The sequence below is a fragment of the Hymenobacter norwichensis DSM 15439 genome, assembly GCF_000420705.1.
In the GTDB taxonomy this organism is placed as follows: Bacteria; Bacteroidota; Bacteroidia; order Cytophagales; family Hymenobacteraceae; genus Hymenobacter; species Hymenobacter norwichensis.
Map to the genome: position 1 here is coordinate 401,711 of NZ_ATVL01000011.1, position 57,671 is coordinate 459,381.

Annotated in this window: 47 protein-coding genes (2 of these 47 running past the window's edge); 28 read left to right on the top strand and 19 right to left on the bottom strand. The window is 55.2% G+C overall.

Annotated features, from left to right (window positions below; translation table 11 throughout):
- The 6 genes from kaiC to G536_RS0122435 all read left to right on the top strand — a co-directional run.
- Positions 1-1,141, top strand: partial view of a circadian clock protein KaiC gene (gene kaiC / locus G536_RS29385; RefSeq protein ID WP_022825846.1) — the 3' portion only. Its footprint begins 599 nt before the window's first position; the window shows 1,141 of its 1,740 coding nt (coding positions 600-1,740); its start codon lies off the left edge, out of view; the stop codon is at positions 1,139-1,141.
- An 8-nt stretch (positions 1,142-1,149) separates the two neighbouring features.
- Entirely contained in the window at positions 1,150-1,482 is a 333-nt protein-coding gene (locus G536_RS0122415) for a circadian clock KaiB family protein (protein WP_022825847.1), read from the top strand.
- A gap of 1 nt (position 1,483) precedes the next feature.
- A complete protein-coding gene (locus G536_RS0122420; protein ID WP_022825848.1) occupies positions 1,484-1,798 on the top strand; it encodes a circadian clock KaiB family protein in 315 nt (104 codons plus the stop codon).
- Between the two features lie 9 nt (positions 1,799-1,807).
- Entirely contained in the window at positions 1,808-3,511 is a 1,704-nt protein-coding gene (locus G536_RS31095; protein WP_022825849.1) for an ATP-binding protein, read from the top strand.
- 70 nt (positions 3,512-3,581) lie between these two features.
- Complete coding sequence (locus tag G536_RS0122430) at positions 3,582-4,004, top strand: response regulator (protein WP_022825850.1); 423 nt, start codon at positions 3,582-3,584, stop codon at positions 4,002-4,004.
- Positions 4,005-4,442: 438 nt separating this feature from the next.
- Positions 4,443-6,485 carry an OmpA family protein gene (locus tag G536_RS0122435; RefSeq protein ID WP_026880493.1) on the top strand — a complete coding sequence of 681 codons (2,043 nt, stop codon included), beginning with the start codon at positions 4,443-4,445 and terminating at the stop codon, positions 6,483-6,485.
- A gap of 163 nt (positions 6,486-6,648) precedes the next feature.
- Here G536_RS0122435 and floA read toward each other — a convergent pair whose 3' ends face one another.
- Positions 6,649-7,653 (bottom strand): flotillin-like protein FloA, encoded by a 1,005-nt coding sequence (gene floA / locus G536_RS0122440; protein ID WP_022825852.1) that lies wholly within the window; start codon positions 7,651-7,653, stop codon positions 6,649-6,651.
- 57 nt (positions 7,654-7,710) lie between these two features.
- A complete protein-coding gene (locus tag G536_RS0122445; RefSeq protein ID WP_022825853.1) occupies positions 7,711-8,178 on the bottom strand; it encodes an NfeD family protein in 468 nt (155 codons plus the stop codon).
- Between the two features lie 101 nt (positions 8,179-8,279).
- Here G536_RS0122445 and G536_RS0122450 point away from each other — a divergent pair, with 101 nt between their 5' ends.
- The 3 genes from G536_RS0122450 to G536_RS0122460 all read left to right on the top strand — a co-directional run bounded on the left by G536_RS0122450 (position 8,280) and on the right by G536_RS0122460 (position 9,905).
- Entirely contained in the window at positions 8,280-8,849 is a 570-nt protein-coding gene (locus G536_RS0122450; protein ID WP_022825854.1) for a Crp/Fnr family transcriptional regulator, read from the top strand.
- Positions 8,850-8,941: 92 nt separating this feature from the next.
- Positions 8,942-9,499 carry a DinB family protein gene (locus G536_RS0122455; protein WP_022825855.1) on the top strand — a complete coding sequence of 186 codons (558 nt, stop codon included), beginning with the start codon at positions 8,942-8,944 and terminating at the stop codon, positions 9,497-9,499.
- 160 nt (positions 9,500-9,659) lie between these two features.
- A complete protein-coding gene (locus tag G536_RS0122460) occupies positions 9,660-9,905 on the top strand; it encodes a hypothetical protein (RefSeq protein ID WP_022825856.1) in 246 nt (81 codons plus the stop codon).
- A gap of 80 nt (positions 9,906-9,985) precedes the next feature.
- On the opposite strand, the gene proS is transcribed toward G536_RS0122460, so the two are convergent.
- Positions 9,986-11,461 (bottom strand): proline--tRNA ligase, encoded by a 1,476-nt coding sequence (gene proS / locus G536_RS0122465; RefSeq protein WP_022825857.1) that lies wholly within the window; start codon positions 11,459-11,461, stop codon positions 9,986-9,988.
- A gap of 199 nt (positions 11,462-11,660) precedes the next feature.
- On the opposite strand from proS, the gene G536_RS0122470 reads away from it, so the two are divergent.
- Both G536_RS0122470 and G536_RS0122475 read left to right on the top strand, forming a co-directional pair.
- On the top strand, positions 11,661-13,028 hold the full coding sequence (locus G536_RS0122470; RefSeq protein WP_022825858.1) for a hypothetical protein: 1,368 nt from the start codon (positions 11,661-11,663) through the stop codon (positions 13,026-13,028).
- A gap of 63 nt (positions 13,029-13,091) precedes the next feature.
- Positions 13,092-14,582: an OmpP1/FadL family transporter gene (locus tag G536_RS0122475; protein WP_022825859.1), complete on the top strand. Its 1,491-nt coding sequence runs from the start codon at positions 13,092-13,094 to the stop codon at positions 14,580-14,582.
- Positions 14,583-14,672: 90 nt separating this feature from the next.
- On the opposite strand, the gene G536_RS0122480 is transcribed toward G536_RS0122475, so the two are convergent.
- Complete coding sequence (locus G536_RS0122480; protein ID WP_022825860.1) at positions 14,673-15,647, bottom strand: hypothetical protein; 975 nt, start codon at positions 15,645-15,647, stop codon at positions 14,673-14,675.
- 291 nt (positions 15,648-15,938) lie between these two features.
- On the opposite strand from G536_RS0122480, the gene G536_RS31100 reads away from it, so the two are divergent.
- Positions 15,939-17,426, top strand: coding sequence for an energy transducer TonB (locus G536_RS31100; protein ID WP_084708789.1), 1,488 nt, complete (start codon positions 15,939-15,941; stop codon positions 17,424-17,426).
- Positions 17,427-17,466: 40 nt separating this feature from the next.
- On the opposite strand, the gene G536_RS0122490 is transcribed toward G536_RS31100, so the two are convergent.
- A complete protein-coding gene (locus G536_RS0122490) occupies positions 17,467-18,909 on the bottom strand; it encodes an aldehyde dehydrogenase (protein ID WP_026880495.1) in 1,443 nt (480 codons plus the stop codon).
- Positions 18,910-19,011: 102 nt separating this feature from the next.
- Here G536_RS0122490 and G536_RS0122495 point away from each other — a divergent pair, with 102 nt between their 5' ends.
- Positions 19,012-20,766: a DUF6311 domain-containing protein gene (locus G536_RS0122495; protein ID WP_022825863.1), complete on the top strand. Its 1,755-nt coding sequence runs from the start codon at positions 19,012-19,014 to the stop codon at positions 20,764-20,766.
- 93 nt (positions 20,767-20,859) lie between these two features.
- Here G536_RS0122495 and G536_RS0122500 read toward each other — a convergent pair whose 3' ends face one another.
- The 3 genes from G536_RS0122500 to G536_RS0122510 form a co-directional block, all read right to left on the bottom strand.
- Positions 20,860-21,801, bottom strand: a complete 942-nt coding sequence (locus G536_RS0122500; RefSeq protein ID WP_022825864.1) for a glycosyltransferase family 2 protein — start codon at positions 21,799-21,801, stop codon at positions 20,860-20,862.
- Between the two features lie 17 nt (positions 21,802-21,818).
- Complete coding sequence (locus G536_RS0122505) at positions 21,819-22,568, bottom strand: class I SAM-dependent methyltransferase (RefSeq protein ID WP_022825865.1); 750 nt, start codon at positions 22,566-22,568, stop codon at positions 21,819-21,821.
- A 173-nt stretch (positions 22,569-22,741) separates the two neighbouring features.
- The gene (locus tag G536_RS0122510; RefSeq protein ID WP_022825866.1) at positions 22,742-24,334 is read right to left on the bottom strand and encodes a hypothetical protein; all 1,593 of its coding nucleotides are present in this window, start codon (positions 24,332-24,334) and stop codon (positions 22,742-22,744) included.
- 282 nt (positions 24,335-24,616) lie between these two features.
- On the opposite strand from G536_RS0122510, the gene G536_RS32335 reads away from it, so the two are divergent.
- The 3 genes from G536_RS32335 (at position 24,617) to G536_RS0122525 (ending at position 27,431) form a co-directional block, all read left to right on the top strand.
- Positions 24,617-25,150: a carbohydrate binding domain-containing protein gene (locus G536_RS32335; RefSeq protein WP_157530860.1), complete on the top strand. Its 534-nt coding sequence runs from the start codon at positions 24,617-24,619 to the stop codon at positions 25,148-25,150.
- 65 nt (positions 25,151-25,215) lie between these two features.
- Entirely contained in the window at positions 25,216-25,875 is a 660-nt protein-coding gene (locus G536_RS0122520; RefSeq protein ID WP_169515145.1) for a carbohydrate binding domain-containing protein, read from the top strand.
- Positions 25,876-26,129: 254 nt separating this feature from the next.
- The gene (locus G536_RS0122525; RefSeq protein WP_022825869.1) at positions 26,130-27,431 is read left to right on the top strand and encodes a hypothetical protein; all 1,302 of its coding nucleotides are present in this window, start codon (positions 26,130-26,132) and stop codon (positions 27,429-27,431) included.
- A gap of 113 nt (positions 27,432-27,544) precedes the next feature.
- Here the strand turns inward: G536_RS0122525 and G536_RS0122530 are convergent, their stop codons facing one another.
- The 3 genes from G536_RS0122530 to G536_RS0122540 all read right to left on the bottom strand — a co-directional run bounded on the left by G536_RS0122530 (position 27,545) and on the right by G536_RS0122540 (position 31,216).
- Positions 27,545-29,380, bottom strand: coding sequence for a hypothetical protein (locus tag G536_RS0122530; RefSeq protein ID WP_022825870.1), 1,836 nt, complete (start codon positions 29,378-29,380; stop codon positions 27,545-27,547).
- Between the two features lie 174 nt (positions 29,381-29,554).
- Positions 29,555-30,277, bottom strand: coding sequence for a glycosyltransferase family 2 protein (locus G536_RS0122535; protein ID WP_022825871.1), 723 nt, complete (start codon positions 30,275-30,277; stop codon positions 29,555-29,557).
- Positions 30,278-30,421: 144 nt separating this feature from the next.
- Positions 30,422-31,216, bottom strand: a complete 795-nt coding sequence (locus G536_RS0122540) for an SDR family oxidoreductase (RefSeq protein WP_022825872.1) — start codon at positions 31,214-31,216, stop codon at positions 30,422-30,424.
- Between the two features lie 145 nt (positions 31,217-31,361).
- Between G536_RS0122540 and G536_RS0122545 the strand changes: the two genes are divergently transcribed.
- The 6 genes from G536_RS0122545 (at position 31,362) to G536_RS0122570 (ending at position 37,190) form a co-directional block, all read left to right on the top strand.
- Complete coding sequence (locus G536_RS0122545) at positions 31,362-32,651, top strand: hypothetical protein (protein WP_157530862.1); 1,290 nt, start codon at positions 31,362-31,364, stop codon at positions 32,649-32,651.
- 76 nt (positions 32,652-32,727) lie between these two features.
- The gene (locus G536_RS0122550) at positions 32,728-33,258 is read left to right on the top strand and encodes a 3-hydroxyanthranilate 3,4-dioxygenase (protein ID WP_022825874.1); all 531 of its coding nucleotides are present in this window, start codon (positions 32,728-32,730) and stop codon (positions 33,256-33,258) included.
- Positions 33,259-33,377: 119 nt separating this feature from the next.
- A complete protein-coding gene (locus G536_RS0122555) occupies positions 33,378-34,403 on the top strand; it encodes an amidohydrolase family protein (RefSeq protein ID WP_022825875.1) in 1,026 nt (341 codons plus the stop codon).
- 26 nt (positions 34,404-34,429) lie between these two features.
- A complete protein-coding gene (gene kynU, locus G536_RS0122560) occupies positions 34,430-35,713 on the top strand; it encodes a kynureninase (RefSeq protein WP_022825876.1) in 1,284 nt (427 codons plus the stop codon).
- Positions 35,714-35,891: 178 nt separating this feature from the next.
- Positions 35,892-36,557: a hypothetical protein gene (locus G536_RS0122565; protein WP_157530864.1), complete on the top strand. Its 666-nt coding sequence runs from the start codon at positions 35,892-35,894 to the stop codon at positions 36,555-36,557.
- 33 nt (positions 36,558-36,590) lie between these two features.
- A complete protein-coding gene (locus tag G536_RS0122570; RefSeq protein ID WP_026880498.1) occupies positions 36,591-37,190 on the top strand; it encodes an alpha-ketoglutarate-dependent dioxygenase AlkB family protein in 600 nt (199 codons plus the stop codon).
- 14 nt (positions 37,191-37,204) lie between these two features.
- Here G536_RS0122570 and G536_RS32340 read toward each other — a convergent pair whose 3' ends face one another.
- Positions 37,205-37,366, bottom strand: coding sequence for a hypothetical protein (locus G536_RS32340; RefSeq protein WP_157530866.1), 162 nt, complete (start codon positions 37,364-37,366; stop codon positions 37,205-37,207).
- A 296-nt stretch (positions 37,367-37,662) separates the two neighbouring features.
- Between G536_RS32340 and G536_RS0122580 the strand changes: the two genes are divergently transcribed.
- A complete protein-coding gene (locus tag G536_RS0122580; RefSeq protein WP_022825880.1) occupies positions 37,663-39,048 on the top strand; it encodes an FAD-dependent oxidoreductase in 1,386 nt (461 codons plus the stop codon).
- A 411-nt stretch (positions 39,049-39,459) separates the two neighbouring features.
- On the opposite strand, the gene G536_RS0122585 is transcribed toward G536_RS0122580, so the two are convergent.
- Positions 39,460-40,095, bottom strand: coding sequence for a hypothetical protein (locus G536_RS0122585; RefSeq protein WP_022825881.1), 636 nt, complete (start codon positions 40,093-40,095; stop codon positions 39,460-39,462).
- A gap of 149 nt (positions 40,096-40,244) precedes the next feature.
- Between G536_RS0122585 and G536_RS0122590 the strand changes: the two genes are divergently transcribed.
- A complete protein-coding gene (locus G536_RS0122590) occupies positions 40,245-42,911 on the top strand; it encodes a T9SS type A sorting domain-containing protein (RefSeq protein WP_084708790.1) in 2,667 nt (888 codons plus the stop codon).
- A 97-nt stretch (positions 42,912-43,008) separates the two neighbouring features.
- Here G536_RS0122590 and rpoN read toward each other — a convergent pair whose 3' ends face one another.
- Entirely contained in the window at positions 43,009-44,598 is a 1,590-nt protein-coding gene (gene rpoN, locus G536_RS0122595) for an RNA polymerase factor sigma-54 (RefSeq protein ID WP_022825883.1), read from the bottom strand.
- 278 nt (positions 44,599-44,876) lie between these two features.
- On the opposite strand from rpoN, the gene asnS reads away from it, so the two are divergent.
- Positions 44,877-46,289 (top strand): asparagine--tRNA ligase, encoded by a 1,413-nt coding sequence (gene asnS, locus G536_RS0122600; protein WP_022825884.1) that lies wholly within the window; start codon positions 44,877-44,879, stop codon positions 46,287-46,289.
- Between the two features lie 404 nt (positions 46,290-46,693).
- The gene (locus G536_RS0122610) at positions 46,694-48,280 is read left to right on the top strand and encodes a glycosyltransferase family 39 protein (protein WP_022825886.1); all 1,587 of its coding nucleotides are present in this window, start codon (positions 46,694-46,696) and stop codon (positions 48,278-48,280) included.
- 16 nt (positions 48,281-48,296) lie between these two features.
- On the opposite strand, the gene G536_RS0122615 is transcribed toward G536_RS0122610, so the two are convergent.
- Entirely contained in the window at positions 48,297-48,545 is a 249-nt protein-coding gene (locus tag G536_RS0122615) for a hypothetical protein (RefSeq protein ID WP_022825887.1), read from the bottom strand.
- A 146-nt stretch (positions 48,546-48,691) separates the two neighbouring features.
- Here G536_RS0122615 and G536_RS0122620 point away from each other — a divergent pair, with 146 nt between their 5' ends.
- Entirely contained in the window at positions 48,692-50,326 is a 1,635-nt protein-coding gene (locus G536_RS0122620) for an FAD-dependent oxidoreductase (protein ID WP_022825888.1), read from the top strand.
- A 59-nt stretch (positions 50,327-50,385) separates the two neighbouring features.
- Here G536_RS0122620 and G536_RS0122625 read toward each other — a convergent pair whose 3' ends face one another.
- The 4 genes from G536_RS0122625 to G536_RS31115 form a co-directional block, all read right to left on the bottom strand.
- Complete coding sequence (locus G536_RS0122625; RefSeq protein ID WP_169515146.1) at positions 50,386-51,669, bottom strand: alginate O-acetyltransferase AlgX-related protein; 1,284 nt, start codon at positions 51,667-51,669, stop codon at positions 50,386-50,388.
- Between the two features lie 32 nt (positions 51,670-51,701).
- Positions 51,702-53,120, bottom strand: a complete 1,419-nt coding sequence (locus tag G536_RS0122630; RefSeq protein WP_022825890.1) for an MBOAT family O-acyltransferase — start codon at positions 53,118-53,120, stop codon at positions 51,702-51,704.
- A 125-nt stretch (positions 53,121-53,245) separates the two neighbouring features.
- Entirely contained in the window at positions 53,246-53,731 is a 486-nt protein-coding gene (locus G536_RS31105) for a hypothetical protein (protein WP_022825891.1), read from the bottom strand.
- Positions 53,732-53,920: 189 nt separating this feature from the next.
- Complete coding sequence (locus tag G536_RS31115; RefSeq protein WP_022825892.1) at positions 53,921-54,640, bottom strand: hypothetical protein; 720 nt, start codon at positions 54,638-54,640, stop codon at positions 53,921-53,923.
- A gap of 282 nt (positions 54,641-54,922) precedes the next feature.
- On the opposite strand from G536_RS31115, the gene uvrA reads away from it, so the two are divergent.
- Positions 54,923-57,671, top strand: the 5' portion of a protein-coding gene (gene uvrA, locus G536_RS0122645) for an excinuclease ABC subunit UvrA (protein WP_022825893.1). The gene runs 254 nt beyond the window's last position; the window shows 2,749 of its 3,003 coding nt (coding positions 1-2,749); its start codon is at positions 54,923-54,925; its stop codon lies beyond the right edge, outside the window.

Sequence of the window (57,671 nt, forward strand, 5' to 3'; positions counted from 1 at the left end):
GCTCGACAACCGCGTTATTGACCAGATTACCACCCGCCGGCTGCGCATTGTGAAGTACCGCGGTAGCACGCACGGCACCAACGAGTATCCTTATCTAATCAGTGAGGAAGGCATATCCGTGCTGCCGGTTACGTCGTTGCGGCTGGAACATCGGGTGTCCGACCACATCGTTTCGACGGGTATTCCGGCGCTAGATGAGATGTTCGGCCGCCGCGGGTTTTATCAGGGCAGCAGCATTCTGCTCACGGGCACTGCCGGCACGGCCAAAACTACGTTGGCCGCTGCGTTTGCGCAGGAAGTCTGCCGCCACGGTGGGCGTTGCCTGTACTTCGCCTTCGAAGAATCGCCGCACCAATTGATTCGCAATATGCTGTCGGTGAGCATTGATTTGGAACCCCACGTGCAGGACGGTCGCCTGATCATAGAAGCGTCGCGGCCCACGCTCAACGGGTTGGAGCGGCACCTAGTTACCATTCACAAGCTGGTGCACGATTTCAAACCCACGGCCGTGGTCATCGACCCCATCAGCAACCTCATCAGTGTGGGCAACGTGAACGAAGTGCGCAGCATGCTCACCCGGCTCATCGATTTTCTGAAGGTCAACAACATCACGGCTTTGTTCACCTCGCTCATCAGTGGCAGCCTCCAGATGGATACCACCGAAGAAGGGGTGTCGTCGCTGGTAGATACCTGGATTAGTGTGCGAGACCTGGAAGGCGTGGGCGAGCGGAACCGGGGCCTCAGCATTCTAAAATCGCGCGGAATGGCGCACTCCAACCAAGTGCGTGAGTTTGTGATTACCGATAAAGGTGTTGAGCTCCTGGACGTTGTGGTGGGGCCAACCGGCATTATAACGGGGGCCAGCCGCTTAGTGCGGCAGCTGCAAGAGCAGGAGCAGGAACTAGCGGCCCGGCAAGAGTTGGCCCGCAAAGACCGGGAACTGGCCCGCCGCCGCCGGGTGCTAGAAGCCACCATTGCCAACCTGCGTACCGAGTTCGAGTCGGTGGAAGAGGAGTTTCGGCAGCTAAATACTGAGGAGCACGACCGGAAGACCGGCCAGGTCAAAAACCATCGGAAAGCCACCCGTTCTTCTTCCCCATCAGACGCCGCTGGTCCTGCCGATCAGCAACCTAATTCGTAATGCCTCTTATGGAAAATCAACCTGTTGCTGCTACCGAGGATTTCAAGGAGGACTACTGGGAGTTGCGCTTGTACGTGGCTGGCCAGACGGCCAAGTCGGTGGCGGCCTTGGCTAACCTGCGCAAGTATTGTGAGCAGCATTTGTTGGGGCGGTATCGGCTGGAAGTTATTGACTTGCTAGTGAACCCACAACTGGCTGAAGGTGACCAGATTCTGGCTATTCCCACGCTGGTGCGCAAGGTGCCAGTGCCCATCCGCAAGATAATCGGCGACCTTTCCAACGAGGAGCGCGTACTGGTGGGACTTGACATTCGGCCTGCCGGCTCTACTACCACTCGCTAACATGGAGGTTGACGAAAAACTGCCCCAAGGCGAGAAAGAGTACCTGTTGCATCTGTTCATTTCGGGCGCTACTCCCAACTCCACCAAGGCGGTACGCAACATAAAAGAAATCTGTGAGTTGTACCTGAAAGACCGGCACGAGCTGCTGATTATCGACATCTATCAGCAGCCTGAGCTAGCCCAGGGCGAGCAGCTTATTGGTATTCCCACGCTCATCAAAAAACGCCCTGGCCTGATCCGGCGGCTGGTGGGCGACTTATCGGACCGGCCGCGGGTACTTGCGGCGCTAGGGCTAGCGGATTCTCCGCCGCATTAATTATCACTCATGCCGTCCTCTGCTTCTACCTCGTCGGATCTGGCTCGTGAAAACGAGGAACTGCGTCATCGGCTGCAAGAGGCGGAAGACCTGATTTACGCAGTACGGACTGGGGCCGTAGATGCGCTGGCCATTCAAAGTCCCGACGGGCCCCGCATCTTCACGCTGCAAGGCGCCGATGAAAGCTACCGTACCCTAGTTGAGCAAATGAATGAAGGGGCCATTCTGCTCAACCAGGATGGTACAATTCTATACTGCAACGCCTGCCTGGCGGGGTGGCTACGGCGGGGGCTTGAGGAAGTAATCGGCCAATCGTTTGCCAGCTTCATACCCAAAGGGTTTCAAGCATACTGGACGGCATTGCTGGCACAGAGCTGGGGCGGATACGGCAAGGGCGAAGTGGCACTGCAAGGCAGTGGCGGCGCGCTTCGGCCCTTGGCGTTGTCACTGAAGGTGTTGAATTTCAACGAGATGCCCGTGGTAGCCGTTATTGCCACCGATTTGTCGGCCCAACGCGAAATCAGGAACATTCAGGCGCTAGTAGCCGAGCAGAACGCGGTAATTGACCGCAAAAACGAGGAAATCCGGTTCCAAGAGTCGGCCCGCCTGGTGGTGGAACAAGCTGCTGCCGAAGCTAACCGGATGCTGGAAGGTATTCCGCAAATTGCTTGGACTGCCAACCCCACCGGCCATACCACCTACTTCAACCGCCGCTGGTTCGATTACACCGGCCAAGCCGACCAACTGCTGTGGGAATACCGTTGGGAGGATTATCAACATCCGAATGATGCTGAATCGGCTAGTCAACGCTGGGCAAATTGCCTGCGCACCGGCAACGTATTTGAAGCCGAGTTCCGGCTCCGCGACCGGGCCGGGCAATACCGCTGGATGCTAAGCCGGGCATTTCCTTCGCGCAACGACCGAGGCGAGCTTATTCAATGGATTGGCACCTGCACCGACATTCATGAGCACAAGATGGACCTGGAGCGCATTGACATGGCCCAGCAGCAGCTTCAACTGAAAAACACCCAGTTGACGCGCGTGAACGTGGACCTGGATAATTTTATCTATACCGCGTCGCACGACCTACGGGCTCCCATCACCAATATCGAAGGGTTATTGCAGGCCCTGCTGACTGAACTGCCCGATGGTGGTGCTGAAGTGCAGCCTATCATGAACATGATGCAAGATTCGGTAGACCGGTTCAAGCGCACTATTGAGCACTTGACTACTATCACAAAGCTGCAAAAAGAGGCTGATTTGCCCATGGCTTCCGTTGATCTAGCTCACCTTATTGAGGAAATTCGGCTGGATTTATTGCCCCAGATCCAGGAAGCCCAAGCGCGGATTTCAGTGGATGTGCGAGAGTTTCCGATGGTTTCGTTTGCCGCGAAAAACCTGCGCAGCATTATCTACAACCTGCTCAGCAACGCCATAAAGTACCGTTCCCCACATCGTGCCCTACTTATCCGCATCCGGTGCCGGCCAGCTGGCAACTATGCTCTGCTAACGGTGCAAGACAACGGTTTAGGCATTTCGTTAACCAATAGCCCAAAGCTGTTTGGCATGTTTGAGCGCCTGCACGACCATGTAGAAGGCAGTGGCATGGGACTCTACATTGTAAAAAAGATAGTGGAAAACGCTGGGGGAAGCATTGAGGTGGCTAGCCAGGTTGATGTTGGTTCCACTTTCTCCGTTTATCTTGGAAGGTGAATCTCTGAAAGTCTGGCTGCCCGCGTGCCCACCGGCCTAGCCTTCCTCACCCTTGTTCCCAGTATACTGCATGCAGAAGCTAACCTGCACCTTATTGGTCGACGACGACCAGACTACCAACTATCTCAACCAACTGCTGATGAAGCGGTTGGCTGTAACCAATAAACTGTTGGTGGCGCTGAATGGGCAAGAGGCATTGAAGCTGTTGAATGAGCATTGCCATGAAGCCAGCTTGGATTGCCCCATGCTGATTTTGTTGGACGTGAAAATGCCCGTCATGAACGGCTTTGAGTTTCTGGAAGCCTACGACCAACTCCCGCTGCCGAACAAGCAGGCCATTATTATTGTGGTGCTCACGACCTCCTTGCACCCGCAGGATGTAAGCCGCCTAGAAACGCTTCATATTGCTGGCTTCTTGAATAAGCCCCTAACCCGGGAGAAAGTGGATTCTATCATGCAGAATCATTTCAACCGACACCTGCCTACCCCCTAAAAGATGGCGGCTCTGCTTTAAGTAACAGCGCTAGCAGAGGGGCTCTCGCCTAGCTATATGGGTGGTGAAAAAGCTGTATTTCAGCTTCTCCAAAGGTAGATTTGCCTGCATTGTACTTAGGGTTGAGCAGGCGCTTTGTTAAGTGTGCCTTCATAAGATACAATTATTGAGCGCCACTACCTGTATAACCGCAGAAGCGCTAAAAAGTGGCTGTTTGGTGTAAACAAGCAAGTTAGTTCAGCGGTCTGATGCTTGCAGCCACCGAGTACTTTCAGACATTAATCAAAATTTAGGTGTGCGGCTAGCCCTTAGTATTACCTTTGCTCCTGGTTGAGTCGGTAAGCGAAACTATGTGGGGTGGCTCAACGTCTTTGTTACTTTAGATTTCGTCTGTCTCTGCCCGGGCGCGTATCCGGGCCGTTGTATGCCAATCAGCTTATGAGAAATAAGAAGTTATTGCTGTTGGTAGGGCTGATAGGAGGATTATCTGTGCGTGTGCAGGCACAGCATGCTATTTGGGCCGCTAAACTGGTAGCAGTATCGTCGCAAAAAGCCGAGGGCAAGGAGGCGTTTTCGCCTGAGAAAGTACTGGGTGAGCCCAATGCCCGTCCGCTGGGGCAGGTCAGCAATGATGCCTGGATTCCGCGTAAAGAGGGAAACAACGAGTTTATAGAAGTGCGGTTCGCCAAGTCACTTATTGCCAAGCAAGTGACAGTGGTGGAAAACTTCAATCCGGGTTCGGTATCGAAGATAGAACTGGTAGATACTCGTGGCGAAAAGCACCAAGTGTACCAGAACGATAATCCCGGCCCAATTCCCGAGCAATTCCGCTCGTTGCAGGTGACGTTTGCGGCGGGTACTTACCGCACCATTGGGGTTGTGGTGAGTTTGAATACCAAGGCAGTTAACGGCGTCAACCAGATTGATGCTATTGGCATTGCCGACGTGGCCGAAACCATGGTGAAAAAGGAGTTCAAAAGCGAAACCGATGGCGTGAAGTTCGACTCGGCCATGGTGAACTTGGGCCCAAATGTCAACTCCAAGTACGTTGATACGCACCCGGTTATTTCGCCTGATGGCCGTACGCTATTCTTTGCCCGGCAAGAAAGCCCCCAGAACGTAGGCGGCTCCAACGATGTGCAGGATGTGTGGTACAGCACCTTGGCCAATGCCAGCACCAAAGCTTGGAATCCCGCTAAGAATATTGGTTCACCCATCAACACGCCCGGCCCCAACGGCTTGGCGTCGGTGTCATCGGATGGCAATTCGGCAGTACTTATCAACTTGTACAAGGAAGATGGCTCACTTGACCCCAAGGGCTTGAGCTTGTCGCGCCGTACAAGAAATGGGTGGAGCAAACCGACGAAAATAGAAATCGACGATTTCTACAACGACGACCCCGACAATGTGGATTATTTCCTAGGTACGTCGGGCAAGGTGCTGCTAATGGCCGTGGACCGCAAAGATGGTTTGGGCCAGCAAGATTTGTATGTGAGCTTGCTGAAGGAAGATGGGAAAAGCTGGGGCCGTCCCATCAATTTGGGGGCTAATATCAACACCAAGAAGCCGGAGTTTGCGCCCTTTCTGGCCGCCGACGGCAAGACCCTGTACTTCGCATCGGAAGGCCACGGCGGCTACGGCAAAAGTGACGTGTTCTATTCCAAGCGCCTCGATGATACCTGGAAAAACTGGACCAAGCCCCGCAACCTCGGCCCCAACGTCAACTCTCCTGATTTTGATGCTTACTACGTAGTGTCGGCGGCGGGCGAAGATGCGTATCTGGTTTCCACACGCAACGGCACGGCCAATTCCAAGGACATTTTCCGCATCAGTCTCACGCCGCAGTTCAAGCCCGAAGTGGTAACGCTGGTGCGCGGTCAGGTGCTCGATGCTGCCACCAAAAAGCCGGTTAACGCGGTTATCAAATACGAGAATCTGCTGACCGGTGAGGAAATAGGTGTGGCCGAAACAAACCCCGTTGATGGTTCCTATACTATTGTGCTGCCCTCCGGCGTGCATTATGGCTACCGTGCCGAAGCCCCCGAGTACTTGGCCGAGTCCGACAACCTCGACGTGACGGATAAGGAAAAATACTCCGAGGTGAAGCAGGACCTGTACCTGGTGCCGTTTGCGGTAGGCCAGACCATCAAGCTGAACAACATCTTCTTCTCGCAGAGTAAGTACTATCTGCGCGAAAACTCTTACCCTGAGCTACAGCGCCTGATTCGGACGTTGAAGGAATATAAGACGGTGGAAATCAAGATTGAAGGCCACACCGATAACCAAGGTGACCCCGCCCTGAACCTCAAGCTCAGCCAGGATCGAGTGAATGAGGTGAAAAAGTATATCGTGTCGAAAGGCATTAGCAGCACGCGCATCACCACCGAAGGCTTCGGCGACACTAAGCCCATTGCCAGCAACGACCAAGAGGAAACCCGCAAGCTCAACCGCCGCGTAGAGTTCCGAATTACCAAGAAGTAGGTTGAACCGAGTTGATTGTTGGCAGTTTATTGATGACTGCAAGCCTAGCTTTATCGAACAGAAAAACAAAGCCCGATTCATTACGAATCGGGCTTTGTTTTTGGGTATGTGCTATTTACGTAACGGCAAGTCAATCAACTACCAACGAATAACAATCAACGTCTTAACTCAACCTCGTTTCGTCGCGGCCGGGTTTGCTGCTGCTACTTTGGCTGCCAGGATTGGCAATGGAGTCGCGCATGTCGGTGTCGGACTGGATGTTGCGCATTTTGTAGTAGTCCATGATGCCGAGGTTACCGGAGCGGAAAGCTTCGGCCATGGCTTTCGGAATTTCGGCTTCGGCTTCTACTACGCGGGCTTTGGCTTCCTGGGTTTTGGCGCGGTTCTCTTGCTCTACGGCCACGGCCATAGCCCGGCGTTCCTCAGCCTTGGCTTCAGCAACTTTCAGGTCGGCGGTGGCTTGGTCGATTTGCAGCTTTGCCCCGATGTTCTCTCCTATGTCAATGTCGGCAATATCGATGGAGAGAATTTCGAAGGCTGTGCCCGCGTCGAGGCCCTTACTGAGTACGAGCTTGGAAATTTTGTCGGGGTTTTCGAGTACCTCTTTGTGCGACTTTGACGAGCCAATACTGGTAACAATGCCTTCACCAACACGGGCCAGAATGGTTTCTTCGCCGGCGCCACCTACTAGCTGCGTGATGTTGGCGCGCACTGTAATACGGGCCTTCGCAATAAGCTGAATGCCATCCTGCGCCACCGCCGCCACGTTGGGTGTATTGATTACCTTAGGGTTTACGCTGGTCGTGACGGCCTCAAATACGTCACGGCCGGCCAGGTCGATGGCCGTGGCCTGCTTGAAGGTGAGCGGAATGTTGGCTTTATCGGCCGAAATCAGTGCCTTGATAACGCTGGGAATATTGCCTCCGGCCAAGTAGTGTGTTTCTAGGTCGTTGGCGGTTAATTCCAAGCCAGCTTTGGTGCTGGTAATCATGGAGTTGACGATGAGAGAAGGCGGTACCTTGCGCACTCGCATAAACGCCAATTGGAACAAACTCACCTTTACTCCTGAAAACAGCGCCGTAATCCAGAGGCTGATGGGAAAGAAGTAGAGGAAGACCAGCAACACGATGGCCCCAACTAGCAGCGGAAAGAGTGGGAAGTTGTTCATACGATGCAAGGTAGCATAAGCAGCGACGTAACCAGAATATCAATACAGCGCAGCAGCTTACGCTATACTTTCCACCACAATGCGGTTCTGCTCGATACGGAGCACCCGCACTTCGGTGCCAGCTGGCACAAACTCTCCGCGAGTGGTTACTTCACGGCGGTTTTCCTCGAATAGCACCGTACCAGCTGGCCGTAACGCCGACAACGTGCGACCGGTGGCCCCAGGTTGTACGTCGGGTAAGCGGGCATCGCGCACGTGAGAATTATGCACGTCGTTGAGGGCCACGCGGGCCAGATTTTTGGGCCTGAGGCCAATGTACACCAGCAAGCCAATGGCCGCCAGCGAGGATACCAGCAAGACATGGCCGGTGTTGGAGCCCAGGTCGCGGTAGCCAAACCACACGCCGGCCGCCAGCAACGCAAAGCCCACCAACCCGACTATGGTAGTGCCAGGAATGAAAATCACTTCGGCCACCAGAAACAGCAGGCCAAACAACAGCAGTAGGGCAATGGTGAGGGAATCCATAGCAGAAGGATGGGTTGGTTGTGAAAAGATACGCAGAAAGCGAGTCGGGATGCAGCAAAGGGCTGCGTACTTTACTGAAGTCGAGCACACGCCACCGAGTTATGCCTTCCTCTCCCAACTTATTGCGCCGCTTGCTGGAGCCGGTTCCGTATCTGACGGCAGCGGACATTGATGCGTGTAGCGCCAACTGGCGGCGCCCGGTAGCCGTGTCACGCCACGACTTTCTGATTCGGCCAGGGGAGACTGAGCACCAACTGTATCTGGTAACCGAGGGGGTACTGCGCATTTTTCTGCCTGTTGCCGACGAGGAAATCTATGTGGGCTTTGGCTACGCGGGTACATTGCTGTGCTCGTTCCCGTCGTTCATCAACGGCCAGCCATCCGATTATGCCATTCAGGCCTTGCGGCGCAGCCATTTGCTGGGTATAGCGCGCACTGAACTGCTGGCCATGCTGGAGCAGCGCCCCAATCTGGCGCGTTTCTGGCGGCAGCAGGTGGAGCAGGCGTTGGTAGGCCGCATCGAGCGGGAAATTGATTTGTTTCTTCCGGAGCCACAGCGGCGGCTCGACCGGTTGCGGGCGCGTAGTCCGCATCTGTTTCAGCTGGTACCGCGCAAGTACATTGCCTCGTATCTGCGCATGGCGCCTGAAACGCTTAGCCGCTTACGATAGGAAGACGGCAGTGGTAATCTTGATTGCAATCAAGGTTTGGGGAGAGGTAGGGCCGCACCTTTGCCGTGGTTCTTTACCTTACGTGATACGCTATGCATACTGCCGCCCTGCTCCAGCAGCTTCAACAGCAAATTCAGGAAATTATTGCAACGCTTGAGCATGAGTTCACCCCATTGCCCGACCACGCGCTGCGCTACAAGCCCACCCTCGAACAGTGGAGTGTACTGGAGTGCCTGGAGCATCTCAACCGCTATGCCCGCTACTATCACCCGATATTGGCTACTGCCCTCGGGCAGGCCGTGCCAAGCACGAATCAGGAATTACGCTTCACTTGGCTGGGGCGCAAATCATACGACATGATGCGTCCTGAAAATCCTAAAGCCCATAAAACGCTGGCGCGCATGAATCCTGTGCAAAGCAGTTTGGGGCGCGGGGTGCTGGCGGAGTTTCAGCAACGCCAGCAAGAAATGCTTGCTTTGTTGGCGCAGGCTGCAGGCAAAGACCTGAATCATAAAGCCGTGCCTGTTGAATTCTTTCGTCTGCTTCGGTTGCGTGTCGGGGAGGCACTCCTGTTTGTGGTGGCCCACACCCGTCGCCACGTTCAGCAGGCCCGGCGGGTGGTGGCCACGACAGAACTAACGGTGGTTTGACGCAAAATCAGGTTGATTCAGAGCTTAGCCTCAAGCCCTGACCAAATGTAGCGCGCCACCTGCCCGGCGCTGGTTGCGGGGAAGAGGATGGGCTTGTTGGTGACGGTCCGGTTTGCAGGCCGCCAGCCGACTTACACATCGATTTTGCGTACAGAAACTCATGATGAAACAACGCGAAGTAACCGATAAGCACAAAACTACCTGGACCTGCGTGCAAGCCTATGCTGCCACCGAAAGCGCCGCCACCGACGAAGCTATAAAGCGTAGCGAAACCGACTCCGGGGCCGTGCCGGTAGTGTGCACTCCTAGCGGCGGCGCCCAAACCGTGCGGCTCGAACTCAGCAAAGACTGGCTTGATTCCTTATCAGACGAAGAATTGACTACGGCTATTGCCGCAGCTCAGTAAGCCTAAAAAAAGAGCCCCGACCAAAAAAGCGGGGCTCTGTCGATACTAGGTTAGCTTTAATTAGCTGCGAAAAACGAAGGCTAATAGGCGCGCGCAAAATGTACCCGGCGCTTAGAAGGCTTACCGGTCAGGATGCAGGTGCCATCTTCGTCGGGCTCGGCTAGGGCCATGCAGCGGATGGTGGCTTTGGTTTCTTCTTTGATGCGTTCCTCAGTTTCAGAGGTGCCGTCCCAGTGGGCTACCACGAAGCCACCTTCGCCTTCTAGCGCCTGTTGGAACTCCTCGTAGGTATCAACGCGGTGGGTGTGGGTCTCGCGGAACTTGAGGGCCCGGCCGTAGATATTGGCTTGGATGTCGTCGAGCAGCGCGGCTACGCTGTTCACGATGTCGGCCAAGGGTAGATTCATCTTTTCTTTGGTGTCGCGGCGGGCTACTTCCACGGTGCCAGCGTCTAGGTCGCGCATACCCACAGCCAGGCGGACGGGTACGCCTTTCAATTCCCACTCAGCAAACTTGAAGCCGGGGCGCTCGGTGTCCCGGTCGTCAATCTTCACGGAAATGCCGCGGTCGATCAACCCCATTTGCATTGGGCGGATGCGTGCCAGCAGCTCATCCAGCTGGCCGGTTTTGTAGATGGGCACAATCACCACCTGAATGGGAGCCAACTTGGGCGGCAGGACCAGGCCTTCGTCGTCGGAGTGGGCCATTACCAGAGCACCCATCAGGCGCGTGCTCACGCCCCAGCTAGTGCCCCATACGTATTCTAGCCCGCCTTCTTTGTTGGCAAACTGCACATCAAACGCCTTAGCAAAGTTCTGGCCCAAGAAGTGCGAGGTGCCAGCCTGCAATGCTTTGCCATCCTGCATCAAGCCTTCGATGCAGTAGGTGTCTTCGGCACCGGCAAACCGCTCGTTTTCGGTTTTCACGCCTTTCACTACAGGCAGCGCCATCCACTCCTCGGCAAACTGCGCGTACACCTCCAGCATTTGACGGGTTTCGGCTACGGCTTCCTCGGCGGTGGCGTGGGCCGTGTGGCCTTCCTGCCACAAAAACTCGGCGGTACGCAAAAATAGGCGGGTACGCATTTCCCAGCGCACCACGTTGGCCCACTGGTTGATGAGCAGTGGTAGGTCGCGGTAGCTCTGAATCCAGTTTTTATAGGTGCTCCAGATGATGGCCTCCGAAGTAGGGCGCACCACTAATTCTTCCTCCAGTTTGGCGTTGGGATCAACGCGCAGCTTGCCCGGATTGTCGGGGTCGGTCTGGAGGCGGTAGTGGGTTACCACGGCACATTCCTTGGCGAAACCTTCCGCGTTTTTTTCTTCGGCCTCAAATAGGCTTTTGGGCACAAAAAGTGGGAAGTAAGCGTTCTGATGGCCCGTGCGCTTGAACATATCATCAAGGGTGCGCTGCATCTTTTCCCAGATGGCGTAGCCGTATGGTTTGATGACCATACAGCCCCGCACGGCCGAATTTTCGGCAAGTCCCGCGCGCTTCACTAACTCATTGTACCACAGTGAATAATCTTCACTCCGTTTGGGCAAACCTTTGCTCATGTTTTAGGGTATCTTTGGTCAAGTGAAAAAGTTCCAGTTTGGCCTAGAATTTGTCATAGACAAACCGGCACCGTTTCGCTGCCAAATTACGTTATTAAATAAACCGGAGCTTGCCTTTGTAAAATATTTGGGTTTCCAAACAACCATTTAGCAGCTCGTTAGCTCTTTCACTCGCCAGCCTACTTTTACGCAAGCAGCCATGAAAAATTCCCTCTCACACTTGTTACCAGCCTTGGCCCTGCTTACGTTGGGTGGTTGCGCGGGTACTAGCGCCCTCTCTACTACGGAGAATGACGGCGTATATTATTCTTCTAAAGACCGCACCACCCAGAATGCCTCGGCATCAGTGGGCGGTACTGCTCCCGCCGAGGAGTTGCAGGCCGACGGTGATATTTCCAATCCTGACTACGCGGCGGAGGGCCAGCGTTCCTCCAACGTTACCGAGTCGACGGAATATTACGACGAAGACTATGCTTATTCATCCCGTATTCGGCGGTTTCATCAGCCCTATTACCGCGGCTTTGGCTACGGCTACAACGATTTTGTGTACGCCGACTCCTTCTGGTACGGCGGTGGCTCCCCATATTATGGCAGTGGTTTCTACGACCCATTCTGGGGACCTGGGTACGGCTATGGTGGTAGCTTCGTAAACATCAACATCGGCTTTGGTAGCCCTTGGGGCTGGGGCTACAACCCGTGGCGCTACGGCCGTGGATACGGCTATGGCGGATTGTATGATAGCTACGGCTATGGTGGTTACGGCGGCTATGGGTACGGTGGCTTCGGTGGCTACAACAACTACTACAGCAATAATTACTACGGTGGTGGCAACTATGGGGGCGGCGTTATTGGTACCTCACCTAATGTGCGCTATGGTCCGCGCACCAGCCGTAGTGCCGAAGCTGGCACTGCTGGACGCACTAGCCCAGGCACTGGTAATGCTACAGGCTCTCGGAGTCGGGCCACTGGCGGTGTAGCCGATCCAACTGGTGGCCGCGCTAATACGGATGGGTTAGTAGGCAATGGTACCACGCAGCCAAACGGCCGTGGCCGTTCGCGCACCATTGATGCAGGCACTGCTGCTGGTGTTACTCCAGATGTTATTACCAATGACCAGATACAAAACGGTCGAGTAACGCGGGGCCGCAACGACAGTCGATTGATCGACCAGATCAATAGTGGTGGCACTACTACCCAGCCAGCTAATGTATACGAAGGCCGCAGCCGTCGGCGCATGAGCGAAGTAACTGGTGCTGGTACCAATGATGCTGCCACTCCCCAATACTCGCAGCCGCGCCGTAGCCGCTTCAGTGAACTGAGCACTAGCCCTAGTAACGGACAAAGTCAGGAAGCTGAACAGCCTACTCGTCGGCAGCGCGTGTATCAAGCTCCGCAGCAGGCGGCTGAGTCACCGCAGCGGACTTACCAAGCGCCACAGCGGACCTACGAGGCTCCTACCCGTAGCTACGAAGCGCCATCCCGTTCGTATGAAGCTCCGTCGCGTAGCTCGTCGCCGGCTGGTGGCGGTGGCGACGGTGGTGGCGGCCGTGGCCGTGGGCGTAACTAATTATTGCTTGTCTGGAACCTGATTTGTGACAGGCCCTCTGCGGCCGACTACTTTTCCTTCAACATGAAAAACTTGAAATACTGGCTGGCCGTGGCTCTATTGAGCCCGGCCAGCTATAGCTTTGCCCAATACCAAGCAGATGCGCTCCGTTTCTCCCAGACTCAGCCTTCCGGAACTGCGCGCTCGTTAGGGGTCGGTGGTGCCAACGTAGCAGTGGGTGCCGACTTGGGTAGCCTAGTTACCAACCCCGCTGGATTGGGGCTGTACCAACGCTCTGAAATAAGCTTTTCGCCGGGATTCGGCATTGGTAATACTAGCAGTCAAGCCTTCGGTACCACTAGCACTGATAACCGCAACAGCCTGCATGTAGCTAGCTTTGGTGCTGCGTTCACCAACCGCCGCCCTGACGGCGACACTAACCCGTGGCGAGGTGGTACGCTAGCTTTTGGACTGAATCGTATCAATGATTTCAACCAAAGCTTCAGCTACCGAGGAACTCCTAGCATCGATAGTGATATTCTTTCGTACTTGGGCCGTTCCAACGCGGATATTACAGCCACTGACCTTGACGATTTAGCGTATGAGGCCTTCGTGACAGAGCGAGATAGTAAAGGAACCTATATTCCATCCGATTACGATAATACTGGCCCCCTCGACCAACGTGAAACTGTGTTGACGACTGGTTCTCAAACCCAGTTCGATATTGGCTACGGAGCTAATTACAAAGACCGGCTGTATATCGGTGGCGGTATCGGAATTATCACCACCCGCTTCAACTCTACCAGCACACTCAGCGCCGTTGACCCAAGCGCGCCCAGTACCCAAGAAGGTACCTCTTTCGGTAGTCTGTCGTACCGCGAAACATTGGAAACCCGTGGCACCGGCCTGAATGCCCGCATTGGAGCCATCTACCGGGTAACCGATGCCGTACGATTGGGTGCTTCGGTGCAAACTCCAACTTTCACCAGCTTGTCGGAAACATACGGTGCCTCGTTAGACGCAGTGTACGATAAGCCCATTACGGTAGGAAACAAAACGTATACCTCTGGTAATGCGGTAGTGGACCCAGGCTCGTTTGAATACCGGCTAACCTCGCCTTTCCGAGCATCGGGCGGCGTGGCAGTGGTAGTTGGGAAAAACGGCTTCTTGAGCGGTGATGTTGAATACGTAAATTACAGCCAAGCCCGCCTCAACAACGATGATGTTGCCAGCTACAATTTCAGCAACAACAACGACGCCATCCGCAACCTTTACCAGTCAGCCGTGAATCTGCGGGTAGGGGGCGAGCTACGCTTCGACATTTTCCGAGTACGAGCAGGTTTTGCCCGCTACGGCGACCCGTATAAGGACAGTGGCCGAGACAGGACGCAAAACTATTACACCGGTGGGTTAGGGCTGCGCCAGAAGAATTTCTACTTGGACCTAGCGGGAGTGTATGGCAGCACTAAGCGTTACTACAACCCTTACGTGATGCCAAACCCTGCCGATACGCCCGAGGTAGTAGTCGATTCCAACCGCTTTACTACTACACTTACTGCTGGGTTTCTCTTCTAAGAAACCAGCAGAATTGAAAAGCAAACCAGCAATAGAAAGCCCGCCTTCTTTTTGGAGGCGGGCTTTTTGTTGAGGCAAAAGACGGTGCTCTTACTTCGTGATGCGTACCTGAATTCTGAGAGCAGGGGTTGGTATTGTGATGACAGACTGCACGAAGAGAAGTCCGGTTTTAGCAGGACTATCAGCGGTGCGAAACGCAAAGACACGTCCTAGACCTCTCGTTGGTAACGCGCCGGTTGAAGTAATGAGCGTGCCACCTGGGCTAGCGAAGGCAGCTTCTAGCTGAGCAGGAGTAGTGGCTGCCACGAAAGCAGCCGAATCCAGAGCGGTGGCTCGAAGCTGAGTGGCACGGCGGTTAGTAGGAATCCAGAACGCGCTACGGTTTATAAAGTCAGCGTTTTGCGGAGTAGCCAAGGCCCTGCCGCCACCAGACAGTGGCAGATATACCAAGTCGATAAGAGACTGATTTTCGGTGTGCTGCCGCAAACTGAAAGCTGGCAGTGCCAGCCCCGATAGCAGCGAGATATAGCTGCGCGACCGATAATTGGTCGGGGCCGGCAAAATGGTTGTATAGCGGTGATAGGTCAGCAGCGAATCGGTATTGCGAAGCCTAAGTGTGTAGCCACCCTCATTGAAATCCCCGTTGACATCCTCTGCGTTGAAGCGCCATATCTCCCGGCCAGACGTGGTGCGCGTACCCGCCTGAAACTGGAAAGCCACCGACTGCTGCTGCTCGCCTGTCAGCACCGAATCCAGAAAAACCAATCGGCCGGTTTCCTTAGGAACATCGTTAGCCTCAAAACCAGTACTAGGATACAGGTAAGGGTTGCGGCTGCGAACGTACTCGACGGTAATCAGCAGCCGGCGCAGGTTGGCATCATTGGGATCATACTTATCGGCAAATACGCGCGTGGAAAACGTGTCACCTGGAATGGTGCTGCTCCGGCTGGCCGACAGAAACCGTGTGCTGCCAACCAGCGCCACGCGGGGGCCAGCCGAGGGTTCGGGGTTACAGGAAACCAGCAACCCAGAGCCTAACAGAAAGGAAATCAGATAAAGACGCATAGATTCAGTAAAGGTCGGGATTTGCTGCTATAGGCCGGCAACGGCTTGCAAACAAAGTAGGTGTGATGCCTTCCTAACGACAAAAACTGGCTGGGATTTCATCTCGCCAAACAAGAAGCCGGAAGGAAACCGGGTACTCAGATTTCTCCCTATTCGGAAACGCACAAATAGCGCTAGTCTATAGGTCATTCTAAGATTAAATAGAATCCTGAACTGTCCTTTTAGTAGGCAAGCCTAAGATATAGGCAATAAAATAAGCAGCCCCTAACGAATTTTGCCGTAGTTCGCGGTATGCCCACTTTCTGGACTTTACGCTCCGCTGTTCTATTTATCGGATTGCTGGTGGCTAGCTGCCAACCCGACAAGCCCACCCGTACCGAACAGGCAACTCCTGCCTTGTCCGATACCCTCACGCTCGACTCAACGGCCAATCCAATTGCCCTACTTGACTCAACTCCGGTGCGCCGCAACTGGCACCGCCTCACCCAGCCCACTAATCGGGCCGCGCCACTCGTGGTGTACCGCAGTGCGCGGCGTCCGCCAGCAAGTCTCAATGCTAGCACACCTCCTAGCGAGGCTACTCTTTTCGATATTGGCCGCAAGGCGAGCGAGTATTTCCAGATTGATCCAACCAAAGCCGCCGAAGTGCGGGGCCAAGCTGGAACAGTGGTACGCCTGGCCGCTGGCAGCTTGGTGGATGTCGCGCAACGAACCGCCACCGGGCCGGTATGGGTGGAACTACGGGAGTGCTACACACCCGCGGAAATGATTCTTACTAATCTAACTACTCTCACTACCGACAACCAATTGCTGCAAACCGGCGGCATGGTGCTAGTGAAAGCTACGGCGGCGGGGCGGCCCCTTCAACTAGCCGAAGGCCGTACCATGCGCTTAGAAATGCCGGCGGCCAACGGCCGGCCAGTGCCAGGAATGCAGCTTTATTATGGCCAGGGTACCGCCTCTGTCCGCTGGGTAGCGGCTCCTGCTTCTGCCATGCCTGCCATTCAGGAAACCATCTATACCAACGCGCAGCCCATGCCAACCTACCACCGTGGGCCTGCCGATATCAACCGCCTAATTCGGTATCCGCGCGAAGCTCTGGTTAGCCAGATACAAGGGGTGGTATTTGCTTCGTTTGTAGTGGATGAAAGCGGACGGGTACAGCGGCCTCATATTCTGCGCGGTATTGGGCACGGCTGCGACGAAGAAGTGTTGCGGGTGCTGCAACAGACTTCTGGCCGCTGGACTCCGGGCCAACGCAACGGAGAATTTGTAAAAGTGAAAATGGTGCTGCCCATCCGGTTTTCGTTTCAACCTGGTCAACTCAGTCTTGATACCAGCCGCCGCCAGGTAGCCGATGCCGAGCCCGCAGCCACAACTACGGTACCCTCGGAACAACCAACGGAACCCATGCCTACCGACCGGTACGTTTTCAATTGCGCACAGCTAGGTTGGCTGAATGCTGACCGGCCACTAAGCTCGGGTACAGCCTTGCTATTGGCTGCTGCCACTCCCGATGAAAGTACTGCCGTACGCCTGGTGCTACCTGGTACTACACCTACCGTTTTGGCTGCTGAAACGGTAGAAAACGGCTACCAGTTCACTGGCGTACCAGCTGGCCGCCGAGCTGTGCTGGTGGGGTTGCGCTACTCAGGGGGCGTACCGTCTCTGGCATGGCAAGAAGTTACCACTGGTCAGGAAGCACCTGCCCCTCTAGAATTCAAGGAAACTACGCTGGAAGAGTTGGAGCGCCGTCTGGAAAAGCTAGAACTCTATTAGTGCCGACAATCAGCCCTAGAGTACCGGCTGCCTCGATTGGTTACAGCTTTACCGTAATGCTTTGGGGCTCGGTGAAAAAGCGCAAGGCTTCCAAGCCACCTTCGCGCCCAATGCCGGAGTTTTTCATGCCACCGAAAGGCGTACGTAGGTCGCGGTGCAGCCAGGTGTTCACCCACACGATACCGCTGTGCAGGGCGTGGGCTACGCGGTGCGCCCGGTTCAGGTCGCGGGTCCAGATGGTGGCGGCCAAGCCGTATTGGGTGCCATTGGCCCAGGCCAGCACTTCGGTTTCAGTATCGAAGGGGGTGAGCGTAACCACTGGGCCGAATATTTCTTCCTGATTCACCCGGCAATCGGGCGCCAAGCCCTCAAACACGGTGGGTGCTAGGAAGTAGCCGCCTGCGCAGCGGCCTTCTAGCTGCACGCGCTGCCCACCTGCCAGTAAGGTGCCGCCTTCTTCGTGTGCCAACGCAATGTAGTCCAGTACTTTATGTAAATGCGCTTCACTCACCAAAGCGCCCTGCCGGCTGTTGGCCAGCTGTGGGTCATCAATCGTTAGGTCGGCCACGCCGCGCAGGAATTCCGCCTTGAACTGCTCGTAGATGGACCGCTCGACGAAGATGCGCGACCCGCACAGACAAATCTGACCTTGATTTGCGAAACTGCTTCGTAGGCTGGTGCGCACCGCCTCGGTTAGGTCACAGTCGGCGAAGATGATATTGGGGTTTTTACCGCCTAGTTCCAACGACAGTTTCTTGAACATAGGCGCGGCCGTGCGGGCAATATGCTCCCCGGTTTTAGTGCCCCCCGTGAAGCTGATGGCCTTGATGCCGGGATGCTCCACAATAGCCTGGCCAACGCCTGGCCCGGTGCCGTGTACAATGTTGAGGACGCCGGCCGGTAGCCCAGCTTCCATACATAGCTCGCTGAGTAGAAATGCTGTGTACGGTGTGATTTCCGAGGGCTTAGCTACCACGCAGCACCCGGCAGCCAAGGCCGGCGCAATTTTCCAGGTGAACAGGTACAGCGGCAGATTCCAGGGCGAAATGCAGCCCACTACGCCCAATGGGTGCCGCACCGTATAGTTGAGGGCCACACCTTCCTGAAAGTGGGTTTCCGAAGCAAAATGCTGCGCGGCCGTCCCGAAGAAGGCGAAATTGCTAGCCGCCCGCGGAATATCTACCGTCCGGGCCAAACTCACCGGCTTGCCATTGTCCTGGCTTTCGGCCTGCGCAAGGGGCTCCAAGTTACGCTCAATCAGCTCGGCAACACGCACTAGTAGGCGGCCTCGCTCTTCGGCCGGTAGGGCCCGCCACGCGGGTAGCGCGGCCTCGGCGGCCATTACGGCTAACGCTACATCCGTGGTATCGGAGTCCGGAATGTGCGCGTACACCTGCCCGGTAGCGGGTTCCACGTTGGTAAGGTAATGGCCCCCCGTAGGCGGTACTAGTTGGCCGTTGATGTAGTTCTGAAAGTGCAGCATAAAGAACAGAGCGAGTCTTTCAAAAGTAACGACTTCACGCGCAACGGCTACCTTTGCCGGCCCGGTTTTGCGTGGGGTAATCCGGTTCACCAATCCGCTCTTATGCCCGGCAGAAATACAGGTTGGCAGCTAGCCCTGATAATTGCTTCGTACGTAGCGGTATTTGTGGCTTGGACCTGGCCGCTGACGGCACACCTGAGCAGTCAGTTTCCGGCAGTGCCCGAGCAGGATGGCTACATGCAACTCTGGAACGTGTGGCACTTCCGGGAGGTGCTGCTGTCCGGGCACAACCCATTCCATTCCAACTGGCTGCTCTACCCCGAAGGAGCCGCACTGTGGCTGCACACCTACAACCCCATTACTGGCATCGTTAACCTGTTCATTGGCAACGAGATGCTGGCGCTGAACCTAGCCCTAATGGCCGAATATGCGTTGTCGGGGGCGGGGGCGTGGCTGCTGGCCCGGCGCTGGCTGCGGCAGCCGGTATTGGCTTGGCTGGCGGGATTGTTTTTCGCCTTTTCACCCTACAAGACGGTCCGGCTGCCTCTCCACTACAACCTGATGCTAACGGCCACGGTGCCGTTTTATATCTTGGCTTTTTTGCGGGCCTTCACGTTTCACCCCGGTCGGTTCTGGCCGGATGTGCGCAGCTGGAAGGCCGTGGCCGCTTGTCTGGCACTAGGGATAATTACTTTCCTGAGTGATTATTACGTGCTTTTTGCGCTGCTATATTTCTCGGTGGCCTACGCGGCGTGGTTCTGGTTTCGGCTGGGCGCCATCAACTGGCGGCGCCGCAATACTTGGCTGATAGTAGCCGGCGTGCTGCTGGGTGGACACTTCCTTATTCGGCTGATGCGGCTCTGGGATGTGCCCGACAACGCCGGTTTCTGGTGGGGCGGCGACGTGGCCGGCTACTTCATGCCCGCCGACAACAGCCGCTGGCTGAACTTCAACTGGGCCCGGCAACTGTATGGTAATCCGCGCTTGTTTAACATGCCGGGGTCAGTTGAAAACTATATGTTTCTGGGTTATGCGGTGCCGCTAGTATGCGCTCTAGCTGCGTTTTGGCCGGCCCGGCCGGTGTCGCGCCGCCACCTCGACCCGCAGGGTCGTCCACTGGCCTGGGTGCTTTTGTTTTTCGTGCTCCTGACTCTGCCTTCGGTGCGGGTGCTGGGGCATCTAAAACTGAACCTGCCCACTGGTCTGCTGCACTTTATCCCTTTTTTCAACAACATCCGCTGTCCTACCCGCTGGGTGATGGTGGTAAGCTTGTTGCTGCCGATAGTAGGATTTGGGGCCCTGGAGGCTGCCTGGCAAACTGCGCGGCGCCCGGTATTACGCGGTGTTATGAGTGCCGCACTGCTGGCCGCCGTAGCCTTCGAGTTTTGGCCGGTTGCGCCTCCCTTGGATTCGTCCCGGACCATGCCCGCTGCTTTTCATGCGGTGGCCAAGCTACCCGGCGAAGCGCTGTTCACCATCCCGATGGGTTTGGTTGACGGCTACCACGTACTGGGCAAGGTGGAACTACACAACTTCCTATACCAGCCCTACTATCGTAAAAAGCTGCCCTCCGCTTACATTTCGCGGGTTTCCCAAACGCAGTTCGAGCGGTTTCAGTCCGACACCGTAATGCGCACTGTGTTGGCACTTCAGCGCGCGCCCACCGATACTACATTCACGCCACCTTCCGCCCAAGCAGCGGCCCGTTTCCGGGAGTATTACAAGCCAGCTGCTATTCTGGTAAGTCCGGCTTGGCGCAATGGTCCCGCTCAGCGTTATCTGCAAGCAGTGTTTCCTACATACACCCCGCGCACCTTCCCCGATGGTTATGTGCTGTTGGCACCGGCTCGGCAATAGGTACTTTCTAGATAAGTTGTTGTAGGCCAAGGAAAAACGGTGTAAATGTCAGCGCATCCAGCTTCGTTTCACCGAGACGTTATTGCGGACATATTAGGCGTTGGGTTTTGGGCGCGGTAAGTCGGTTTCATCGATGATGTAGAGCGGACGCTGGCGCGTGTTAGCTCCAAGGCGCGCCACGTACTCTCCGATTACGCCAATAGCCATAAGCTGAATACCACCTAGGAATAAAACACTTACCATGAGAGAAGGCCAACCTACCCCGTAGTTTTTCAGAAAAAACCGGGCGTATATGGCGTATAACATCACGAGAAAAGCCACGCCAGACACTGCAAAACCACCGATAGAAGCCATGCGCAACGGCAAGTCAGAAAACGAGGTGATACCATCTAAGGCTAGCTTGATGAGCTTGCTATACGTATAGCCTGGCTCGCCACCTGCCCGTTCAGAGCGGTCGAATTCTAGAAAGGTCTGCCGGTAGCCAATCCAGGAAATTTGGCCGCGAATAAACTTGTTTTGCTCGGGCATGAGCTTGAGGGCCTCCACCACTTTGCGGCTGACAATGCGAAAATCGCCGGTATCAATGGGAATATTCACTGAGGTAATCCGGGCAAGTATCCGGTAAAACATCTTGGCTGTGAACAGCTTGATGGCACTCTCGCCTTGCCGGGAGCGGCGCTTGGCGTACACCACCTCGTAGCCCTCGTGCAGCTTAGCGTACAGTTGCGGAATCAGTTCGGGCGGGTCCTGCAAATCACCGTCCATGACCACAACGGCAGCACCCCGCGACAAGTCCAGGCCCGCCGTAATGGCTACCTGGTGCCCGAAGTTGCGGCTAAACGTAATGTAGTGCATACGCGGGTCGCGGGCCGCAAATCCCTGCATCAATTCCAACGAACGGTCACGGGAGCCGTCATTCACAAAAATGACCTCTACCTCAAGCAGCAAGGCATCAAGCATGGCTGCCAGTCGGGCGTACAGGACTGGAAGATTGATTTCTTCGTTGTAGATGGGGACAATAATGGAAAGGTCCACGTAATTGGGAACAGAAGTCAGACAGTCGGAGATTTCATAGCCAGCGCGAATACGCTTACACCCACCGGCGCATTCAGAGCTTGGAGTAAGCGATTTTCGGCAGTAATAATGCTGGTTAGCAGTGTATTAACGAGCGGTGGCGCTGCAAAGAAGTCGTCTTCCGCTGGCTTATTATCGGTGGGTAGTACTTTCTTAAGCAGCCGAACAGCGGCCGTTGGAAAAAACAAGCTCACATTCCAGTAGGAGCGACGCTTGACTTGCAAGCCGGCTTTGCGCAGGCTGGCTGCCAGCTGCGCGGCAGTATACCGTCGGAAGTGGTGGTTGGCTTCGTCGTGCTTGCCCCACAAAAACTGAAACGCCGGCACAAATACTAAAAGCTTTCCGCCTGGCTTCAGCACCCGCGTCCATTCCCGTAACGCTTGGGCCTCGTCCTGAATATGTTCTAGTACATCGGAGGCTACTACTAAATCAAAGGCGTTGTCGGGGAAGGAGAGGTGGGCCCCATCCATGCACGACACGTTGGGAATACCACGCTGCTGCGCAACGGCAATACCGGCCTCGCTCACGTCGATACCCGTTAGGTTGGAATAGCCGACAGTGCGCAGGCGCTGCAACAACGGGCCACCTGAGCAGCCAATTTCCAGAATAGGGGCATCAGTGGCTAGTTTCAGCTCATTTATGAGCCGGAATACCATATCACGACGTGCCTGAAACCACCAGTATTTTTCTTCTAATTGATGGTATTTTACTTCGTATTCGATATCCATGGTATTCCAAAAGTAAGCAACCTTGGCGTAGGTAGCTATTTAACTATAGAACTCAATACCAGTGTAAGCGAGCTTGCGCAGTAGCTAGTTGGCGTGAGCAGAATGGTATATGCGCCTGTATGTTCAGGGTTCGAGAAAGCGTTGAATCTGCTGCATAAGAGAGCACTGGAGCGCTACCAACGATAGAAAACCGATAAAATCTTTATGCCGTTTGTCTTCAGGGCGTAGACTTCGTTGCCGATGGTATCGGGGTAGGCTTCAGGGTGCATGCGGTATCCAGTGAGGTAGTAGCGCTCCTTATCAGTAGCGCTCATCCTGAAACGGCCCCGGTCAGCGGGCTTCAGGATGGATAAGTTGTTTTCCAGCACAATGGGCACGGGGCCGTCTACCGACAGCTGTGAAGCCGTGTCATGGGCTAAAATCCATTCCAATCCTTGCCGGTAGGCCACGCCCCAATAGTCCCGGTCGAAGAGCCGCTCCGCCTGCTCCGGCGATAAGAAAGAAAAGAATACCTGCTGGTTGGGATGAGCTGCTACCATTCGGGCAGCCGTATATGTAGCTTCGGCGCCGGCTAAAACAGCAAGTGCTACGGTTGCGCGTTTCAACAATACACTACGTTGGCTAGCTTGCCAGACTGCATATGCGCCGCGTACCGCAATTAATAGCAGTGCTGGATAAATAAAGTATAAATGCCGCCAGCCGTCATAAATAACGGAATGGAGGAGTATAACCATCAACAAGGGAACTACAAACCAGCCCGCTAGCAACACGTCTATCTGGCCTTGCAGGGTACGCAGCAACGCAAACCGGTAGCGCACAACGGTGTAAAGCCACAGGGACGCACCTGCCAGAAATGCCACTGAATAGGCAACAGGAGTGGTAATGATAATCCAAACCGGTGCGTAGTGCCACGGCAGTTCAATGCCTTTCACCACCTGACCTAGATAAAAAACGTCGCCTTCCCAACGGAACCGCTTCATCTTATCGAAGGCCTCTAAGAATTTTCCGGCCGGATCTTCCCACAAGTAAGGCCAGCCAACGATAGTTAAGGCAATGGCCGCCACGCAATAGAGCCCAATGGCTTTGCCAAGTCGCCGACGTTCGGCACTGGTGGTTTTCCCCCAAATGGCATCCAACACAAACATGCCAATAGAAAGTGCAAACAGCAGACAGCCCAGAATGCGCACATCGGTAGCAATGGCGGTGGCAAGGCCGTGCAGGGCTGCCCGAGCTAGTGTTGGGTACTGCAACAGCCGAATTAAGGTGTAAATTCCGAAGGTGAAGAAGGACAGAAAAACGAGGTCCTTCCCGTTGTAGAAGCTGTCGGCAAAGATGCGTGGCGACAGTATTAGTAGTGTACTGGCGACTAAGCCTACCTGCCAGCTATTAAATCGAATCAGAGCTATTTTATAAACAGACCATAAGGCCAGCATGAACGTTAGGAATATGCCGAAGTGCCTTACCAAATAGTAAGTGCGTGAGTCGAGCCCAGGCCATATTACTTCCATAAACGCAAAAGGCAGATGGAATAAGGCACCATGGTCGTTTTCCAAATGGCTAGCGAAATCAGGAACCTTGGTGAATACCAGTTGATGCTCCGTCCATTCGGGTGCTAGCGTAACCATAATATATTTCGCATTGACCATGCCGTTGATGCGGTCAATAGATTCGTCCCAGGAAACACCGTAATCTTTGAATATAAAGACTCCTAACAGGAAGACAAGCAGGAAATAAGCCGTAACGTACGTGTTGTTCCGTGGTATCATAGCTCGCAGAAAGACCAGTGCAATAAGAGGAGACTAAGCATTTGGTGCATATTATCTCAACTTTGGTTGGTAAAAGTAGGAGGCTACACTTGGTATCCCAACTGGTAGAGGAGATGCATGCTTGCCAGGATGGTCATCTCGCATAGGAAAATAGCTGCCAAGCAGGTGCGCTACTCGGCCAGATAGGCCACTGTAACCCGTGGGTAAACCTGATAATTAGTGTGGGAGCAGCGCTAAATTTCACTTAGTTTTGAGTCCACAACTAACCTTTCGACCCTGGTAATGAAAAAATTGCTTTACGCATCTTTGGCCTTATGCTTGGCAGCTTGTGGAGACAAGGCAACTACTGCTCCTACCAATCAGTTAGCCAGCAATGATTTCGAATCAATTGAGGGCTGGACAGGAGATGCTAATCCATCCTTAACCAAAGAAAGAGCACACTCAGGGCGCTATTCTATAAAAGTTGATCCGGCTGTTGAATACAGCATGGGTTATAATAACCTGCTGGGCAAAATCAGCCCCAGCAAAATGCGTAAAATCAAAATTAAAGGGTGGGTATACCTGCCAAAGGGCAGCACCGATGTGGTGCTGGTAACTGCCGTGACGGATCCGGCGGACCCAAGTAAGCCCGTGTTGTGGGACGGGATGAAGCTAGCCGACCAAGTGAAAGCAGACAGCAAATGGACTGAAGTGGAAAAGGAAATTACGCTGCCTGACAACGTAAGCTATACCCATAAGCTGGGGGTATATCTGTGGCGTACCGGTGCACCAAACACTGCCTATCTAGATGATTTGGTTATCGAGAAGGCCGAATAAATGAGTGGCCTACTTGCATAAAGGGCTCCCGTGAATATGCTTTGTCATACTTGCGGGAGCCCTTTATGCAAGTAGGCCACTCATTTATTCGGCTAACCGAAATTACTGGCTATCACGCTCAACGAAGTATGTATGCCGGTGCTTTTGCGTTAGTTTTGGATGTGCGAGGACTCAACCTTTGGCCTTCTATGAAAAAATTGATTTACCTGCCGCTCTTTCTGAGCTTGGCTGGCTGTGAAGAAAAGCCAACGAGTAATCCAAACAACTATTTGGTTTCTAGTGACTTTGAAGCCATTGAGGGTTGGATGCCCGAGCCGACGCCCCCTTCCTTGGTTAGAGATAAGGCGCATTCTGGCCGTTACGCTGTGAAGGTGGATACCAACAATGAATTCAGCATTGGCTACAACAACACGCTTGGACGGCTCAGCGCCAGCAAGCTGAAAAAAATCAAAATCCATGCGTGGGTGAATCTGCCCGATAAAAACTCCCAAGCCATTCTGGTTGCGCAGATACTAGATCCAGCTAATCCAAACAAAACGCTGGTGTGGGAGGGATTGAAACTTGGCGAGAAAGTGACCACCTACAATAAATGGGTGGAAGTAGCTCTGGACGTCACGCTGCCACCCAGCATTAGCTATACCAATAGAATAGCGGTGTACCTGTGGCGTGCTAATGGATTGGGAGCAACCTTCATGGATGATTTAGCCATCGAAAAGGTGGAATAAGTAAGAAGGTACCTTGATAAGTGGCATGTTGTATTGCCGAAGGCTGTGCGGCAATTATGCTGTGCAGGTGCTTGATAAGCTTGTTTCGTGACTTGCTTTTCCAGCAGCAAAGCTTTGTAAAGAATAAGACGGAGCTTGGCTATCAAACACTATAAGTCTACTTCCGTTGGGCTAGCTTAATTTCCCGGCTTTTCACTTCTACCCAGCATTTTCTGGTATTCGGCAATTTCCGTAGCCTCTACGGTAACGATTATATGAAGTCACTTTCCAGTTTTGTGTTTATAGTTGCGCTGGCTCTGATTACTGTATTCCAAGCTGGCAAGTGGCGTAGCAGTGACGTCGTTATCTGGGATGTGGCGGGCTATTATCAGTACCTGACTAGCTACTTTATTTACAACGATGTTGGGGATGGGTCTTACACTGCCGGCATCCGTGGCCAGTACCGCGCCGATATGGACAGCCGCTATGGTGTGGTACCAGCGCCCAACGGCCAGACCGTAATGAAATATCCGTTGGGAATGGCTTTGTTCTATTCTCCTGGTTTCGCGGTGGCCCATAGCGTGGCAGGGTTGCGAGGCTCGCCTGCCGATGGTTATTCTGGAGTATATCAGAAGATGCTGGTACTAGTATGCCTAGCGTATGCCATGCTGGGCCTCTGGATTCTACGGGCTACGTTACGCCGCTTCTTCGAAGATACCACAGTGGCCCTTACGCTACTGTCTATCGGGTTGGCTACTAATTTGTTCAATTATGCCACCTATGAAGCGCCCATGTCGCACGGCACCTTGTTCATGCTGAATGCCGCATTGCTGCTGCTTACCGTGAAATGGTTATCCGAATTTCGGCGGCGTGACGCCCTGCTGCTGGGCCTGACCCTTGGCCTGATGGGGCTGGTACGCCTGACAGAGCTGTGGATGGTGCTGGTGCCGGCATTGTGGGGCCTTACCTCGTGGGCCGCAGTGCGCACCCGCGGTCAGCAACTATGGCAGCACCGTACTCAGGTGCTACTAGCTGGCGTTATTACATGTTCTGTGTTAGCATTACAGCCTTGGTTCTGGCACAGCGTAGGGGGCGCTTGGCTTATCGATTCCTATCCTGGCGAAAAATTTGATTTACGCCATCCTCATTTTATGGACGGCTTTTTCAGCATCCGAAAGGGGTGGCTGGTGTACACGCCCATAATGGCCGTTGCGCTGATCAGCATTTTCTGGTTGCGCCGACAGGTGCGCGCTGCTTTGCCGGTACTGGTAGTGCTATTGCCGCTGGCCCTCTACGTTACCTGGTCGTGGTGGGACTGGGGTTATGGTGGCAGCTTCAGCCAACGGCCACTTATCAGCTTCTATCCGTTGCTGGCATTGCCGTTGGCCAGCTTCTTCGACCGCAGCCGCCGCTCCGGCTGGTTGCTGCATGGTGCGGCCTTGCTGCTGCTAGTTTGCATCGTACTCAACCTTACCCAAACGTGGCAGTACTACCGCGGCATACTAAACTGCTGTGATACCACTTGGCAGCTGTATAAGGAGCGTTTCTTCTGGCTGGAGTGGCCCCAACCCAACTAACAGGGAAGGACGCTTTCAAGTGCACCTGAGCTTATAAAGCCGGTTTGCTACTGAAACCTCTGGAATGCGCCTGTATGGATTCTATGCATTTATTCTGGCGACACTAACGACTGTTATTCAACTTCCACTTTCCGCAAAAGGCGAACAGGCCAAGTGCGATAGTCGCGGCTGAATAGGCTTATTTCCAATGTATAGCTACCAGGCTCTTGTGGCATTTGGAGAGCTACGCTTTGTGCCCAAGGATGCCAGACATCTACCTCAAGCGGTGTTTCAGTGGGCGCAACCCCGGAAGGCCAGTCTTGGGACTTGTAGAACGAGGCCCGCAGCAAGGTAGGGTGCGAGCTGGCGAGGCCAGAATGCAAAGGCTGTGCTTCGCTGGGTACAGTAACCAATACATGCACATTCTCGCTTCGGCCAGACCGCAGGGCGGTTGGTAAAGAATCAGCTAGCACCAGCCGAACATTCTTGTGGGAATCAATGTAGGCGCTTAGCGTGGTGGTATCCTGTGGCGGCGGCGGCGTATTTAGGGTGCGGTATGGGGTGCCTGGAAGGCGAGAATAAGTTAGCGGCAGATCATAAACGGTTAGGTTCTCAAAAGGCCCGAGAAACAAATCGCCTCTGGTCTTTGCTTCCGCAAGCCGGTAGTCTTCCGTTCCGGCGTAAATTGTTTGGGCAGAGTCGGGGCTGTGTTGCGCACTGCGCAGCAGTATTTCAGCGGGCAGTGACCAAGTGGGCTGACCAGCTAGTTTGCGCTCAGCATTTGCGTTTTCGGGCGACAGAATAAACTTTTGCTCAGGAAACTGGCTGGTGTACGTCACCATCTGCCCAAGCCATTGCTGATAGGAAGTGGTAGGGCCGTGGTGCTTCCAGATAACGGCCAACCTAACAACGAATACCGCGCCGAGCAGGCTCGCAATAACAACACCACTTCGCAGTGGAGTATGCCGTTCCAGCGCTGGTAGTACTTCCATGGCAAATGGAATGGTTATGATGAGCGTGAGCGGCAGCAGCATATTCTCAAGATACGTGGCATCCGTACCGTCAGGGTAGGAAACATTGACTACCAGTACATAGCCTATTGCAAACCCCCATATTACCGCTAGCCGAAACCAAGCCTGCCATGTACGCTGCCTTGCATAGAAAGCGGAAAGCACAGCCATCAGGATAGGGACGGCAATAAAGTTGCGGCCGCAAAGTTTCCAAAAATCCCGAAAGCTTTGCAAGCCCAAATAATTCGGAAAATGCGCAATTAGGTTGGGCAGGAAAGTCATCTTGTTGGCTTCGTAGGAGCCGGGTACAATCAGCGTTTCGCGAAACTTGTAAGAGGCGATGGCCAGCAGCAGCAAGCCATAATAGGTCCAGTCTGTAAACCGCCGGTTCAGCAGCCAATCATAGGTCCAGATGAAGGCAAACGGCAGAATAGCCAGCGGATGCCCAAACACAAACACCGGCACCAAGGCCGCCAAGGCCACTGTGCTAAAGCGCCGCTGTAGAGGCGCTTGCCGCGAAATGCCGGCATAAAAAAGCAGTAGGGCCGCCAAAGCCTGCGGCATCTCCGACTGCGCCCAGTAGAATGTGCGTGCTGCCAGCAGCGTGTAAAGCAGGGCTACTACCAACGCTACCTGCTGATTCCGAAACCAGTAAGCGGATAGCAGAAAGACAGTTAAGTAATAAAGTATAAAGGCGACGGAATAAAACATCTCTACCACGTAGAGTGGTAGGCCGGCTTTGAGGATTAATAGAGTTGGATACTGCGTAGCAACAGCTACAAACCGGTTATTCTGAATGAATAACGCCTTGTCTTTTAGAAAATACAGCAGATGGTAAGCTAGATCAATATAGCATACACGCTCCTGGTAGAAATATCCAGCGAAGAGCAGCAAAATCAGCATAGCACCAAATGCCAAGCGCAAGGGCCATTGGGTAGCGTACTGTTTGGGAAGAAGCATGTAGCGAGACTGAAATATTCTAGAAAAATGCTCGGGGTAAGCTATCCGGCTAATTATGTACTAATAGGCGCAGCTTGAGCCGCAGTAGCCCTCGTCCAATTGATAGTTCTGAGTGCTGCGGCACTTAGGTACCTATTTGCTGGCGGCGTACTTCGCTGTATACAATCGGCTGGCTTAGCCGAATAGGCCATACTTTACAATGCAGTAAATAGCCCGAAATCCGTCGCGCCAGCCTATTTTTTTGCCCTCGGCGTAGGTGCGGCCGTAGTAGCTGATGCCCACTTCGTAGATGCGCACATTCGGGACGCGCGACACCTTGGCAGTTACTTCCGGCTCGAACCCAAAACGCTTTTCTTCCAGCGTCAAGCCCTGAATGATGTCGCGGCGGAACAGCTTGTAGCAGGTTTCCATGTCGGTCAGGTTCAGATCCGTGAACATGTTCGAGAGGAAAGTCAGGACGGCGTTGCCGATGCTGTGCCAGAAAAATAAGATGCGGTGCGGATTACCACCCATAAAGCGTGAGCCATACACCACATCGGCAAAGCCTTTTAGAATAGGCTTAAGCAGCAAGTTGTACTCTTCAGGGTCGTATTCTAGGTCGGCATCCTGCACAATAACGTATTCGCCAGTAGCCTCCCGTATACCTGTGTGCAGCGCTGCCCCTTTGCCTTGGTTGACAGCGTGTTGCAGCAACCGTAAGCCCATTTCGGGGTAACGGATGGCGTAGGCCTGAATGGTTTCCGAGGAATTATCGGTCGAGCAGTCATTGACCAGAATAATCTCTTTCTGAATTCCGTTGACTAGCGTCAATTCCCGCAGCAAATCCAGAATCTGATGGATAGTGCGGGCCTCGTTATAAACCGGAATGACGATGGAGAGCTTTTGGAAGGATAGCAAAGCAGGAAGAGAATAAGCGGAAACTCAGCAAAAGTAGATTGATTGTGGAATTGTTGGTAGTCGATTGTTGAAATGTTACTGTTTACTGGACTTGAAGCCAGCAGTAGTACAACTATTTAGCAATCAATAATTAATAAGCCCTCCTCATAAGCTGCCAGTTCGGCCTCCATCTACGGGCACGTTGATGCCGTTGATGTAGCTAGCTGCTTCTGAAGCCAGAAACGCCACGGCGGCAGCAACTTCGGCGGCCTGCCCAAACCGATGCGCGGGAATGGACTTGAGCATAGCAGCTTCCACTTCTTCCACCGGCTGCCCGGTTTGTGCCACTTTTTTCTCGATCAGGGAAGTATGCCGTTGCGTGACAGTGGCGCCGGGCAGCACATTGTTCACAGTAATACCATAGGGGCCAAGCTCTGTAGATAGGGTTTTGGCCCAGTTGGCTACTGCCCCGCGGATGGTATTGCTAACGCCCAGGCCCGGCAATGGCATCTTAACCGACGTGCTGATAATGTTGATGATGCGGCCGTGGTTGCGTTGGCGCATAGCTGGCACCACGGCCTGTGCCAACAGGTGGTTGCAAACCAAGTGCTGCTCAAATGCCGCCCGAAACGCCTCGATGGGGGCATCCAGAATTGCCCCCCCCGCCGGCCCCCCCGTGTTGTTGACCAGGATGTGGAATCCCGCGGGATGAGCAACCAAATACTCTTGCACGCGCTGACTTAGCACCATCGGCTCGTTGAAATCGGCTACTATATAGTCGTGGGTTTGGCCGACTGGGGTGGGGAGTGCCGCTGCTACTTCTCGCAGGGCTGTTTCGTTGCGGGCCAGTAGCGTGACGGTGGCACCCCGTTGGGCTAGTTCCTCGGCCACGGCCCGGCCAATGCCTTGGGTGCTGCCGCCTACCAAGGCGCATTGGGAAGGAAAATCAGTGGTTGCCACAGTTGATGATATAAAAGTGAGCTTAAAACTAAGTAAAATACCTCCTGACTCGCTGCATTGCTCGCGCGCCAAACCAGCTTCTTTGTAAGTTCACCGCCGCCTGGGAGAGGAAGCCCTTTCGCTTTATCTACACTCTGCGTCGTTTATGACTGTTGCTGGATGGCTGCTGGTAGCAGCGTTTATTGCTGAATTTCTGCTTTTCACCTTCTTGCGCAACCTGTTTGGGCCGTTTACAAGTCCGGTGTTGCTGTGGCTGGCTGGGCTCGGAGTTGGAATAAGTGGGCTGTGGGCATTTAGAGGGCGGCCTTTACCTGTGATGCTTCCACCATCTAAGCTGCGAACTGCGGGGCTGCTACTGCCACTAGCTGTACTGCTGTTGTTGGGTGCCCGCGTAGCCAAGCTGTTGCGGCGCTTCCCCATCGACCCGGCGCAATCCGACATCATCCCTTCTATTCAGGTATTTGTGCGGCGCTGGCTGGACGGCGAATGGGTGTATGCCCCTATTCAGGAGTTCGGCTACCTACTACATCCTACCTATCTCCCCGTAACCTGGCTGCCGTTTGTGCCTGCCGAACTGCTGAATATTGATTACCGCTGGATAGCGTTTGGAGGCTTTTGCCTGAGTAGCTTGGTTGGAATAGGATTGCTGCTGCGTCGTCGGGTGCCATTGTTAGTGCAACTAGCTGTGCTGGCTGTGCCACTGTTTCTGATACAGGCTATGTTGCAAACCAATCCGGGAACCTTCACCAACACCGTAGAGCTACTAATAGTCAGCTTCTATTTGCTGCTGGCTTACTGCATCTGGCGTGGTTCGTGGTGGGCGCAGGCGCTGGGGCTTACGGCTTGCTTGTTGTCGCGCTTTTCGGTGGTGTTCTGGGTTCCGCTTTGGATACTGCTGCTGTGGCAGAATGCGGGAAAGCAAGTGGCGCTCCGCGTAGCGGGCCTAACGGCCTTACTGGTCCTGGCGATTTACATTGTGCCTTTTCTGAGTCATGATTGGGGAGTATTTGCGCGGGCACAGCTTGCTTATACCAACGCCGCTATTGCGGAGTGGCAACAGCCTACACTCAGGCAGCCCGAGCATTTGTATCGAGGGGTAGGGCTGGCCATATTTTTTCACCGCTTCGCACCCGGCAGCATAGCGCAGCAGGTGCAGCTGATACGGCTGGTACACAGCAGTATGTGCCTAGGCGTGATAATAGGAGCAATTGGTTACTGGTTTAGGTGGCGGCCGTCACTCGACTACCGCGTATACGCCTTGCTTACGCTGAAAATCTATTTGGTTACTTTCTACGCTTTCGTGCAGGTACCTTACGTGTACCTCACGCTGGTTGGGGTGGCTTTTTCCTGGCCGTTGCTACTGCTGCTACCCCCCCGACTCACGCCAGGCTATCAGCGCCAAACCAGTTGTGGCCATCACCTGATGAAGTCTTGAACAAGGCCATGTAAGTTCCGGATACCCCTTAACTTTCCAGCGCTTACTTATCTGCCACTCCTCACCCTAACCTGCTATGCCCGTCACCCGCCCCTTCAACCTGCAAAACTGGATAGAGGAACACCGCCATTTGCTGAAGCCGCCGGTCGGCAATCAGCAGGTGTTCAAAGACAACAAAGACTTCATTGTGATGGTGGTAGGCGGCCCCAATGCCCGCAAAGACTACCACGTGGACGAAGGCGAGGAACTGTTCCTGCAAATGGAAGGCGACATCGTGGTCAAGATTATCGAGGACGGTAAGCCAGTGGATATCGAAATCAAGGCTGGCGAAATGTTTCTGCTGCCGCCCGGCGTACCTCATTCGCCGCGCCGCCCGGCGGGTACAGTAGGGGTGGTGCTGGAGCGCTACCGCACGGCCGGCGAGCTAGACGGCTTTCAGTGGTACTGCGAAAACTGCGGCAACAAACTCTATGAGGAGTACGCCGAAATCACCGACATCGTCACGCAGTTGCCGCCCATCATGAACGGCTTCTGGCAGGATGAGCACAAACGTACCTGCCAGGTGTGTGGCACCGTTATGGCCCCGCCCGCGCCGGTAGCCTCGTAAAGCATACGGTGCTTCGCTGATGCTAAATGCTATTGACTGCTTTGAACACGAAGGCGTTTTAGCGGCAACAGTTGCTTCCAACTATCGAGCTTTACTAGAAGCTGACCCACCCTGGCGCCGTGCTCCACATCGATATTCACACCCACATTTTGCCGGAACACTGGCCCGACCTGCGTGAACGGTACGGTTACGGCGGCTTTATTCGGCTGGAGCACCACAAGCCCTGTTGTGCCCGTATGATGCAGGACGACAAGTTCTTTCGCGAAATTCAGGACAACTGCTGGGACCCCGCCGTGCGCATGCGGGAGTACGACCAGTTTGGGGTGCAGGTGCAGGTGCTGAGCACGGTGCCGGTGATGTTCAGCTACTGGGCCAAACCGCTTGATGCGCTAGACTTAAGCAAGCTCCTCAACGACCATATTGCCGATGTGGTGCACCGCTACCCCACCCGATTCGTGGGCCTTGGCACCGTGCCTCTGCAAGCTCCCGATCTGGCCGTACGCGAGCTGGAGCGGTGCATGAAGATTGGCATGGCGGGCATCCAGATTGGCTCGCACGTGAATGACTGGAACCTAGACGCGCCGGAACTGTTCGAGGTGTTTCAGGCGGCCGAGGAACTGGGTGCCTGCGTGTTCGTGCATCCGTGGGACATGATGGCGCAGCAGAAAATGCCGAAGTACTGGCTGCCCTGGCTGGTAGGCATGCCCGCCGAAAGCACCCTGGCCTTGTGCTCGTTGGTGTTTGGGGGCGTGCTAGAGCGGTTGCCGAAGCTGCGGGTGGCGGTAGCCCACGGCGGCGGCACGTTTGCCAGCACTATCGGCCGCATCGAGCACGGCTTCAAGGTGCGCCCCGACTTGTGCGCCATCGACAACAACGTGAATCCGCGCGAGTACCTGGGCCGCTTCTGGGTTGATTCTTTGGTGCACGACCCGCTCATGCTCGACTACCTCACCAAAACCCTAGGGCCCGATAAGATTGTGCTGGGCACCGACTATCCGTTTCCGCTGGGCGAGCTGACGCCGGGAGAGCTGATTGAGTCCATGCCGTTTCCTGACGAAATGAAAGCCCGCATGCTGGGCCAGAACGCCCTGGACTGGCTGGGGCTGCCCGAGGCGCAAGTGGCCGGAATTCTGGCGGGGCGGTAGTCGAGCGGTGGCCTATCTTTGCGGTAATGACTTCCTTTGCACCCACCCCCGACTTTGCCGCCCAGCTTGATGCGCAGGACCCGCTGCGCGAATTTCGTCATCAGTTTCACATTCCGCCCGGCCCCGATGGGCAAGACAGCGTGTATATGTGTGGCAACTCCTTGGGGTTGCAGCCCCGTACGGCCCGCGCCGCCGTGGAGCGCCAGTTCACCAACTGGGAGCAGCTGGCGGTAGAAGGTCATTTCCTGGGCGATACGCCGTGGATGAACTTTCATGAGCGCCTCACCGACGCCACGGCCCGCATAGTAGGCGCCAAGCCCGTGGAAGTGGTGGTGATGAACAACCTAACCACCAACCTGCACCTGCTGCTGGTTTCGTTCTACCGGCCTACCATTGCGCGCTATAAAGTGCTGATGGAGGGAGGCGCTTTTCCGTCCGACCAATACGCGCTGGAAACCCAGGTGCGCATGCACGGCCTCAGCCCCGATGATGCCATTGTGGAGCTGGTGCCCCGGCCCGGCGAGCATACGCTACGCACCGAGGATATTCTGGCCAAAATCGAAGAGTTAGGCGGTACACTAGCTACTGTCATCATGGGCGGCATCAATTACTACACCGGGCAGGTGTATGACATGGCCGCCATTACCGCCGCCGGCCACGCTGTGGGCGCCAAAGTGGGGTTCGACTTGGCCCATGCCGCCGGCAACATCCCGCTGCAACTTCACGACTGGGACGTGGATTTTGCCTGCTGGTGCACCTATAAGTACCTCAACTCCGGTCCTGGGGGCGTGGCAGGAGCTTTCGTGCACGAGCGGTTTGCCGATCAGCCTGAGCTGCTGCGCCTGGCCGGCTGGTGGGGCCACGACGAAAAGGTGCGCTTCAAGATGCAGAAAGGTTTCCGGCCAATGCGCGGGGCAGCGGGCTGGCAGCTTTCCAATAGCGCTATCCTGATTATGGCCGTGCACGAAGCTGCTTTGGCGGTGCACGAAGCGGCTGGGGGCATGGCCGCCCTACGGCGCAAAAGCGAGCAGCTAACGGCCTACCTAGAGTTTCTGATTACGCGCCTGAACCTGCCCAAAACCCAGCTCGAAATCATTACGCCCTCCGACCCCGTCCAGCGTGGCTGCCAACTCTCGTTGCTGGTGCACCAAAACGGGCGCGCTCTGTTCGAGCACCTAGCCTCAGTTGGTATTATCGGCGACTGGCGCGAGCCCAACGTTATTCGGCTGGCCCCCGTGCCGCTCTACAACTCGTTCCAAGATGTGCAGCGCGTAGGCACAGTGCTAGCCGAATGGGCCGAGAGTAACTGAGTAGCGGAGTAACTTGTAGAGTTGGTCATTTAGAACGACTTACTCTGTTACTCAGTTACTCTATGGTGTAACATCTTGGACATCATTTACCACGTATTGATGTTTTGCATTCCAGCTACCGGGGTTCGGTAGCATCCTATTGATCTACGGCGCCATGGCTGATGAATACGCGGAGAAAATGTCCCGCAAATCTTTACCTGAGCTGCAGCTCTATGTGCAAAACCACGTGGAATACCGCGAGGATGCTGTATTAGCTGCGCTTACTGAATTAGAACGCCGCGGCGAACAACCCACCGAAGCCGCTGCTATTCGAGCGGCGCTAACACCGATAGTGGAGCAGCAGCGCGCGGCGCAGGCTGAGCTAGCAGCCAGCCGGCCGGCCGTGCCCGGCCAGGCAACTCCCGCTGCGGATGCCCCGGCTTTGTACTCGCCAGGTACCATTGTGCTGTTTTCGATGCTGCCCATTTCCACGATGGTAGGCGGGGGCGTATTGCTGGGAATCAACCTGTTTAGGCTTCGGCGGATGAAAGCGCTGCTGGGGCTTATTCTGTTTATCGTCGGGTACTTGGTGGCGGCCTCACAGGTGCTAACCTGGGCCGTGCTGACCCAAGGGCTACACCCGCTTATCGGTAGCTTGCTGTTCAATGTGCCTGCTGTGCTGGTGTACCTGTTTTGGTTTTGGCCCCGCTATGTGCGCACCGATACCTACCGTAGCAAAAGCATGATACCTCCCATTATCATTTGTTTCTTGCTGGTGTGGGGGTTGCAGCGCGCTATGCCTTATCTAATCAAGCAGCAGCCAAAAGAGGTACAGATGGAAATGGAACAGCTTATGAAACGATAAATAGGGGCTTCGTTCAACTTGTACCATACTGCCATGCCGCTCCAACTGATTCCGTTGCCGCAGGCCGAAGTACTGCTCGACTCCAAGTTTCTTTCGCCGGAAGCGGCAGACGCGCTTTTAACCGAGCTAACGACTACCATTCCGTGGCGGCACGAGCCCATTAAACTGTTCGGTAAAGAAGTGCTCCAGCCCCGGCTGACGGCCTGGCACGGCGACCCCACTGCGCGTTACGCCTACTCTGGCCTTGCCCTTGATCCGCAACCGTGGACTCCGGCGCTGCAACAGCTCCGGCAACAAGTGGAAGCCGCCGCACAAACGCGCTTTAATAGCGTGTTGCTAAATTTGTACCGGCATGGCCAAGACAGCATGGGCTGGCACGCCGACGACGAGCCCGAGTTAGGTATGGCCCCAGTTATTGCATCGGTGAGCCTGGGTGCCACTCGGCGTTTCCGGCTTCGGCCGCGCCACCCAGAGGTGGTGGTACATGCTCCTGTGTCGCTGGATCTGCCTACGGGTAGCTTGCTGCTAATGCGCGGTACCACCCAACAGCACTGGCTGCATGCGGTTCCTAAAACTGCCCGTCCTACGGAGCCTCGCCTCAACCTAACATTCCGGTGGGTGACTGGGCAGTAACTAGCTGCGGACCGTTAGTAGCGAATATCGGGGTGGCCGCCAAGGTTGGACGAGTCGCCGCCGCCCACCAGAAACTCACCAATCCGGATAACGTCGTTGAGTGCGTTCTGGGTGGCTTCCAGCATCATTTCGGCAAGACGATTTTGATCTAGTGAGTCGAACGGCGAGAGTGGCATAGTAGGGAGCAGTCGGGGTGGGAGAGGGGCGTCGGCCACAAGAAACAAAAAACAGTGGATGACTTACTGTTGAGCTTAACCAAGAAGCAGAAGTTTCAAGCCAACTGCTTGTTCAATTGCTTCGTTTTATAATTCAAATCTACAGGCGGGTGCATAGCTAAATTGGGATTTGCGATGAACCTAGGACGAAAACAAGTTGAACTTGGCTGTTTGTCCGATGAACTGACTTTGCTGTGCGGCCTATATTCAGGCTGAATAGTTAGCTTAGCCGCCGCCACCCACCCAAACACGTTTCTATGTCCGACGCGGCCTCTTCTTTCAACTCACCTGCTGGTAGTTCTGAGCAACTTACGCTGATGGGCGCAGGCCTGGTTGGCTCGTTGCTGGCCTTGTATCTGGCGCGGCATGGCCACAGTGTAGAGGTGTTTGAGCGGCGGGCCGATCCACGCCTGGCCGGGCCGCTGGAAGGCCGTTCTATCAATTTGGCGTTGTCTGACCGAGGATGGCGCGCCCTCGAAGGCGTAGGCATTGGCGACGAAATTCGGCGGGTAGGCATCCCAATGTATGGCCGGGTCATGCACGACCCCCACGGCAACCTTACCAACCAGCCGTATGGGCAGGACGGGCAGGCCATCTATTCGGTATCACGCGCCGGGCTCAACCGTACCCTGCTGAACCTGGTAGAAGCTGAGCCCGGCGTGAAGCTGCATTTCAACCAGCAGTGCCTGCACGTAGACTTACGTGAGCAAACCCTGCATCTGCGCGACGCCAGCAACGGCCAGGAAGTAGTGCAGCACTTTCGGCGCTTGTTTGGTACTGATGGTGCGTACTCAGCCGTGCGCGCCGCCATGCAGAAAACCGACCGGTACAACTACTCCCAGAGCTACCTCGACTACGGCTACAAGGAACTGAATATAGCGCCTGGCCCCGGCGGCACTTGGCAACTGGAAAAGCACGCCCTGCACATCTGGCCCCGCGGGCAGTACATGATGATTGCGCTGCCCAACCTCGACGGCTCGTTCACCTGCACCCTGTTTTTTCCCTACGAAGGCCCGCACTCCTTCACTACGCTGCAAACCCCGGCGCAGGTGCAGGCTTTCTTTGAGGAGGTATTTGCCGATGCTGTGCCCTTGATGCCGGAGCTTACCCAGGATTTCTTTGAAAACCCCACCGGCTCCCTCGTAACGGTGCGCTGCTACCCCTGGGCTTTCGATGATGACGTGTTGCTCATCGGCGACGCTTCACATGCCATTGTGCCCTTCTACGGGCAGGGCATGAATGCTGGCTTCGAGGATTGCTCGGTGCTCAACTCCCTGCTCGACAAATACGGCTCCGATTGGCGCTCCATCTTCCAGGAGTTTCAGACCCAACGCAAGCCCAACGCCGACGCCATGGCCGACCTGGCTATCTACAATTTCGAGGAAATGCGCGACCGGGTGGCCGACCCCCGGTTTCTGCTTCAGAAGAAAATTGAAAGCAAGATTTCGGCGCAATATCCAGGGCAGTGGCTGCCACTCTACTCACAGGTAACCTTTTCGCATACGCCTTACGCCGAAGCCCTAGCCAATGGGCAGCGGCAAGAGCGTATCATGCGCCGCCTGATGCCTTACATCCAAGCTGAAGCCGACTACGACCAGCCGCAGGTGCAAGAACTGCTGCGCGAGCAGATGCATCAAGAGTAGGTGCTTGCTGGCCTAATGCAGGTAGATACCAACGGGAGTGCCCACGGTGTGGTAGGCAGTTGCGTGTTTCGCTGCTTGCATGCTGGGTTGTGCTGTCATAGGGTTGGCTGGCAAGACTGTAGGGTGTTGAGCACAGATACCAGCTCGTAGTGTGGCAGGCGCCATCGGTCCCACTGCTGACAGCAATAATAAGCCTATAAAACCTGCGAAAACGAAAAAGCAAAGCAGCGTACGAATCAGGTGCATATAGGAGTAATAGGTGTATGGCCAACCTACGCCCGGCACGCAGCCCCCGGATTCTATCTGTTAGCATTATTGGATGAATGTAGGATTTTGCAAGATAAAGAGCAGTCTGCTGCCGTTGAAACAAGAAAGCTGGCATAAAAGCCTGCGAACTGCGAGCTGAACGTGTTACTTCAATGCCAGCCCTGCCCCAAACCCGATAACCAGGCCTACACCTAGCGCAAAGCCAGCCCAGGCCTGGGCCGGTGTATGGGCCTGAAGCGCTAATCGGGCTTTTAGTACCGCGCCTGCCACAGCCAAGCTGCCCAGCAGCCACCACAGCACAGGCCCAATGGCAGGTTCACTGAAGAATAACACGGTAAATAGCCCCACCGCGCCGCCAACTCCCGCGCCGTGCGCCGATATTTTCCAGCGCAACGAAACCAATAGCGTCAGCAGTACCGTCAGGGTCATACCGGCCATCATATAGCGCAGCAATGGGTCGAGCATTTCTGGAGTGGTGCTGAACAATACAGTTGCCGCTCCGAAGCTAACCGTAGTTAGCAATAACGGCAGTGGACGTTGGGGCCGCTCCCGCAACTCCAGCGTGCCTTTTAGCCAGCCAGCCCAAAGCAGCAGTAGCGTACCAAGTGTGGGCAGTATAAAGGTGAAGAGTACCACCACACTAAGCAGGTGCCATCGGTCAGGCAGTGGTAAGTGCGGCAACACTCCCGGCAATTGGTAACATACCACATAATAGAGGTAGCTGGGCACCAGCAACGGGTGGCAGACTGCCGAGAAAAATAGGGCAATAGGGCGGTTCAAGGAAGCAATAGGACCACAGCCCGCAGATAAGACAACCAAAACTACTAAAGCTCCTGCTGTTTCGCGCGTACTTTCTTATCTTTAGAAACCCTTATACGGGGCATAGGTATTCGTTGCGGGAGATTGGTTTTACATTTTACATATACAGTATGAAGCGTACAATACTCGGAGTCCGGGCGCGGCAATTACTACTTGGCTTGGCGACGGCCGGCACTGTGGGCGGCGGCGCCTGGTGGTGGCAGCAGCACGCCGAAAAATCAGAATTAGCCTACGAGTCACGCGAGGAGCGGGAAGGCGAAGAAGAGGAAGAGGACGAAGACCGGCGCGACCGACCTGATCTGGCTATTGAGCAGGAAGTGGCCCGGACCATGGACCCCGCTACTGGCACCGTACCGCGCGAGCGGTTAGTAGCAGCCCAAGAGTATGCTCAGCGCTTGGTTGCCGAGCGCGCCAACATGCGGCCTACTGCGGGCAGCCTAGCTCTCACCCAATGGTTTGAGCGTGGCCCGGCTAATATTGGTGGCCGTACTCGCGCCCTGCTTGTAGATGCTGCCGACCCTACTGGTAACACAGTATGGTGTGGCTCGGTAGGTGGTGGCCTCTGGAAAACCACTAATGGCCTGGCCGGAGCCACTGCCACCACTTGGCAGAGTGTCGATAACTTCTTTTCCAACTTGGCTATTACGACGCTGGTGGCCGACCGCCAGAACGCCGACATTATGTACTTCGGAACGGGGGAGGGCTTTCTGAACGCCGACGCTATTCGCGGGCAGGGCATCTGGAAATCCGTCAACCATGGGGTTACCTGGACGCAATTGCCTAGTACCAGCGGCGTCAACTTCCAGTACGTGCAAAAATTACTGATTCATCCTACCACCCGCGACGTGTACGCGGGCACCCGTGCTGGTCTGTTCCGGTCGAGTGATGGAGGCGTTAACTGGATTAAGGTGCTGGGCGCCGGCACTGGAGCCGTAGTGGACCGCATCGGCGACATTGAAGTGGCCGCCGACGGCACACTGTATGCTACTCCCGGTATCGGTCAGACTGATGGTATCTACCGTTCGCCCAATGGCGACGCAGGCTCGTGGGTGAAGCTGAACACGCTAACCGATTCTGGCCTGCCTACCACCGGTTACGAGCGGATTGAGCTGGCCTGCGCCCCTAGCCGGGCCCAGCGCGTGTACGCCGTAATGGAAAATACCACCACGGGCGGTATCCTCAACCTCTACCGCTCCGATGATGGTGGCAACACCTGGGTGACTATGACCCAACCTGGCGGCACGGCCGCTACGCTGGCCAGCAGCCAAGCCTGGTACGACCTCACCTTGGGTGTATCGCCCACCAACCCCGATTTGTTGTATGCTGGTGGCCTAGATATGTGGCGTTCTACTACCGCCGCCGATGACCCCGTTATCTGGACCAAGGTTTCGAACTGGACGGCGGCTACCACTTCGCCCGGCTACCTTCACGCCGACCACCATGCTATAGTGTTTGCCACGTCTGATATCTGCTATTTCGGCAACGACGGTGGTGTATCGGTTACGCAGAATGCCGAGGTGGCCACACCGGCTACACCTGTATTCAGCACCCGCGTCGGGGGGCTCAACATCACGCAGTTCTATGCCTGCGCGGTGCACCCTACTAATGTGAACTACTTCCTGGCCGGCGCGCAAGACAATGGCACTCAGCGTTTCAATGGCGCAGGCATCGTGAGCACCACGGCTGCTACCGGCGGTGACGGCGCGTTCTGCTTTATTGACGAAGACGAGCCACAGTATCAGTTCACCAGCTACGTGTACTCGCAGTACCGGCGCTCCGTCAACAATGGTACTAGTTTCGCAAACCAAAACATCAGCTCCACGCTGGGCTCCTTCATCAACCCCACCGACTACGACAGTCGCTCCAACGCCATGTTTGGCGGCTACGGGGCCAACGCCATGTTCCGCTGGCTGGATGCCACCACTACAGCCGCTTCCACTGCCACCAGCGTTGCGCTGCCTGGTGCTGGTACTGTTACGCACATAACCGTGTCGCCAAGCGTGCTTGACCGGGTGTACGTGGGTACTAACTCCGGTAAAATATTGCGAGTTGACTCTGTGCGCAACGTAGCGCCACGCACGCCGGTTATCACCGAAATCCGGCCGGCAACTTCACCTGCCGCGTCTGTTTCTTCGGTAGCTATAGACAAAACCAACGAGCAACACCTGGTAGTTACCTACTCCAACTACGGTGTAGTGAGCGTGTGGGAAACTACCAACGGGGGCACCACCTGGCGCAACGTGGAAGGCAACCTGCCCGACATGCCCATCCGCTGGGCGCTGTTCGACCCTACCGATGGTACCCGCATACTGCTGGCTACCGAACTGGGCGTGTGGGGTACTGATAACCTGTCGGCTGGCACTGTCAACTGGATACCGGTTAACAACGGCCTGGCCAACGTGCGCGTAGATATGCTACGTATGCGCACCTCCGACAAGCAAGTGGCCGCCGCTACCCATGGCCGTGGCCTCTACACCACCGATGCTCTGCGCGTGCTCAGCAATAAAGGGAAAGCAGTAGCTGCCAACGGCTATGTGCGCAACGCCTACCCTAATCCATTCCGTGAGCAACTGAACGTAGAACTAGACCGTCCTGCCGCCGCTGGCACTACCTTCACCCTCACCGATATGCAGGGCCGCGTGGTGCACCGCGCCACCGCCCGTGGCAATGCCCGTGAACAGGCTGTGCAGCCGCCATCCAACTTGGCCTCCGGCGCCTACATTCTGCAAGTGAAAGGCAACGGCCAAACTGCCACCCGCCGCGTAGTGAAGCAATAAGCTGCACCGAACGGTTGACACAAGAAAAGGCCCGAAGCAACTTGCTTCGGGCCTTTTCTTGTTGAGCACTTCGCTCTGAAAGCTGTACGCCGAAGTGTTACAACTCCTTGCGCAGACGGGCTACTGGGATGTTGAGTTGCTCCCGGTATTTGGCTACGGTGCGGCGGGCAATGTTGTAGCCGCGGGCATTGAGCATTTTCTCCAGCTTGTCGTCGCTCAGGGGCCGGTCTTTCTTCTCGCCTTCAATGATTTCCTTAAGGATGTGCTTCACCTCGCGGCTGCTGGCGTCCTCGCCCGAGTCGGTAGCAATACCTTCCGAGAAAAAGTACTTCAGTGGGTAGATACCAAATTCCGTCTGCACTGATTTCGAGTTGGCCACCCGGCTGATGGTGCTAATGTCCATCCCGATTTCCTGGGCTATGTCCTTGAGAATCATGGGGCGTAACTTGCTCTCGTCGCCTTCCACGAAAAACTCGCGCTGGTAGCGCACAATGGCGTCCATGGTACGCAGCAGCGTGTTCTGGCGCTGCCGAATGGCATCAATGAACCACTTAGCTGAATCCAGCTTCTGCTTCACGAACGTCACGGCCTCTTTCAACTTCTTGTCCTGCTTCGAGCCTTTGTCGTAGGCGCGGAACATATCGGTGTAGGCGGGGCTCACGCGCAGATCGGGGGCGTTGCGCGAGTTGAGCGTAAGGTTGAGCACGCCGTTGTCGTTGGTCAGGATAAAGTCGGGGATGATGTACTGCACCTTACCGCTGCCGACTGGGCCACTGCCACCGGGCTTGGGGTTGAGCTTCAGAATGAGGGCAATAGCCTCCTTCAGCTCATCATCTTCCAAGTCTAGGCGCTGCTGAATCCGCTGGTAGTGCTTCTTGGTAAACTCATCAAACGTCTCGCTCAGAATCCGCTCGGCGTGCTCTGTATTCTCGTCCTGGTGGCGGCGCTCCAGTTGCAGCAATAGGCATTCCTGTAAGTCGCGAGCGGCAATACCGGCGGGGTCCAGGCTTTGCACCAGGCGCAGCACGGCCTCAATTTCGGGTACTGAAGCTTCAATGTTCTGCGCGAAGGCTAGGTCGTTGGCAATAGCCGATAGGTCGCGCCGAATATAGCCGTCGTTGTCGATGGAGCCGATGAGCTGGCGGCCAATGGCTTCCTGCTTTTCGTCGAGGTCGGCAAAGCCCAGCTGGTCGAGCAGGCTATCAATTAGAGAGCCGCCGGTATCGGCCAGGGGCATTTCCCGGTCGTCTTCGTCTTCGCCGGGTCCGTCGCCCTGCATTTTGTAGCCGGCAATTTCGTCGTCGTTGAGGTAGTCGCTCAAGTCGAGGTCATCGGCGCTTTCCGATTCCTTTACTTCCAGCGGCTCGTCTTTGGTAGGTAGCTCTATCTCTGGCTGTTCCTCGCCTTGGTCGTTGCCGGCAAAATCCTCGTCCAGCGTATTATCGGGGTTATCGAACTCGGCATCGGGGTCGTCGAAGTCCTCGTCTGACTCAGTGGAATCGTCGCGCTCCTGCTCCTCGAAGTCGTCGTCCGCGTCGTCGCCTTCCTCCAGCGCGGGGTTGGCCTCCAGCTCTTCCTTGATGCGCGCTTCCAGCTCCGCCGTCGGGATTTGCAGCAGCTTAATGAATTGTATCTGTTGGGGTGACAGCTTCTGCGAGAGAAGCTGCTTCATATCCAGTCGTTGCATACGCTAAAAACTCAGGCGCTCCGTCCAGGTGAAAAACGGGGGTGGTTCAGTCAAATATAGACCTTTCTGTACTTGAGTTCGGCGGAAAATGTTGGCGTTTCACTGGTATTCAACCTAGCGGAAGGCCCTTAATGCGCTGCAACAGGCATGTGTTGTATTTATTCTTGCTAGTGTACTACCACGCCGCCTAAAACGCCCAACTCGGCAATAGTACACTTGCGCTACCAAATCTTCTACCTTTGCGGTTCTATCTATTCAATTCGAGAACCGAAATCCCGATGTCTGACCTCCGAAAAACCAGTGTGCAGGAGTTGCTCCGCAGCACCGACCTGGACCGCGAAGTGCTTTTGAAAGGCTGGGTACGCACCCGCCGCGGCAACAAATACGTGCAGTTCATTAGCGTCAACGACGGCTCAACCATTCATAATATTCAGGTGGTGGCTGATGCCGGGAAGTTTTCGGAGGAAAGCCTGAAGGAAATTACCACCGGCTCGAGCGTGGCAGTGCGCGGCAAACTGGTGGCCTCGCAGGGCAAAGGCCAGGCTGTGGAGGTGCAGGCTAGCGAGATTGAGGTATACGGCTCATCTGACCCAGAAACCTACCCGCTGCAAAAGCGCGGTACTGACCAAAAAGGTATTTCGCTGGAAGAACTACGTAAGATTGCGCACATGCGCCCCCGTACCAACACGTTTGGGGCAGTGCTGCGCATTCGGCACGCCATGTCGTTTGCCATTCACCAGTATTTCAACACCAACGGCTACTTCTACGTGCACACGCCCATCATCACCGGCTCCGATGCCGAGGGGGCCGGCCAGATGTTCCGCGTAACCACCCTGCCCGACGTGAACCCGCCGCTCAACGAGGCCGGCCACGTCGATTACAAGCAGGATTTCTTTGGCAAGCCCACCAACCTCACCGTATCGGGGCAGCTGGAAGGCGAGCTGGCGGCTATGGCGCTGGGCAAGGTGTACACGTTCGGGCCCACGTTCCGGGCCGAAAACTCCAACACGGCCCGCCACTTGGCCGAGTTCTGGATGATTGAGCCCGAGGTAGCCTTCAACGACTTGCAGGACAACATGGACCTGGCCGAGGACTTCCTCCGCAGCTTAGTACGCTACGCTCTGGAGCGCTGCGCCGACGACCTGCAATTCCTCAACGACCAGTACGACAAGGAGCTGCTCACCCGTCTGAAATTCGTGACCGACAACGAGTTTCAGCGCCTGACTTACACCGAGGCAGTGGAGATTCTGAAAGTAGCCAAGCAGAAGTTTGAATTCCCAGTGGATTGGGGCACCGATTTGCAGTCGGAGCACGAGCGGTACCTGGTGGAGAAGCACTTCAAGAAGCCCGTTATCCTCACCAACTACCCCAAGGATATTAAAGCCTTCTACATGAAGCTTGATGAAGATGGCCGCACCGTGCGCGCCATGGACGTGCTGTTTCCTGGTATCGGCGAAATTATCGGTGGCTCGCAGCGGGAAGAGGACTTGCAGAAATTGACTACCCGCATGCAGGAAATGCACGTGCCTGAAGAAGACCTGTGGTGGTACCTCGATACCCGCCGCTTCGGCACCGCACCGCACGCCGGCTTCGGTTTGGGCTTCGAGCGCCTCATCCTGTTCGTCACCGGCATGACCAACATCCGCGACGTTATACCCTTCCCACGCTTCCCTAAAAGCGCCGAGTTTTAAAATTGTACTATGGTGTGGTTGATTTGTAAATCAATCATGCAACCTGTATACTTGCTTTCGTTGAAAAGCTTGTTCGGAGCGTTTCGAATCAACATTCGAGCGTCTTGAACAAGCTTTTCACTTGAAAGTAAGGTAGGTAGTCGCCAGCCTTTCTTCATCAGAACCTGCTCTGAGTTCCGCCCAAGTATCCTGTAGTAATCGAAAGCCAACGGCTGCTTTTCCTCGACTGAAAACGACTATTACAGAATTCCCATGATTACCGATGCCTTAGTAGCAGCAGCTGCCAAGAACGCAGTTGGCTGTTATCATTCACCGCCTAATCTGGTACTGTTATGCTTGCTCAGCCCGATTTTGGTTCTGCGGTAATTGCCAAAAGAAATTCTCTCAGTGCTTACAGGGTAGCAGTGGCTGCTATACTGTCTTTAGGCATCCTTTTCCGGCTGTTTCACTTCTTCTACAACCGCTCATTGTGGGAAGACGAAGTGTATCTATCAACCGGCATAGTGGAAATGAGCTTTCGGGAGCTGTTCACGAAACCATTGCCCCACTTGCAAAGCGCCCCACCCGGCTATTTGCTGGTAGCTCACTCGTTTGTGGTGCTCTTCGGGAAAAACGAGCAGGCCTTGCGGTTGTACTCGCTCCTTACTGGCGTGGCGGCGCTGTTTTTATTTCTGCCGGTAGCCCGCTATTTCCTTAGGCCATTGGGCACTACTGTGGCGCTGGCGTTGCTGGCGTTTGCGCCGCCGCTGGTGTACCATGCTGTGGAGGCCAAGCCGTATGGTCCAGAGCTATTTGTAACGGTACTTATCCTGTGGCTGTATGTGAAATACAAAGGCCAAAACAACCTGCAAGCCATGCTGCGGTGGGGAATATGGAGCAGCATGTTGGTATGGTTTGCGTATTCGTCGGTGTTTGTGCTGGCGGGGCTGACTGCGGCAGTTGGGGCCGCCTACATGCGTAGCAAGCAATGGTCGGCGTTGCTGCGCTTATTTATTCCGGTGGGGATGGGAGTGGTTAGCTTCGGCGCAGTGTATCTGCTATTTGCTAGGCATAATGCCGGGAGTGGGTGGCTGGTTTATTTCTTCTACAAGTGCAACAGCTACTTGCCACTCACTTCGGCCAAGGAGGCAGTGGTATGGTTGGGGCAGCGGGTGTTCCTGTTTTTTCACTACCCACTGGGCTTGAGCTGGTCCAACAACATCATGTTGAAAGCCAGTGAGCAAGTGCTTCAGCGAATGTCTTTGGTGCCGGTGGTATTGATTGGCACGGGTGTACTGTATTTCTACAAGCACAGTAAACGCTACCTATTACTGCTGGCGGCAGTGTTACTGTTGGCGGTGGTGGCTTCTGCTCTGAAAGCATATCCGTTCATTGACCGCCTAACGGTATATCTGGCACCGCTGGTGATACTGCTGCTGGCTGGCGGCTGCGACTATCTGGTTGCTAAACGCAACATACTCACGCAAGCCAGCTACGCGCTGGCCTTGTTGCTGGTGTTCGGGCCACTCAAAAACTCAGTGGCGCAAGTAGTTACTCCGTACTTGTTCGGCGAGTTCAAGAAGTCCTATCACCGCGAAGCTATCCAGTATATCAATACCAATTACCGCCCTGGCGACGCGGTATATATTCACTGGAACGAAAAGCCAGCCTACAATCTGTACCGAAGCCTTACGCCGCTCCGGTTTACCGGCGTATTGGGCAATGACTACCGGCACGCTGCCGGCAACTTCCCCGATTATTTTGCCCGCATGGATGCCGAGTTGCACGCGCTACCCAACACCAAGCGGGTGTGGGTTATCTGGAGCAATACTGACACACCAGTTGGCAACTACATAGACGACCCGGCTTGGTACTACCAGCACAACGACGGCGTACAGCGTTTTCGGCAACATTTGATGAGCATCGGCAGAAGACTAGAGGGTTTCAACCCTGCCGATGGTAACAGCAACACGATGAGTGATGCCCATGTGAGCTTAATGGAGCTATACTGAGTAGTAAAGCAGTAACTCAGCAATAGTTACGCAACTCCTTATCGTCCACAGCTACTAAGGCATCCAAGCGCAACTCGAAGCCATCGGCTAGGCGCAGATATTCCACCTTGTCCTTGATGTAAAGGTCCTGAATGATACCTTGGTAGGTGCTGGGCGGTGTGTCGGGCTCGGTGCGGTAGGTGAGCGTGCACGGCTGACCGGTGGTGGCTCGGGCTTCGAGTTCGTCGTAGAAGCTACAGCTAATGGGTTGGTAGGGAGTGGCCATAAAGTGAAATTAAGCTAAGGTGATAGGGGTAATACGACGAGCAGGCGGCCCTGGGTTGCTGGGTGGTTAGCGACCAAACAACACGCCAACGCCAACCTCAACTGCACCTCCCGCGTTTCGCAGAAGAACCCCTACTCAAAGCAGCCGTGTCTACTTCCACCGAAACCAATCTGGCGCCTGCCACCGCCTTGCAGGATGGCGAAATGCGTACCTATAACGCCGCCGGCACCGACGTGCTGCTGCTGCGCCGCAAGGGGCAGTACCACGCGCTGGCTGCTCATTGCCCGCATTATGGAGCACCATTGGAAAAAGGTAAGCTGGTCGATGACAAGTTGGTATGTCCTTGGCACCATGCTTGTTTCCGCGTGACGGACGGTGCCCTATGTGAGCCGCCTGCGCTAGATGCTTTGCCCTCGTTTCCGGTACGCGTGGCCGATGGTCGGGTGTGGGTGCAGGTACCGAAAAACCCACCGGCTTCCACCGCCAACCCGGACGCTACGCCCACGGCGCTGGTCGGTGGCGAAACCCAGGCCGCTAACGCTGCTGCGCCCGATACGCGTACGTTTGTGCTGGTTGGGGCCGGTGCCGCCAGCCAGTTTGCCGCTCAAACGCTCCGGCAGGAGGGTTTCGGGGGCCGCATTGTGATGCTGACGGCCGAAGCCGAGCCGCCCTACGACCGAACTAAACTCAGCAAAGCTTACCTAGCCGGCAAAGCCAAAAAGAAAGCTCTGCCGCTGCGTAAAACCAGTTTCTACGAGCAGCACCGCATTGAGCTACTAACCGATATTCGTGCCGTTGGTCTTAACCTTCCCACCCAAGAACTACACGTCAGTGGCCGGGTGCCATTGCGCTACGACAAGCTGCTGCTGGCACCCGGCGGGGCTGCTAAGCAGCTGCCAACCCTGCCAGGCCACGACTTGGCCGGCGTGTTTCTGCTCCGAACCCCCACTGATGCCGAGGATATTCAGCGAGCCACTGAGAAGGCTACGCATGTTGTAATCATTGGCTCGGGTTTTATCGGGATGGAAGCAGCATCCAGCTTGGTAGCCGATGGCCGGCGCGTGACTGTTTTAGCGCAGGAGAAAGAACCGTTTGAGCGAGTATTGGGGTCGAAAATTGGGGCTATGTTCCGTAATCTGCACAAACGCAACGGGGTACGCTTCAAACCGGAAGCTGTTGTGGCTGAGCTGGAAGGCGAGAATGGGCACGTAACGGCCGTGCGGCTGCAATCGGGCCAACGCCTACCCGCCGACGTGGTGGTGCTAGGAGTAGGAGTGAAGCCAGCCACCGATTTCCTACTACACACTTTCGACTTGGACAAAGACGGCGGCCTGCGGGTAGATGCTTACCTACAAGCCGCAGACGAAGTGTATGCTGCCGGAGATATTGCCCGCTTCCCGCTGGTGGCCGGTCAGGGCCAGCACCGCATCGAGCATTGGCGTATAGCGCAGCAGCACGGCGCCTGTGCTGCCCGCAACATGCTGGGGCAGCAGCAGCCGTTCCAGAAAGTGCCGTTTTTCTGGACTCAGCAGTACGGCAAAAGCCTGCGTTATGTAGGCCATGCCGAAGCCTGGGACGAAATCATCTTCCACGGCGACGTGCGCCGCCAGGATTTCCTGGCCCTCTATGCCCACCAGAACCGCCTAGTAGCTGCCGCCGCCATGAACCGTGACCAGGATATCATCTGCATCGAAGCCCTGATGGCCCTCGACCTAATGCCTACGCCCACCGCCGCGCGCCGCAAGCAGAACTGGGCGCAGCTACTGGAAAAGGCCACCTGAGCTATATAGTGCTATCAACCAGCTTTTTATGGTGTCTGGTTGATAGCGCTGGCACCTAGTTATGGCTTGCGTTCAGTGCGGTCATATAAGCCACGGGCTTTGTTGTGAAGCAGATCTTCAAACGGCACATTATTCCGGTATGCCTGCGCCCACAAGCTGTCGTTTACACCGGGAGAACGAAGCAATTCCTGTTCCAGGGCTTTCACTCGAACGTTATCCGCTTCTGTTAGTGGGTGGTATAACTCGTAGAGCTGGTCGATAAACTCGCCATACATTAGGTTGTGCTCGGTTTTTAGAATAAGTACGAAATTCCGCTCTGCCATCTGTTGCGAAATATCCATGGGAACAGGTGGCTCGCCTGACTCAGTGTAAGGCGATATAACTCCGTTCAAACTACGAAAGCGAGATACTGGACTGAACAGCGTTTGGAAATAGGGGTAAAAATGCATCAGCCCCCAATTGAAACTATCGCCGTAGAGCAGCAGATTTGGTTGTTGCTGATCGGCGCGCAACGAATCAAACACGATTTGCGGATACGCCATCCGGGGGTACGGAGTATAGGGGATGATGAGGTTTAGCGGGTCACTTAAGTCGCTATCCGTCATTTTTACTCCTCCCTGAAGCACTTCGAGCGGCGGCTGGCGGTGAAAGTCGCGGAGGTTGAAATTGCCTATTTGCTCGATGCGCCGAAAAATGGTGTCGGCGGCTAGTGTAATGCCGTAACCGCTCCAATGGGTACCACCCTTCGGAAACAGAGGATAACGGCTGGTGTCTTTGGCAGCCACAAAAAACGCACTGCAATCTAATAGGTTGATATCCTGCGTCTTCATCTCCTGCACCATCGCCTCATAATTGGAGCGGCCCGCAACAGGCCGGGCTACCGTAAAGGGCAGATCTTCGGGTTGAAAACGAGCTTTGTTGGGGGCCATTACAAACAGAAATCCAATGCCTCGTTGGGTCAGATCATCCTGTACTATGCGCAACCGCCTGATTCTGTGGCGTACTTCGTCGTCTCCTAGGTATTCGGCACCCAGATAAGCATCAATCACACGTGGCTGAAACAGCACATCATTGCGGCCAATCACTAGATCGGTGGAGCGCGCCACGCGCCACAACGAAAAGGACAATTGGTTGCGCAAGGATATTAGCCATGTGCGAAGCCCAATTCGGTCTTCTAAATACTGCTCTAGCTTGGGTTGATAAGAGCCATCTAGTAAAGCGTCCAAGCTGAAATCAGGGTGTTCGGCCTGTATATAAGCCCCTGCTAGCTGCTCTTCCTTTAATAAGTGAAACTTGGCTTGTATGCTGGGTAGAGCAAGCAGTAAGAACAGAAAAGCAAACAACGTACGCTTCATAACTATGAAAGCTAAACCAGCTAAAATCGGAAGTAGATAAACGGATTGAATGAACTGCCGATAATAGCTCCTGCGCTCAGAATGAGTAGCACGGCGGTAGCCAATGTGAGGCCTGTAGCCCGCGATAAGCTTAGTTTCTCACCAAACAGTAAGCTCACTTCCCAGCGCTCTACGCGCGGCAGTGCCGCCATAAACGAAAACAAAGCAGCTAGTACCAGTATGCCCCAAAACTCGTTGTTGAAATATGGTAGCTGGCCCAGGCCGCCACTCACCATGCGCTTGATATAAGTTAAGGCTCCCGCCAAAGACTCGGCGCGGAAGAGTACCCAGCCCACCACTGTAATAAGAAAGGTGGGCACAATGCTTAGCGGCCCTAAGAGCTTGGAAATACGCAATAGAAAGAGCCTGTCGAGCACCAGAAACAGGCCGTGAAAGGCTCCCCAAGCAATAAAGTTCCAAGCTGCGCCGTGCCAGAAGCCAGAGAGAATAAATACAGTCCAGAGGTTGGCATAGAGGCGGCCGGTGCTTACGCGGTTGCCTCCAAGCGGAATATAGAGGTAGTCGCGCATCCAGCGGCCTAGCGTGATGTGCCAGCGTTGCCAGAACTCAGTGATAGAGCGTGAAACGTAGGGGTTGTTGAAGTTTTCGGGAAACTGAAAGCCCATGAGCCTGCCCAGGCCAATGGCCATGTCGGAGTAACCTGAGAAGTCGAAGTAGATCTGGAACGTGTAGGCTACGGCCCCTACCCACGCCAGCGGCGCAGATATTTCGGTTGGGTTCATGGCGAATATCTTATCAGCTTCCAGGCCTAGTACGTTGGCAATGAGCACCTTTTTGCCCAGCCCGATACCAAAGCGAAACAGGCCCGCCAGCTTCTGGTCCACCGTATCGAAGGCGCGCCGGTCGGTGAGCTGACCAGCTATTTCGTGGAAGCGCACAATGGGCCCGGCAATCATCTTCGGGAACAGCATGATATAGAGCATAAAGTCCCAAAAGCTGCGCAAAGGCCGGTTTACGCCCCGGTACACATCAATGGTGTACGTCAGCTTCTCGAAGGTGAAAAAAGAGATGCCAATGGGTAGTACTACCCGTTCCCACGTTAGGGCCGAGCCGCCCAGCGCCGTTTGTACGGCCCCAATGTTTTCAAGGAAGAAGTTGGCATACTTGAAATAGAAGAGCATGGCTACGTTGATAACAATGCTCATCGTGAGGTAGATGCGCTTCTGCCAACCTTCGGCTTTATCCATGAAGCGGATCAGCACGAAGTTGACTACCACGGAGGCTACAAACAAAGCCAGAAAGTTGAGGCCCCCCCAAGCGTAGAACCCAATACTAGCTATCAGAGCCACTGTATTCTTGAACCGAGTTGGAGTCAGGAAGTAAAGCAGCAGGAAAGCCGGCAGGAAATAAAACAGAAACAGCGTACTACTAAATACCATATAGTGCGGAACAAACAGACTTCAAGACTGCCCGAAAATACAGGATTGCCACGTGTTGAGCCGCAAAAAAACCGGACCCTCTCGCAAGAGTCCGGTTTGTATTGCTGAAGGCAGGTTACGAAAGGCTAGTGCTTGCCGTGGCCTTTGCCGTGGCCATTTCCTTTCCCGCCTTTGTTCTTGCCTTCCACTACATACACGCCACCTGGCTGCATGGCACCCAGTTTCTTGGCCTGGCCCGGAGGCAATCCTTTGCCGTTCTCTAGGCGCTTCACTTGGCCGGGCGGCAGGCTAACCGGGTACAGCGTGCGGTGGCGGCTGTACTGCGACCAAGGCTGCGCGCCTACATAGTCGATAACTACGGGGTGGAAGGACGAGGTTGAGTAACCATTGAGGTTGGCGGTACGCACCCATTTGCCGTTCTGCTGCACAATGTAGCGCTGGCTGCTGAGGTCGTAGTAGCTGCTGGCTTCGGGGATGTAGTAGTACTGCTTACCTGCTGGCACAGCTGGTCCCCAAGCAGGCTGCACAATGTTGATATTGACTTGCGCCTCAGCTGATAACGATAGACCCGTAAGTAGGACAGCAAAAGCGAGTTTGGGGAAGAGCTTCATGGTTGGAGAGATGGTTGGGGAGAATTCAATAATGTACAGCAGGCAGTTGCAAGAAAGAGGCCAGACTAGCCATGCTGTTGCGCTTAACACAAGAACTATTATCCTTGTGATATGCAAATTCGCTGATTTTAATCATAAAAAAAGCGCTTCTATCTAGAGGCGCTTTTTTTATGGGAAGCTTGCTATTCTTTACCGGCCACGGCCTCGTTCCCGGCCACCATCGGGGCCGCTGCTTTGCATTTCACGACGACCTTGTGGCCCTTGGTCGTTGCGGTCTGGGCCGGGCTGATAGCCACGGTTATCTTGTTGGTAACTGCGGTTGTTGCGGCCATCGTTCCGGTCGTTGTCCCGGATATTGGGACGGTAGTTGCCGCGGTTATTTCGGTCGTAGTCGTTGGAGTGGGCGTAGCCGCGGTTGTTGTACGGGTTGTTGCCGTAGCTGCCGGGAGCCGAGCGGTAGTTAGGTTGCGGGGTGCGGTAGCCATAGTTCTGGCCGTACCCGCCGCCCCGATTATAGCCGTAGCCTTGGTTGCCCCGGTAGTAACCCGGCTGCCAGCCCCGCTGGCCACAGTACGCCCGGTGGTCGTGGATGTAGCCCCACGGCTGCCGTCCCACGTAGTTGATGACGACCGGGTGGAAGAAGCGCGGGTCGTAATTGGCGTAGTAAGTCGGTAGGTAGGGGGTGCTCACCCAGTAGCCGTAGGGGTCGAGGTACACGTAGTTCTGGGTGTACAGGTCGTAATAACCGTCAATTTCCGGGATGTAGTAATACTCCACGCCGGGGCCCACGGACGGACCCCAGGCCGGCCGCCCTACATTGACGTTCACCTGCACCTGAGCCTGTGCGGCGCCGCTTTGCAGCAGCAAACCCAGCAACAGCATCAGGCTCGATTTAAGCATCAGTTTCATGGTTGAAAAAAGAGAAATGAACAATGAAACCTATAACGCAAGAACAGCGCCATTTCGCTGATTTCGAGCAAGAAAAACGCTTGATTTCACTGCCCCACCGTAGAACTTTAAATCCACCGGGACATTTAGGCCCCTTTCGTTGTTACAGGCTGTCTGTTCGCGCTATTCCTTGCGCGAACTGCCTCGCATAAGCTGGCCAAAACGCTTGGCAAATAAGCTATTCGGGGTAGTCATTGGGGCGCGTATTGCGTACCTTTGCAGACTTATACGCTTCGCTAGTGCATGGCCAAAAAATCAACTGCCGCTCCCGCTGCTACCTCTCCGAAAGCACCCAAAGCGCCGAAGGCTCCTAAAGCCGCTCCGGCCCCTGAGGTAGCCTCGGTTCCTTCCCCAACCGTTACGCTGCCGACTCTCGTGCAGGGCCAGCTCAACGGCCACGCCGTTGATACCGAAGCGCCCTTCATTGAGGTGTACGGGGCTCGGGAGCATAATCTCAAGAATGTTTCCATCCAGATTCCGCGCGGGCGGCTGGTGGTATTTACCGGCATTTCCGGCTCGGGCAAGTCGTCGTTGGCCTTCGATACGATTTATGCCGAGGGTCAGCGCCGCTACATGGAGACGTTTTCGGCCTACGCCCGCAGCTTCATGGGCGGGCTGGAGCGGCCCGACGTGGACAAGATTGAGGGCCTGTCGCCGGTTATCAGCATCGAGCAGAAAACCACCTCGCGCAACCCCCGCTCCACCGTCGGTACCATCACCGAAATCTACGACTTCCTGCGTTTGCTCTATGCTCGTACCGCCGAGGCGTTCAGCTACGCCACTGGGGCCAAGATGATCCGGCAGAGCGACGACCAGATCATCAACTACATCCTGCAACAGTTCGATGGCAAGAAGCTGGTGGTGCTGGCACCCGTGGTGAAAGGCCGCAAAGGACATTACCGTGAGCTGTTCCAGCAGATTGCCAAGCTCGGCTTCACCAAAGTGCGCGTCGATGGCGAACTGCTCGACATTACGGCCAAGATGCAGGTGGACCGCTACAAGATTCACGACATCGAAATCGTGATTGACCGGCTGGTGGTGAAAGAGGAGGACCGGTTCCGGCTGTCGGGTTCGGTGCAGAATGCGCTGACCCACGGCAAAGGTACCATGTTGGTGCTCGACCCCGACGAGAAGAAGGCCGACAAGCAGACCCAGTTCTTCTCGCGCTTCCTTATGGACCCCGTCACCGGCATTGCCTACGACGACCCCGCGCCTAACACGTTCAGCTTCAACTCGCCCTACGGCGCGTGCCCGGTTTGCAACGGCTTGGGCGAAGTGCAGGAAATTACCGAGGAATCGGTGATGCCGGATAAGAAGCTGAGTATCAGCCGTGGCGGTATTGCGCCGCTGGGCGAGTACCGCGACATCTGGATTTTCCAGCAGCTCAGCCTGATCCTCAAAAAGCAGAAACTCAGCCTCAGTACGTCGCTGGAGAAGCTGCCCGCTGACCTGATTGAACGGCTGCTCTATGGGGTGCCCGAAGATGAGGACGCCGACCCGAAAAAGGCCAATTACGCCGAGCCGTTCGAGGGTATCATCCCGTTCCTGCGCCGGCAGATGGAGTCTGATTCCGAGAACATTCGGGAGTGGATTCAGCAGTACACCCAGGCCAAAGAGTGCCCCGAGTGCCACGGCTACCGCCTCAAAAAGGAGTCGTTGCACTTCAAGATGGACGACAAGCACATCGGCGAGCTGTCGGTGATGGACCTGAATGAGCTGGCTACTTGGTTTGAAGGTCTGGAAACGCGCCTGACGGACCGCCAGAACCTGATTGCGCGGGAGCTGCTCAAGGAAATCCGTAAGCGCATCGGCTTCCTGCTAGAAGTAGGCCTCGACTACCTGAACCTGCACCGCTCGGTACGGACGCTAAGCGGCGGGGAAAGCCAGCGCATCCGCCTCGCCACCCAAATTGGTACCCAACTGGTGGGCGTGCTCTACATCATGGACGAGCCCAGTATCGGCTTGCACCAGCGTGACAACGAGCGGCTAATCAAGGCCTTACAGCACCTGCGCGACATCGGTAACTCGGTGATTGTGGTGGAGCACGACAAGGACATGATTCTGCACGCCGACTATGTGCTGGACATTGGCCCCGGCGCGGGTATCCACGGCGGGCATATTGTGGCTTCGGGTACGCCGCAGGAGATTTTCAACTCGGGCAGCCTCACGTCGCAGTACCTCAGCGGGCAGAAGCACATCGAGCTGCGCAAGAAAAAGCGCACTGGGGAAGGCAAGGAACTGGTGCTGAAAGGTGCCAAAGGCCACAACCTGAAGAACGTAACAGCCAAGTTCCCGTTGGGTAAGCTGATTGCCGTAACCGGCGTGTCGGGCTCCGGCAAGTCGTCCCTGATTCACGATACGCTGTACCCCATTCTCAATCAGCACTTCTTCAACGCCAAGCGCGAGCCGCTACAATACGGCAGCATTGAGGGGCTGGAACTGATTGACAAGGTAATCGAGGTAGACCAGTCGCCGATTGGACGCACGCCCCGCTCGAACCCGGCTACGTATACCGGCGTGTTCACTGAAATCCGGCAACTGTTCTCGTCGTTGCCGGAAGCCAAGATTCGGGGGTACGGGCCGGGCCGCTTCTCGTTCAACGTGAAGGGTGGCCGCTGCGAAACCTGCGAGGGTGCCGGCATCCGGACCATCGAAATGAACTTCCTGCCCGACGTGCACGTGCCCTGCGAAACCTGCAAAGGCCGCCGCTACAACCGCGAAACGCTGGAAGTGCGCTTCAAAGGCAAGTCCATTACCGACGTGCTGGACATGACCGTGGAAAAGGCCGTGGACTTCTTCGAGTTTCAGCCCCGCATCCTGCGCAAGATTCAGACTTTGAACGAAGTAGGACTGGGATACCTCACGCTGGGGCAACAAGCTACTACACTGTCGGGTGGGGAGGCGCAACGGGTGAAGCTAGCTACCGAGCTCAGCAAAAAGGACACTGGCAAGACGTTCTACATCCTTGATGAGCCGACTACCGGCCTGCACT

Coding starts and splice junctions, on each gene's coding strand:
- G536_RS0122415 (WP_022825847.1), top strand. CDS start 1,150: ATGGAAAATCAACCTGTTGCTGCTACCGAGGATTTCAAGGAGGACTAC.
- G536_RS0122420 (WP_022825848.1), top strand. CDS start 1,484: ATGGAGGTTGACGAAAAACTGCCCCAAGGCGAGAAAGAGTACCTGTTG.
- G536_RS31095 (WP_022825849.1), top strand. CDS start 1,808: ATGCCGTCCTCTGCTTCTACCTCGTCGGATCTGGCTCGTGAAAACGAG.
- G536_RS0122430 (WP_022825850.1), top strand. CDS start 3,582: ATGCAGAAGCTAACCTGCACCTTATTGGTCGACGACGACCAGACTACC.
- G536_RS0122435 (WP_026880493.1), top strand. CDS start 4,443: ATGAGAAATAAGAAGTTATTGCTGTTGGTAGGGCTGATAGGAGGATTA.
- floA (WP_022825852.1), bottom strand. CDS start 7,653: ATGAACAACTTCCCACTCTTTCCGCTGCTAGTTGGGGCCATCGTGTTG.
- G536_RS0122445 (WP_022825853.1), bottom strand. CDS start 8,178: ATGGATTCCCTCACCATTGCCCTACTGCTGTTGTTTGGCCTGCTGTTT.
- G536_RS0122450 (WP_022825854.1), top strand. CDS start 8,280: ATGCCTTCCTCTCCCAACTTATTGCGCCGCTTGCTGGAGCCGGTTCCG.
- G536_RS0122455 (WP_022825855.1), top strand. CDS start 8,942: ATGCATACTGCCGCCCTGCTCCAGCAGCTTCAACAGCAAATTCAGGAA.
- G536_RS0122460 (WP_022825856.1), top strand. CDS start 9,660: ATGATGAAACAACGCGAAGTAACCGATAAGCACAAAACTACCTGGACC.
- proS (WP_022825857.1), bottom strand. CDS start 11,461: ATGAGCAAAGGTTTGCCCAAACGGAGTGAAGATTATTCACTGTGGTAC.
- G536_RS0122470 (WP_022825858.1), top strand. CDS start 11,661: ATGAAAAATTCCCTCTCACACTTGTTACCAGCCTTGGCCCTGCTTACG.
- G536_RS0122475 (WP_022825859.1), top strand. CDS start 13,092: ATGAAAAACTTGAAATACTGGCTGGCCGTGGCTCTATTGAGCCCGGCC.
- G536_RS0122480 (WP_022825860.1), bottom strand. CDS start 15,647: ATGCGTCTTTATCTGATTTCCTTTCTGTTAGGCTCTGGGTTGCTGGTT.
- G536_RS31100 (WP_084708789.1), top strand. CDS start 15,939: ATGCCCACTTTCTGGACTTTACGCTCCGCTGTTCTATTTATCGGATTG.
- G536_RS0122490 (WP_026880495.1), bottom strand. CDS start 18,909: ATGCTGCACTTTCAGAACTACATCAACGGCCAACTAGTACCGCCTACG.
- G536_RS0122495 (WP_022825863.1), top strand. CDS start 19,012: ATGCCCGGCAGAAATACAGGTTGGCAGCTAGCCCTGATAATTGCTTCG.
- G536_RS0122505 (WP_022825865.1), bottom strand. CDS start 22,568: ATGGATATCGAATACGAAGTAAAATACCATCAATTAGAAGAAAAATAC.
- G536_RS0122510 (WP_022825866.1), bottom strand. CDS start 24,334: ATGATACCACGGAACAACACGTACGTTACGGCTTATTTCCTGCTTGTC.
- G536_RS32335 (WP_157530860.1), top strand. CDS start 24,617: ATGAAAAAATTGCTTTACGCATCTTTGGCCTTATGCTTGGCAGCTTGT.
- G536_RS0122520 (WP_169515145.1), top strand. CDS start 25,216: ATGCAAGTAGGCCACTCATTTATTCGGCTAACCGAAATTACTGGCTAT.
- G536_RS0122525 (WP_022825869.1), top strand. CDS start 26,130: ATGAAGTCACTTTCCAGTTTTGTGTTTATAGTTGCGCTGGCTCTGATT.
- G536_RS0122530 (WP_022825870.1), bottom strand. CDS start 29,380: ATGCTTCTTCCCAAACAGTACGCTACCCAATGGCCCTTGCGCTTGGCA.
- G536_RS0122545 (WP_157530862.1), top strand. CDS start 31,362: ATGACTGTTGCTGGATGGCTGCTGGTAGCAGCGTTTATTGCTGAATTT.
- G536_RS0122550 (WP_022825874.1), top strand. CDS start 32,728: ATGCCCGTCACCCGCCCCTTCAACCTGCAAAACTGGATAGAGGAACAC.
- kynU (WP_022825876.1), top strand. CDS start 34,430: ATGACTTCCTTTGCACCCACCCCCGACTTTGCCGCCCAGCTTGATGCG.
- G536_RS0122565 (WP_157530864.1), top strand. CDS start 35,892: ATGTCCCGCAAATCTTTACCTGAGCTGCAGCTCTATGTGCAAAACCAC.
- G536_RS0122570 (WP_026880498.1), top strand. CDS start 36,591: ATGCCGCTCCAACTGATTCCGTTGCCGCAGGCCGAAGTACTGCTCGAC.
- G536_RS32340 (WP_157530866.1), bottom strand. CDS start 37,366: ATGCCACTCTCGCCGTTCGACTCACTAGATCAAAATCGTCTTGCCGAA.
- G536_RS0122580 (WP_022825880.1), top strand. CDS start 37,663: ATGTCCGACGCGGCCTCTTCTTTCAACTCACCTGCTGGTAGTTCTGAG.
- G536_RS0122590 (WP_084708790.1), top strand. CDS start 40,245: ATGAAGCGTACAATACTCGGAGTCCGGGCGCGGCAATTACTACTTGGC.
- rpoN (WP_022825883.1), bottom strand. CDS start 44,598: ATGCAACGACTGGATATGAAGCAGCTTCTCTCGCAGAAGCTGTCACCC.
- asnS (WP_022825884.1), top strand. CDS start 44,877: ATGTCTGACCTCCGAAAAACCAGTGTGCAGGAGTTGCTCCGCAGCACC.
- G536_RS0122615 (WP_022825887.1), bottom strand. CDS start 48,545: ATGGCCACTCCCTACCAACCCATTAGCTGTAGCTTCTACGACGAACTC.
- G536_RS0122630 (WP_022825890.1), bottom strand. CDS start 53,120: ATGGTATTTAGTAGTACGCTGTTTCTGTTTTATTTCCTGCCGGCTTTC.
- G536_RS31105 (WP_022825891.1), bottom strand. CDS start 53,731: ATGAAGCTCTTCCCCAAACTCGCTTTTGCTGTCCTACTTACGGGTCTA.
- G536_RS31115 (WP_022825892.1), bottom strand. CDS start 54,640: ATGAAACTGATGCTTAAATCGAGCCTGATGCTGTTGCTGGGTTTGCTG.